General features: G+C 66.9%; 49 protein-coding genes and 1 pseudogene. 22 read left to right on the top strand and 28 right to left on the bottom strand.

The genetic code is table 11. From position 1 onward, the window contains the following. From BLQ10_RS20940 to BLQ10_RS20920, 5 genes are all read right to left on the bottom strand, one after another. Window positions 1-431: lyase family protein (locus tag BLQ10_RS20940; protein ID WP_254785705.1), on the bottom strand; the 431-nt coding region annotated here is incomplete at its 3' end. Window positions 432-439: 8 nt separating this feature from the next. Further along, on the bottom strand, window positions 440-1,480 hold the full coding sequence (locus BLQ10_RS20935; protein WP_091564917.1) for an asparaginase: 1,041 nt from the start codon (window positions 1,478-1,480) through the stop codon (window positions 440-442). A 38-nt stretch (window positions 1,481-1,518) separates the two neighbouring features. Continuing rightward, window positions 1,519-2,214 carry a FadR/GntR family transcriptional regulator gene (locus BLQ10_RS20930; RefSeq protein ID WP_091564916.1) on the bottom strand — a complete coding sequence of 232 codons (696 nt, stop codon included), beginning with the start codon at window positions 2,212-2,214 and terminating at the stop codon, window positions 1,519-1,521. A 154-nt stretch (window positions 2,215-2,368) separates the two neighbouring features. After that, entirely contained in the window at window positions 2,369-3,100 is a 732-nt protein-coding gene (locus tag BLQ10_RS20925) for a YcnI family copper-binding membrane protein (RefSeq protein ID WP_091564915.1), read from the bottom strand. Window positions 3,101-3,218: 118 nt separating this feature from the next. Further along, complete coding sequence (locus tag BLQ10_RS20920; RefSeq protein ID WP_091564914.1) at window positions 3,219-3,830, bottom strand: hypothetical protein; 612 nt, start codon at window positions 3,828-3,830, stop codon at window positions 3,219-3,221. Window positions 3,831-4,064: 234 nt separating this feature from the next. On the opposite strand from BLQ10_RS20920, the gene BLQ10_RS20915 reads away from it, so the two are divergent. Together BLQ10_RS20915 and BLQ10_RS20910 are read left to right on the top strand one after the other, a co-directional pair. Further along, window positions 4,065-4,367, top strand: a complete 303-nt coding sequence (locus tag BLQ10_RS20915; protein ID WP_091564913.1) for a type II toxin-antitoxin system Y4mF family antitoxin — start codon at window positions 4,065-4,067, stop codon at window positions 4,365-4,367. After that, a complete protein-coding gene (locus tag BLQ10_RS20910; RefSeq protein WP_091564912.1) occupies window positions 4,364-5,590 on the top strand; it encodes a type II toxin-antitoxin system HipA family toxin in 1,227 nt (408 codons plus the stop codon). The genes BLQ10_RS20915 and BLQ10_RS20910 overlap by 4 nt, the downstream gene beginning before the upstream one ends. Window positions 5,591-5,636: 46 nt before the next feature. Here BLQ10_RS20910 and BLQ10_RS20905 read toward each other — a convergent pair whose 3' ends face one another. The 3 genes from BLQ10_RS20905 to BLQ10_RS20895 all read right to left on the bottom strand — a co-directional run bounded on the left by BLQ10_RS20905 (window position 5,637) and on the right by BLQ10_RS20895 (window position 9,589). Continuing rightward, window positions 5,637-6,254: a uracil-DNA glycosylase family protein gene (locus tag BLQ10_RS20905; protein ID WP_091564911.1), complete on the bottom strand. Its 618-nt coding sequence runs from the start codon at window positions 6,252-6,254 to the stop codon at window positions 5,637-5,639. A gap of 281 nt (window positions 6,255-6,535) precedes the next feature. Further along, a complete protein-coding gene (locus BLQ10_RS20900) occupies window positions 6,536-7,963 on the bottom strand; it encodes a dihydrolipoyl dehydrogenase family protein (protein WP_091564910.1) in 1,428 nt (475 codons plus the stop codon). A 204-nt stretch (window positions 7,964-8,167) separates the two neighbouring features. Next, the gene (locus tag BLQ10_RS20895; protein ID WP_254785704.1) at window positions 8,168-9,589 is read right to left on the bottom strand and encodes an HNH endonuclease; all 1,422 of its coding nucleotides are present in this window, start codon (window positions 9,587-9,589) and stop codon (window positions 8,168-8,170) included. 201 nt (window positions 9,590-9,790) lie between these two features. Between BLQ10_RS20895 and BLQ10_RS20890 the strand changes: the two genes are divergently transcribed. Both BLQ10_RS20890 and BLQ10_RS20885 read left to right on the top strand, forming a co-directional pair. Further along, a complete protein-coding gene (locus tag BLQ10_RS20890; protein ID WP_254785703.1) occupies window positions 9,791-11,515 on the top strand; it encodes a serine hydrolase in 1,725 nt (574 codons plus the stop codon). Window positions 11,516-11,578: 63 nt separating this feature from the next. Beyond that, a complete protein-coding gene (locus BLQ10_RS20885) occupies window positions 11,579-12,088 on the top strand; it encodes a hypothetical protein (protein WP_091564909.1) in 510 nt (169 codons plus the stop codon). A gap of 36 nt (window positions 12,089-12,124) precedes the next feature. Here the strand turns inward: BLQ10_RS20885 and BLQ10_RS20880 are convergent, their stop codons facing one another. Then, window positions 12,125-13,654, bottom strand: a complete 1,530-nt coding sequence (locus BLQ10_RS20880; RefSeq protein WP_254785702.1) for an amidohydrolase — start codon at window positions 13,652-13,654, stop codon at window positions 12,125-12,127. Window positions 13,655-13,955: 301 nt separating this feature from the next. Between BLQ10_RS20880 and BLQ10_RS20875 the strand changes: the two genes are divergently transcribed. From BLQ10_RS20875 to BLQ10_RS20860, 4 genes are all read left to right on the top strand, one after another. Next, window positions 13,956-14,291 (top strand): hypothetical protein, encoded by a 336-nt coding sequence (locus tag BLQ10_RS20875; RefSeq protein ID WP_139164310.1) that lies wholly within the window; start codon window positions 13,956-13,958, stop codon window positions 14,289-14,291. Beyond that, window positions 14,288-15,343, top strand: a complete 1,056-nt coding sequence (locus tag BLQ10_RS20870) for a zinc-dependent alcohol dehydrogenase family protein (protein ID WP_091564907.1) — start codon at window positions 14,288-14,290, stop codon at window positions 15,341-15,343. Before BLQ10_RS20875 ends, BLQ10_RS20870 begins: the two co-directional genes overlap by 4 nt. Continuing rightward, the gene (locus BLQ10_RS20865) at window positions 15,340-15,534 is read left to right on the top strand and encodes a hypothetical protein (RefSeq protein WP_091564906.1); all 195 of its coding nucleotides are present in this window, start codon (window positions 15,340-15,342) and stop codon (window positions 15,532-15,534) included. The genes BLQ10_RS20870 and BLQ10_RS20865 overlap by 4 nt, the downstream gene beginning before the upstream one ends. 75 nt (window positions 15,535-15,609) lie before the next feature. After that, window positions 15,610-17,247, top strand: coding sequence for a DUF4389 domain-containing protein (locus tag BLQ10_RS20860; protein ID WP_091564905.1), 1,638 nt, complete (start codon window positions 15,610-15,612; stop codon window positions 17,245-17,247). 52 nt (window positions 17,248-17,299) lie between these two features. Here BLQ10_RS20860 and BLQ10_RS20855 read toward each other — a convergent pair whose 3' ends face one another. From BLQ10_RS20855 to BLQ10_RS20845, 3 genes are all read right to left on the bottom strand, one after another. Beyond that, entirely contained in the window at window positions 17,300-18,250 is a 951-nt protein-coding gene (locus tag BLQ10_RS20855) for a hypothetical protein (RefSeq protein WP_091564904.1), read from the bottom strand. Continuing rightward, entirely contained in the window at window positions 18,247-18,729 is a 483-nt protein-coding gene (locus tag BLQ10_RS20850) for a hypothetical protein (protein WP_091564903.1), read from the bottom strand. The genes BLQ10_RS20855 and BLQ10_RS20850 overlap by 4 nt, the downstream gene beginning before the upstream one ends. Window positions 18,730-18,846: 117 nt before the next feature. Further along, a complete protein-coding gene (locus tag BLQ10_RS20845; protein ID WP_091564902.1) occupies window positions 18,847-19,323 on the bottom strand; it encodes a hypothetical protein in 477 nt (158 codons plus the stop codon). 337 nt (window positions 19,324-19,660) lie between these two features. Between BLQ10_RS20845 and BLQ10_RS20840 the strand changes: the two genes are divergently transcribed. Next, window positions 19,661-20,440, top strand: a complete 780-nt coding sequence (locus BLQ10_RS20840) for an SDR family NAD(P)-dependent oxidoreductase (protein WP_091564901.1) — start codon at window positions 19,661-19,663, stop codon at window positions 20,438-20,440. 6 nt (window positions 20,441-20,446) lie between these two features. On the opposite strand, the gene BLQ10_RS20835 is transcribed toward BLQ10_RS20840, so the two are convergent. The 4 genes from BLQ10_RS20835 to BLQ10_RS20820 form a co-directional block, all read right to left on the bottom strand. Then, window positions 20,447-21,106 carry a GntR family transcriptional regulator gene (locus tag BLQ10_RS20835; protein WP_091564900.1) on the bottom strand — a complete coding sequence of 220 codons (660 nt, stop codon included), beginning with the start codon at window positions 21,104-21,106 and terminating at the stop codon, window positions 20,447-20,449. 102 nt (window positions 21,107-21,208) lie between these two features. Beyond that, window positions 21,209-22,201, bottom strand: a complete 993-nt coding sequence (locus BLQ10_RS20830; RefSeq protein WP_091564899.1) for a transketolase family protein — start codon at window positions 22,199-22,201, stop codon at window positions 21,209-21,211. After that, complete coding sequence (locus BLQ10_RS20825) at window positions 22,198-23,097, bottom strand: transketolase (protein WP_091564898.1); 900 nt, start codon at window positions 23,095-23,097, stop codon at window positions 22,198-22,200. Before BLQ10_RS20825 ends, BLQ10_RS20830 begins: the two co-directional genes overlap by 4 nt. Window positions 23,098-23,164: 67 nt before the next feature. After that, the gene (locus BLQ10_RS20820) at window positions 23,165-24,502 is read right to left on the bottom strand and encodes an MFS transporter (protein ID WP_091564897.1); all 1,338 of its coding nucleotides are present in this window, start codon (window positions 24,500-24,502) and stop codon (window positions 23,165-23,167) included. Between the two features lie 192 nt (window positions 24,503-24,694). Here BLQ10_RS20820 and BLQ10_RS20815 point away from each other — a divergent pair, with 192 nt between their 5' ends. The 3 genes from BLQ10_RS20815 (at window position 24,695) to BLQ10_RS20805 (ending at window position 27,286) form a co-directional block, all read left to right on the top strand. Continuing rightward, entirely contained in the window at window positions 24,695-25,519 is an 825-nt protein-coding gene (locus tag BLQ10_RS20815; RefSeq protein ID WP_091564896.1) for a sugar phosphate isomerase/epimerase family protein, read from the top strand. Window positions 25,520-25,552: 33 nt separating this feature from the next. Further along, a complete protein-coding gene (locus BLQ10_RS20810; protein ID WP_091564895.1) occupies window positions 25,553-26,326 on the top strand; it encodes an SDR family NAD(P)-dependent oxidoreductase in 774 nt (257 codons plus the stop codon). A gap of 78 nt (window positions 26,327-26,404) precedes the next feature. Continuing rightward, entirely contained in the window at window positions 26,405-27,286 is an 882-nt protein-coding gene (locus BLQ10_RS20805; RefSeq protein ID WP_091564894.1) for a cytochrome c oxidase assembly protein, read from the top strand. Between the two features lie 18 nt (window positions 27,287-27,304). Here the strand turns inward: BLQ10_RS20805 and BLQ10_RS20800 are convergent, their stop codons facing one another. From BLQ10_RS20800 to BLQ10_RS20785, 4 genes are all read right to left on the bottom strand, one after another. Continuing rightward, window positions 27,305-28,426, bottom strand: coding sequence for a sulfite oxidase (locus tag BLQ10_RS20800; protein WP_091564893.1), 1,122 nt, complete (start codon window positions 28,424-28,426; stop codon window positions 27,305-27,307). A 164-nt stretch (window positions 28,427-28,590) separates the two neighbouring features. Further along, entirely contained in the window at window positions 28,591-29,445 is an 855-nt protein-coding gene (locus tag BLQ10_RS20795) for an SDR family oxidoreductase (RefSeq protein ID WP_091564892.1), read from the bottom strand. 4 nt (window positions 29,446-29,449) lie between these two features. After that, window positions 29,450-30,454, bottom strand: coding sequence for an aldo/keto reductase family protein (locus tag BLQ10_RS20790; protein ID WP_091564891.1), 1,005 nt, complete (start codon window positions 30,452-30,454; stop codon window positions 29,450-29,452). Window positions 30,455-30,494: 40 nt separating this feature from the next. Next, window positions 30,495-31,106: a hypothetical protein gene (locus BLQ10_RS20785; protein ID WP_091564890.1), complete on the bottom strand. Its 612-nt coding sequence runs from the start codon at window positions 31,104-31,106 to the stop codon at window positions 30,495-30,497. A 289-nt stretch (window positions 31,107-31,395) separates the two neighbouring features. Here BLQ10_RS20785 and BLQ10_RS20780 point away from each other — a divergent pair, with 289 nt between their 5' ends. After that, entirely contained in the window at window positions 31,396-31,800 is a 405-nt protein-coding gene (locus BLQ10_RS20780; protein ID WP_091564920.1) for a YchJ family protein, read from the top strand. Window positions 31,801-31,821: 21 nt separating this feature from the next. On the opposite strand, the gene BLQ10_RS20775 is transcribed toward BLQ10_RS20780, so the two are convergent. The 4 genes from BLQ10_RS20775 to BLQ10_RS20760 form a co-directional block, all read right to left on the bottom strand. Continuing rightward, window positions 31,822-32,586: a hypothetical protein gene (locus BLQ10_RS20775; protein WP_091564889.1), complete on the bottom strand. Its 765-nt coding sequence runs from the start codon at window positions 32,584-32,586 to the stop codon at window positions 31,822-31,824. Window positions 32,587-32,702: 116 nt separating this feature from the next. Beyond that, window positions 32,703-34,634, bottom strand: coding sequence for an acyl-CoA dehydrogenase family protein (locus tag BLQ10_RS20770; RefSeq protein ID WP_254785706.1), 1,932 nt, complete (start codon window positions 34,632-34,634; stop codon window positions 32,703-32,705). 183 nt (window positions 34,635-34,817) lie between these two features. Next, window positions 34,818-35,156 (bottom strand): hypothetical protein, encoded by a 339-nt coding sequence (locus BLQ10_RS20765; protein WP_091564888.1) that lies wholly within the window; start codon window positions 35,154-35,156, stop codon window positions 34,818-34,820. A 260-nt stretch (window positions 35,157-35,416) separates the two neighbouring features. Then, the gene (locus tag BLQ10_RS20760) at window positions 35,417-35,794 is read right to left on the bottom strand and encodes a PepSY domain-containing protein (RefSeq protein ID WP_139164309.1); all 378 of its coding nucleotides are present in this window, start codon (window positions 35,792-35,794) and stop codon (window positions 35,417-35,419) included. A 163-nt stretch (window positions 35,795-35,957) separates the two neighbouring features. Here BLQ10_RS20760 and BLQ10_RS20755 point away from each other — a divergent pair, with 163 nt between their 5' ends. The 4 genes and pseudogenes from BLQ10_RS20755 (at window position 35,958) to BLQ10_RS20740 (ending at window position 42,946) form a co-directional block, all read left to right on the top strand. Beyond that, window positions 35,958-37,430, top strand: a complete 1,473-nt coding sequence (locus BLQ10_RS20755; RefSeq protein WP_091564886.1) for a DUF3375 family protein — start codon at window positions 35,958-35,960, stop codon at window positions 37,428-37,430. Window positions 37,431-37,432: 2 nt separating this feature from the next. Next, window positions 37,433-38,194, top strand: a pseudogene (locus tag BLQ10_RS20750) (DUF4194 domain-containing protein); the annotation flags it as partial. A gap of 254 nt (window positions 38,195-38,448) precedes the next feature. Continuing rightward, window positions 38,449-41,949 (top strand): ATP-binding protein, encoded by a 3,501-nt coding sequence (locus BLQ10_RS20745; protein WP_091564885.1) that lies wholly within the window; start codon window positions 38,449-38,451, stop codon window positions 41,947-41,949. 142 nt (window positions 41,950-42,091) lie between these two features. After that, the gene (locus tag BLQ10_RS20740; RefSeq protein WP_091564884.1) at window positions 42,092-42,946 is read left to right on the top strand and encodes an SGNH/GDSL hydrolase family protein; all 855 of its coding nucleotides are present in this window, start codon (window positions 42,092-42,094) and stop codon (window positions 42,944-42,946) included. 10 nt (window positions 42,947-42,956) lie between these two features. Here the strand turns inward: BLQ10_RS20740 and BLQ10_RS20735 are convergent, their stop codons facing one another. Then, the gene (locus tag BLQ10_RS20735; protein WP_091564883.1) at window positions 42,957-43,244 is read right to left on the bottom strand and encodes a YciI family protein; all 288 of its coding nucleotides are present in this window, start codon (window positions 43,242-43,244) and stop codon (window positions 42,957-42,959) included. Window positions 43,245-43,347: 103 nt separating this feature from the next. On the opposite strand from BLQ10_RS20735, the gene BLQ10_RS20730 reads away from it, so the two are divergent. Beyond that, window positions 43,348-43,827 carry a MarR family winged helix-turn-helix transcriptional regulator gene (locus tag BLQ10_RS20730; RefSeq protein WP_091564882.1) on the top strand — a complete coding sequence of 160 codons (480 nt, stop codon included), beginning with the start codon at window positions 43,348-43,350 and terminating at the stop codon, window positions 43,825-43,827. A gap of 74 nt (window positions 43,828-43,901) precedes the next feature. Next, window positions 43,902-44,663: an SGNH/GDSL hydrolase family protein gene (locus tag BLQ10_RS20725; RefSeq protein WP_091564881.1), complete on the top strand. Its 762-nt coding sequence runs from the start codon at window positions 43,902-43,904 to the stop codon at window positions 44,661-44,663. Window positions 44,664-44,672: 9 nt separating this feature from the next. Here the strand turns inward: BLQ10_RS20725 and BLQ10_RS20720 are convergent, their stop codons facing one another. From BLQ10_RS20720 to BLQ10_RS20710, 3 genes are read right to left on the bottom strand one after another with little or no spacing between them, the layout of a single operon-like run. Continuing rightward, the gene (locus tag BLQ10_RS20720; RefSeq protein WP_254785701.1) at window positions 44,673-45,497 is read right to left on the bottom strand and encodes an FAD:protein FMN transferase; all 825 of its coding nucleotides are present in this window, start codon (window positions 45,495-45,497) and stop codon (window positions 44,673-44,675) included. Continuing rightward, window positions 45,481-46,035, bottom strand: a complete 555-nt coding sequence (locus BLQ10_RS20715) for an FMN-binding protein (protein ID WP_091564880.1) — start codon at window positions 46,033-46,035, stop codon at window positions 45,481-45,483. The genes BLQ10_RS20720 and BLQ10_RS20715 overlap by 17 nt, the downstream gene beginning before the upstream one ends. Beyond that, a complete protein-coding gene (locus BLQ10_RS20710; RefSeq protein ID WP_091564879.1) occupies window positions 46,032-47,474 on the bottom strand; it encodes a ferredoxin reductase family protein in 1,443 nt (480 codons plus the stop codon). Before BLQ10_RS20710 ends, BLQ10_RS20715 begins: the two co-directional genes overlap by 4 nt. A gap of 505 nt (window positions 47,475-47,979) precedes the next feature. On the opposite strand from BLQ10_RS20710, the gene rpmB reads away from it, so the two are divergent. The 3 genes from rpmB to rpsN are packed head-to-tail and all read left to right on the top strand — an operon-like array spanning window position 47,980 to window position 48,693. Continuing rightward, window positions 47,980-48,216 (top strand): 50S ribosomal protein L28, encoded by a 237-nt coding sequence (rpmB, locus tag BLQ10_RS20705; RefSeq protein ID WP_011693744.1) that lies wholly within the window; start codon window positions 47,980-47,982, stop codon window positions 48,214-48,216. Beyond that, entirely contained in the window at window positions 48,216-48,383 is a 168-nt protein-coding gene (gene rpmG / locus BLQ10_RS20700) for a 50S ribosomal protein L33 (protein WP_003798558.1), read from the top strand. Before rpmB ends, rpmG begins: the two co-directional genes overlap by 1 nt. A gap of 4 nt (window positions 48,384-48,387) precedes the next feature. Further along, on the top strand, window positions 48,388-48,693 hold the full coding sequence (rpsN, locus tag BLQ10_RS20695; RefSeq protein WP_043485315.1) for a 30S ribosomal protein S14: 306 nt from the start codon (window positions 48,388-48,390) through the stop codon (window positions 48,691-48,693). The last annotated feature ends 297 nt before the right edge of the window (window positions 48,694-48,990 follow it).

Genomic DNA, 48,990 nt, shown 5'->3' with positions numbered 1-48,990 from the left:
AGGTTGACGTGGTCGTTGGGGTGCAGCCGGGCGTAGTCGCCCCTCGGGTGACCGAGGATTTCCAGGGCCCGGTTGGCGATTACCTCATTGGCGTTCATGTTCGACGACGTTCCGGCACCGCCCTGGATGACGTCCACCACGAACTGCTCGCTAAGCTTGCCGTTCATGACGTCGGCGCAGGCTTCCTCGATGGCCGCGGCACGCTCGGCGTCGAGGAGCCCGAGCTCGTGGTTGGTGCGTGCGGCGGCGAGTTTCACAGCGGCCAGCCCGCGGACCAGGTACATGTTGGAGGAGAGCGGCTGGCCGGTAATGGGGAAGTTCTCCACGGCCCGGAGGGTGTGGACGCCCCAGTAGGCGTCGGCGGGAACATCCCGGTCGCCCAGGAGATCGTGTTCGGAGCGGAATTCTGCGCGTTCGTTGAGCGAGGTCATGGCGGTCCTTACAGGGCTTCGGGGGCGTTGGGCGTCTTGGGAGCGGCGAGGAATTCGGCGGCCTGCAGTAGCCCGACGGGCCGGCCACCGCCCAGCACAGGGGTGGCGGCGAGGCGCGCCAGGGGTGAGGTGTCGACGTCGAGCGCGGCGAGGACCCGGACGGTGACGGGCATCCGGGCGCGGTCTCCGCCGTCGGAGACCTTCACTGCGACGGCGCGGCCGTCCGGGAGGCCCACCAGCTGGACGCCCTCGAAGCCGTCCTTGGCCAACAGGCCGGGAACTAGGCGCATCAGTGCGGTGACGTCCCGGTCCTGGCCTGCAACCATCTCGGGGTGGCGGCGCATGGCGCGGGCGACGGCGGCTTCCGCGCCGCTGGATCCGGCGGCGGCGGCCAGACGGCCGAAGGCACGGGCCATGCCGCGCAGCGTGAGCGCGAAGAGCGGGGTGCCGCAGCCGTCAGTGGTGGTGGCCTGCGGGTCCTCGCCGGTCAAGTCCACTACGGTGTGGGCCACGAGTTGCTGCAGCGGGTGCGCCGGGTCAAGGTAGCCCTGGACCGGCCAGCCGTTGATGACGCAGGTGGCAGCCATCGCGGCATGCTTTCCGGAGCAGTTCTGCGCCAGCTGGGTGGCCTGGCCGCCGTCGCCGAGCCAGTCTTCGCGCTCGCGGGCGCCGTAGGGGAGGTCGGTGCTGTTCTCGAGATCGCCGGGCGTCAGGCCATGCAGGTCCAGGATGCGCCGCGCACCGTCACGGTGGGTGGCGGCGCCGGAATGGCTGGCAGCGGCGAGGGCGAGGAGTTCGTCCGGGAGGTCCAGGCCGGCGCGGACCATGGCGACGGCCTGCAGGGGCTTCAGGGCGGACCGCGGGTAGAACGGGGCGAGGGGCTCGCCGGCGGCCAGGAGGATCTGGCCGTCCGCTGCAGTGGCGATGACCGAGCCGTAGTGGACGCTTTCGACGATGCCGTCCCGGGTCTGGACCGCAAGCGGGGCGTGCTGCGGGAGCCGGTCCGGGGCCAGCAGGGTCGGGGTGTGCGCGAGAGCAGGAGAAATCATTGCGTCCTTTGGCGGTGTCGGTGGGTGTGGTTGTGCCGTCAGGCGTTGAGGATCGAGTCGAGGGCGATGCCAACGGCATGGAGGTGCTGGCTCATGGCGATGCGCGCCGTCGCCGCGTCACCGGCTTCGATCGCAGCCAGGATGCGCCGGTGCTCCTCGTCGGAAGCGTGCTGGCGGTCGGCCACCATATTCAGGGTCTCGGACTGGTGGGCGAGGGCGTCCCGGATGTCCGCGACGACGTTTTCGAACACCTTGTTCCGGCTGGCCCGGGCGATCAAGGCGTGGAAGCTGGAGTCCAGGCCCACCCACACTTCGGGGTCGTCCTCGCCGCTCATCGCGGCAACGATGTCCCGCATGGTGTCCAGTTCCTCGGGTGAACGGCGTTCGGCGGCCAGTCCGGCGGCAGGAACCTCGATATGGGGACGGGCCTCGGTGAGGTCGCTTGCGGAGTATTGGCCCAGGACCAGGTCCTTGGCCACGTGGTTGGCGACGACGAACGTGCCGCGCCCGGTCTTGGTGACCGTCAGTCCCAGGGCGGTGCACGAGCGCAAGGCCTCGCGGACCACGGAGCGGCTCACGCCGTACTGCTGGGCGAGGCTGGCCTCGGAGCTCAGCTTGGCGCCGACGCCGAGCTTGCCGGTTTCGATTTCGGAGCGGAGGACGTTGAAGACGGCTTCGGCGGCGCTCAGCCGGGCCAATGGCTGTCCTGCTGTCCGGCTGTCTGACAGGTTCACGCTTTAAAACATGGCAGGGATCACACCGGTGTGTCAATTGTGACGGCGGCCCCAAGGTGCTTGGGACCGCCGTCGTGCCCGACGCCGGAGCTCCGGCGGCAGGTTACTTGCCGCTGTTGCTTGTCGGGGTTAGTGAGCGGGTTACTTGATCTGGCTACTTGACTCGGGACGGGCGGGTGCGGGCCAGGGCCGTCAGGCCCGCGGCGAGTCCGATCAGGCCTGCGGCCAGCCCGATCCAGCCGGCCACGGAGCCGGCATCACTTGATGTGCTCGCTGCCGCGGACGGCGAGGGGGCCGTTGTTGCCGCGGATGCGGCGTGGGCTGCGGTCTCGGCGTCCTTGGCCGTGGTCACGAACGAGGGGGCCGGGTGCTCGGGTTCGGCCTGGCCCTTCACCGTCTTCTCGTCCCACTTCACAACCGTCCCGTCGGTGTAGGTCTGGGCTGTCGGCAGCGTCACCGTGGTTCCGGCATCCGGCAGGACTCCCACGGAGAGGGAGAACGCCTGGAATTCGTTCGGGCCGATCTGGTGGGCGGCGTCGGCGGTCCAGACCACGGAGCTGGGGGCCTTGGTGACGGTGGCGCCGGCGATGGTGATCGGCTTCGGCAGATCGCTCGTGGTGATTTCGGCCTTCCAGCCCTCGACGGGCTTCACCGACACCGAGGTGAGCGGGGTGTCGGTGGGCAGCGTGACTTCGAGTTTGCTGGTCTTGGCTGTGGCGGATTCGTTGGGGACGTTGAACGTCAGGTGGCTGTAGCCGCCCGCGGCCGGGTCATCCGAGTCGACGTGGACATGGGCGGAAGCGGCCGCCGCGCCGGCGGCGAGCAGGCCGGCGGTCATCGTGGCGGCCGCGGCGCTCTTGAGGGTACGGCGGAGGGAGGATTTCATGGCAAAGATGCCTTTCACTAACGAATAAACGGTGGGGAACCGGCCGGCACGATGTCCGTCCGTCCGGTAGCAGCGGGTGGCCGCCTGCTGCCCCGTCCGTGTGTGAAAGGGGCTGGTGTCAGGCGGCGGCCGACAGCTCCGGAGGTCCGCGCCGGGTCGGCAGGAGGCGGCCAACCCGGACCTTGGGGAGGGTCAGGATGACCGTGCGGGGGCCGGGAACGCGCATCGGCACGACGGCGCAGGGCCGCGGCAACTGCACGAGGGGTCGCAGCCAGGAGGCCAGCGCGGACAGGGCCCGTTCGCCACGGGCGAGCAACAGGGCCGTGCCGAGGGTCGCCACCGCGTGGGCGGCAAACATGGCACCGCCCATGTCGGCCGCAGAAGCCGCCATGGACGGGTGGAGCATCTCCGGAGGAATCGCAGCCGCCGCATGGCCCGGATGGTTGTTGGCCATCCGCGCGGGCACGCTCACGGGCGCCGAGGCGGACAGTGCGCCGAACGACCAGTGCAGCCACAGTTGCCCCACGCCGAGGAGGCCGGCCAAGGCAGGAAAGGACAGACGGAAGCGGGTCAGGACCGCCACCGGGATCATCGCCACGAGACACAGCGCCGTCACGATCGCCGGCTCGGGCAGCCGTCCGCCGCCAGCCAGGTGGCCGCTGGCCGCCAGCGCCACGATCATGGATCCGATCAGCCCGGTGCGGAACAGCCGGAAGGAAGCGCGCGTCATCGTGAGCGGTCCTTTCCGGTTCGCTGGGCGGGCTGGTTTTCTTAGGTCCCTTAAATCGTAGGGCCATTGAGCACAGCCGCGCGCCCACCTGACGGCGCCGCCGGTACGAACGTGCCGAAATGAACCTGTGCGGACGCGTTTGCCGGTTCTATACTGAGATTGCACGCAAAGCGGCACGTTCGTACCTACGCATTCCGGCCAATCGGACGTAACTCGATCCAGGGGGAGGCGGCCATGGGGAACTCGTTTCCGGACGAACTCGCTACCGAGGTCCGGAGCCGGCGCGGGTCGCTCCGGCTGAGCCAGCGTGAACTGGCCGAACTAGCCGGGGTCTCAGAGCGCTTCGTCCGGTTCGTCGAACAGGGCAAACGCACGGTGCAGCTGGATTCCCTGTTGGCGCTCATTGACACGCTGGGGCTGGAGCTTCGGGTCCAGACCCGAACCAGCTCTGCGGCCCGGGCCCTCGCCGGCCCGCGGGCCAACGGCGAAGCTCGAGCCGGCAGCGAACTGCGGGACGGCCCGGAAGTCGGGTTATGAGGCATCGCATCGCGGATATCTACAAGGCCGGCGTGCTGGCGGCGCGGCTGGAGCGGCACGACGGCGGCACCAGGTTCAGCTATTTGCCGGTTTATCTGGCATCCGGGGGCCCCGCCGTTGCGAGCTCCCTGCCGCTGACTCTGGAGCCTGTGCTGTCCGCGGCAGGGGCAGCTCCGCCGTATTTCACCGGGCTCCTGCCGGAGGGGCGGCGGCTGAATGCGTTGCGCCGTTCCATCAAGACCAGCGTGGACGATGAACTGTCCCTGCTCATCGCGGCCGGTGCCAATCCCGTGGGTGACGTACAAATCGTTGGCCATGGCGAGAAGCTGGATCCGGACGAGCACGCCGTCGAGCTTGACCCCGGAACACCCGTAGATTTCGAGGCCTTGCTGGGAGACTCCGGGCTGATCGACCCCGTGGCGCTGGCCGGCGTGCAGGACAAACTGTCCGCAGGCATGATCTCCATGCCGGTGGCCAGCGCCGGCCGGCGGTACATCCTCAAACTCAATGCGCCCGAGTTCCCGCATGTCGTCGAAAACGAATACGTGATGTTCCGGTACGCGGCCCGGCTGCGGATCCCTTTGAGCCGGGTCCAGCTGATCCGCGACGTCGCCGGCCGGCCGGGGTTGCTCGTGGAGCGCTTCGACCGCGTGCCTATCTCCGGAGCGCCGCGGGCGGTGCAGCGGCTCGCTGTCGAGGACGGGGCACAGGTGCTGGGCCTTTACCCGGCGGACAAGTACAACGTGGGATACGGGCAGGTGTGCCATGCGCTTGCGGCGTATTGCGCGGCTCCACTGCCCGCGCTGCGGAATTTGGCCCTCCAAGCGGCATTTGCGTGGCTGACGGGCAACGGTGACCTGCACGCGAAGAACGTTTCCATGGTGCAGCAGCCGGACGGGGAGTGGTCCGTCGCGCCGGTGTACGACATCCCCTCCACTGTCGTCTACGGGGACAAGACGCTCGCCCTGACCTTGGACGGCAAGCGGACTGGGATCTCCCGGAAGCACTTCCTGGGCTGGGCCGCCGGGATGGGGATGACGGAGCGTGCCGCCGTCCAGGTGCTGGAACTGGCGCTGAGGGCTTCGGAGCCGCTGCTGACGGACCTTCAGGCGGGCACGGCGTTCCGCTCCATGACCGACGACGGCGCCTCGCCGTTTTCGGCGCTTGTCACCCGCGACTGGGTCAAGGAACTCAAGCACCGGCGCAGGCTGCTGGCGGGGTGAGGCCGCCGGCGTCGGCTGCTGCCGGCGCCGGCTGCTGCGTGGAGCGTCAGAGGTGCTGGATGCCGGCCCGCTGCATGGCGTCTTTGTAGACTTCAACGTTCTTGGCGAGGAGCTCTTCCTGCTTGGCCGGAGAGACTGCGAAGGCGCGGCCGCCGAGCGCGGTGGCCTTGTAGATCTTGACGCCATGGTTCTTCAGCGAGGAATGGTAGGTCTTCTCGAAGAGCGTCAGGAAGGAGTGGGCGTCCGCGCCGTGGGCAATAACGGCCGAGACGCGCTTGTTGATCTTGAGGAACTGGCGGAAGGGCCGCAGGCCGTCCGTCTTCTCCTGGACGTTCAGGGCCGAGGAAGCGTCCGGATCGCGGATCCACGGATAGGCGTTCCACGGCATCACATAGCGGGGATCCAGCTCTGCGGCCTCGTAGATGGAGGTGGCGCGGCGGGCGGCTTCATCGTCGTTAAAGTGCGAGACAAAGCCCGATTCCGTGCCCTTGCCGGGGCTGATATGCAGGCTGACGATCCGGCATTCGTCCTCGTCATGGATGGGGTCGATGTACGGGACCACGGATCCAGGCTTCTTTTCCATGAGTTCGTCGCACAGCTGCGTCACGGCGGCAATGTTCGGCTCCTGCAGCAGGGTCTTCTTTTCGTCCCAGTCAATCGTCACGATTTCTCCCTCAGCACTTGGCGTCCAGAATCAGGCGGCTTCCTCCACTCTACGCTTTCGCGGCAGGGGGTGTTTCGGGCTCGAACTTTATGGCGGAGTTCTGGGGCTTTGCTCCTATGGTCACGGCGGTAGCGCGGGCGTAGGCTTAAAGCGCCTGCAGGTAACCATCTGATGACGCCGGGTTGTTCGGGACATGAAAATGTCCGAGCCTTCTCTTAGCGAGATCGCGAAGGTACCTGCCGGCTTTACGCCTGAGGCAGGCCGGCATCGTTCCTGACGGTTCAGTCCTCGAGGAACGCCTGGGTGAACAGCAGCGTTAGGCCCTCGGCGATCGTCGGGTGGGTGATGACGGCGTCCCGCACTGCGGTGTATTCCATGCCGCCCAGCATCGCCATCTGTAGCACAGCGATTGCTTCGCTCGCGTCTGTGCCCAGCAGGGCTGCCCCGAGGATGCCGTTGCTGTCCCTGTCGACCACCGCTTTCCACAGCCCGTCCAAGTGGCCGACGGTTCGTGCCCGCGGGATGGCGGAGACCGGCATCCTGGCAACGCGGATGTTGTATCCGGCGTCGCGTGCCTCGCGTTCGCTGAGGCCCACCCGGCCGAGTTCCGGTGTGGTGAAGACTGCGTATGGGATGAGGCGGCCAGCGGTACTACGGGGCGCGCCGATGCCTTGCTGCGCTGCGAGATTGGTTTTGAGCACCCGGTAGTCGTCGTAGGACACGTGGGTGAATTGCGGCGAGCCGGCCGCGTCGCCGGCTGCCCAGACGCCGTCGGCCGTGGTGTGCAGATACTCGTCTACGGCAATGAAGCCGCGCTCCGTGAGTTTCACTCCCACGTTTTCCAGGTTCAGCCCGTCGGTCACGGGCCGCCGGCCGGCGGCGACCAGGACGTCGTCCGCTGTGACGCTCTCGCCGGAGCCCAGGGTTACCGTGACCGATCCGTCCTGGGCGCGGGCGATCTTCCTTGCCCTGGAACCGAGCCGAAGCGTGATCCCGGCGTCCGTGAAGTTCTTCGCGATCTGCCCGGATATGTCCTCATCCTCCCGCGGCAGCAGGCGCTCGCCGCCCTGGACGATCGTGACGCGGACACCAATGGTGTTGAGGAGGTCGGCAAATTCGCAGCCCACATAGCCGCCGCCCAGAATCGCGATACTTTCCGGGAGTGCTTCGAGCCGCAGCAGGGTGTTGCTGGTGTGGACATTGGACTCGGCGAGACCCTCAATGGGCGGCACCAGCGGCTCGGTGCCAAGGTTGATGACGACGTCGGCGCCCCGCAGGGTGCGCGTCCCGCCGTCGTTCAGGGTCACCCGGACCGTGCGTTCACCCACGAAAGTGGCGTCGCCCAGGACGAAGTCCATCCCTGATGCGGTGAAGGAGGCGAGCTGGCCCTTGACCATCGTGGAGACGACGTCTTCCTTGCGGTGTCGCAGGAGCGCGAGGTCCATCCAGGGGTTGTCGGCGCCAGCGACGCCGAACTCCGCGGCGCGTTGAATCGTCTGCAATACCCGTCCGCTGTTGATGAGAGTCTTGGTGGGGATGCAGGCCACGTTGATACACGTGCCGCCGATCATGGCACGCTCGATCATCGCTACCTTCTGTCCGCTCTTGGCTGCATCCATGGCCAGCGTCTTGCCAGCTTTCCCGCCCCCGACCACGAGGAGGTCCACGTCTTCAATGCCGCTGTTCGGGTCTGCGATGGCTGCGTTCATCGATGCTTCCTTTACGGTGGCCGGCCACGGCGCCGATGTGGCAGGGCGTGGTGGCAGGGCGTGGTGGCAGGGTGTGGTGGCGGGGCGGCGACCAGAGTGCTGTCGAGACGAGCCTACGCTTCGCGCCTTGCCTCTGTCTGGCGCGCCTTGACCGCAAACCTGCCTGCCTGGTCCAGGCTCGCACGGCCGACATTCGATTCGCTCCTAGGCGGCTGACTTCGCCTTCAGCGCCCCGAGTCTTAGCAGTTTGGCCACGTGTCGGAGGTTGCGCCGGTGGCGGGTACCCGGCTGGTCTGCGGCTGATGGGCGAAGCGGAGTTCCGGGGAGGGGTGGTGCGGTGGAGTGGTAGGTGTGGCCGGTGGGGGTGGTGAGTTTGATGGTGTGCCGTGGTCCTGGGCGTGGGATGGCGGTCCAGCCGGGGGTTTCTTTGGTGTAGTTGCAGGCTTCGCAGAGTCCTGCGCCGTTGCTCTGGCTGGTGCTCCCGCCGCCGTGCCGCGGCACGATGTGGTCCAGGTGGCGGATGGGGGCGTCGCAGTAGGGGGTGCGGCAGGTGTCGTCGCGGGTGTGGATGAAGCGGCGCAGGCCGGTGGGGAAGATCCGGGCGCGGGAGTCCATTGCGACGAGGTCGCCGGTGGCGGGGTGGGTGTAGAGCCGGCGGAGCCAGGTGGTGAAGTCCCGGTCCTCGGCGTTCTTCCCGGCGCCGACGAGGTCGCGGGCCCAGGCGGCGGGGACGATGCCGTAGCCGGGGATCCGGGCGGGTTCGCTGTCGCCCTGGAACAGGGTGCGGTCGGTCATGATGACCTGGAGTTCGATGCCGGTGATGCCGCCCGGGGTGCCGGTGGTGCGTTCAACAAGCCCGTCGGCCATGAGCTGGCCCCGGGTACGGGGGTCCCCGGCGGCACGGAGGGTGTCCGCGGACCGGGCCAGCGCGGCCTGGACGGCGACCCCCTGGGCGACCGGGAGCAGTGCGGTCAGGTAGCACATGGTGTCCGGGGCCGGGCGGAAGCTGACGTGCCGGGCGGTGGCGGCGTGCGCGGCGCGCTCGGTGACGGAGCGAGGGTCCCGCCGGTACGCGGCGGCCCGGGCAGCCGCGACCAGGGCACGGTCACCCACCCCGGACAGCGTCCCGGCGTCGGGGGCGAGTTCGTCGTCAACGGCGGCCCGGTCGGCGGCGCTCAGGCAGGCGGTTTCGCGGACCAGCAGGGTGGCGCGCCATTCGTTGAGCTGCCCGGTTTCCAGTGCGGCGAGGGTGTGCGGCATCTCGGTGACGAGGGCCTTGGCGAGTCCCAGGAGCCGGCCGCCCTTGGCCGGGGATTCGCGCCGGGCGAGGGCGATCTGCGCGGCGACACCGGCGCCGAGCTGGTCCGAGGGCACGCCGGCGTCGGCCTGTTCACGGCGCTGCTGAAGTTCGAAGGCAACAGCCAGGCGGGCCTGGCGGGCGGCCATGGCGGACTTTCGGTCCTCGAGGTCCCGGATCTCGTCGATCATCGCCGCGCTCCCGGTGGCCAGCGGGACGGTCGCGAGCACGAAGGCCGCATCCGCGACCGCCACTACCCCTGGATTCGGAGCCACTGTGGACCCCTCTTCGCCGGATCCCTCTTTGCCGGACCCCTCTTTGCCGTCCATAGTCCAAGTGTCCCTGGGACCTACGACAATTAAGGGCTCTGATCGAGTACGGCACCCGAGCCGGATGCGCGCGACCGGAGCAGACATTGCCTCCTGACGACGTCATCGAGCGAGGAACCCTGTCTGAAACTCTGGCGCGGGTCCATCATGGGAGAGGGCGTCGGCTCGGCGCCCCAGGCGGTATCGGGCGGAGCGTTGTCCATGAATCAAAGGGAATCTATCGCGATGAGGATCGGCTCGCTGCCCTCGGACCGCCGCTCGCTGCTTAGGGCGGTCGGCGTCGGGGCCGCGGGCATAGCGGGGATGCCGCTGCTGGCCGCCTGCACGACCCAAAGTGCCCCAGCCGGCGCCGGAAGCAGCGACCCTGGCGCCTCTGGTACGCCGTCGGCGTCGCTGCTTCCGGCGCCGGAACCGCAGGTCAAACCGCTCCTGGACCAACAGAAGGTCAACGACGCCCTGGCCAAGCTGGACGGGACGGTCCAGAGCGCGATGGACAGCACCGGAGTCCCCGGCATCGCCGTCGCAGTGGTCTACCGGGACCAAGTGGTGTATGCCAAGGGCTTCGGCGTACGGGAGTCGGGCAGGCCCGAGACAGTCGACGCGGAGACGGTCTTTCAGCTGGCCTCGGTGTCCAAACCGCTGGCCTCCACGGTGGCGGCCGTCGCTGTGGGCCGCAAGGCCCTTTCCTGGACGGAGCCGGTGATCAACCACACCCCGGGCTTCGCCCTGAAAGACCCCTACGTCACGCGCAACGCCACGGTCGCTGACCTGCTGTCCCACCAAGGCGGCCTGCACACGGGCGCGGGCGATCTGCTGGAGGACCTCGGATTTGACCAGGCCTACATTCTCAGCCACCTCGACCAGGAGCCGCTGGACTCTTTCCGGGCCAGTTACAATTACAGCAACTTCGGCTACACGGCTGGCGCCAAGGCGGTGGCCGACGCCATGAAGACGCCCTGGGCAGACCTCGCCGAAGACGTCTTGTTCAAACCCCTGGGCATGAGCTCCACCAGCTATCGCCACGCGGACTACCAAAAGGCCTCGAACAGGGCCCTGATCCATGTGCCCGCCGGTAACAAGACCTGGGTGGCCAAGTACAGCCGCGACGCCGACGCCGAAGCGCCCGCCGGCGGGGCGAGTTCCTCCGTGCGCGACCTCGCCCTCTGGATCCGCCTCCAGCTCGCCAACGGCAGCTTTGAAGGCCAGGGGGTCATCGACCCGGAAGCCCTCGGTGTCACCCATGTGCCACACGTCGTGAACGGTCCGCCCCCGACTCCGGCCGCCCGTACCCGTTTCTACGGACTGGGCTGGAACGTCTCGTACGACGCCCAGGCCCGGCTCTCGCTCGGGCACTCGGGAGCCTTCAACCTGGGCGCCGCGACCGCCGTCTCGCTGCTCCCCGGCGAGCAGTTGGGCATTGTGGCCCTGACCAACGGCCGGCCGCAGGGCATCCCAGAAGCCATCTGCGCCACATTCCTTGACACGGCCCAGAACGGCGCCCCGACAGTGGACTGGTTCGGATTCACCGCTGGCGCTTTCCAGAAGATCGATGAGGCGGAGAAGCCAAAAGTTGACTACTCCCAGACGCCGCCGCGGGTCGAACCGGCGCGCGGCAACGATTTCTACGTCGGCAGTTATGCGAACTCCTATTACGGCCCGCTCAAGGTAGCGGTGGAGAACGGCGCGCTGTCCATGGAGCTGGGCCCGGCCGGCAGGACCACCAAGTTCCCGCTCAAGCACTTCGACGGCGATACCTTCAGCTTTGAATCCATCGGCGAGAACGGCAACGGCCTCGCGGGGGCAATCTTCGCCGCAGGTGCCGGCGCCGCCCCCGGTGCCGCTGCCCCCGGCGCCGGCGGCACGGCGCCGAACGTCAGGCTCGATTTCTACGATCAGACCGGACTGGGCACCTTCACCCGAGGCTGAGCCCGGACTTCCGTGAGCTTCTTCCGTAAGCTTCTAGGGCGAACACCCCGAGCCAAGGAACCTATGCCGATCAACAGACAGTCACTCAAGGAAGACGGGTTTACCGGGTTTAGGACTCTCGCAGCCCTGGACATCAACCGGATCCCGCAGCGGACCGGGATCTTCGCCGTGCTGCAGCCTGCAGGCTATGAACCGCGGTTTCTGCCCAAGAGCACGGCAGGGGTCTTTAAGAAGAAGGACCCTTCCGTCCCGGAGCCAGCGCTGACCGCAGAGTGGGTCGACGGCGCCGACGTCGTGTATCTCGGGAAAGCGGGCGCCGGCAGCAAGGGCAACCGCGGCCTTCGCCGGCAAATCCAGGAGTTCATCGATTTCGGCAAGGGCAAGCCGCCGGGCCACTGGGACGGCAGGCTCATCTGGCAGCTCGCCGACCCGGGATCCCTCCTGGTTGCCTGGAAGGAGCTGGCAGCGGAGGCAGTCAACCAAGCGGAGGCCGGATACCACGCCCGATTCCGTGACGACTACGGCCGGCTGCCGTTCGCCAACCTCGTCCAGGCCCGGGTCAAAGGCAAATAGGTCAAGGCAGGTAGGTCAAAGGCAAATAGCAGGCAGTTATTGACCGCCGTGGGTGAACCGTCCCGCCACCAACGTGGCGGCCACCGGCATCGCGGCAAATTCCGCGTCGGAAACAGTCAACGGGTCGCCGTCGAGCACTGCAACGTCGGCGGGGTCCCCGACCCGGAGCCGGCCCCGACCGCGGCTCGAGGCCGTCAGGGCCTCCTGCCGCGTGAGCGCCTGCTCGGCATGCCATGGCCCGCGGCCATCCTGCCGGGCCCGCGCCGTGGCGGCGGACATGGCAGTCCACGGGTCCAGCGGGGCAACGGGGGCGTCGGAGCCAAGGGCCAGCGTCGCACCGGCGGCTACCAGCGAACGGAGCGGGAAGGACCGGTCTGTGCGCCCTGGCCAGTTCGCCTCGGCGGCGTCCCGGTCGTCGAGGGCATGCGCAGGCTGGACGCTCGCGGTCACACCCAACCGGCCGAAGCGGGCGAAATCTTCGCTCCGGACAAACTGGGCATGTTCCACGCGCCCGGCAATGCCCGCCGCCTCGAACGCATCCAACGCGACCCGGTTGGCCGCGTCGCCAATCGCGTGGACCGCCGGCACAAAGCCCGCCTGCCGCGCCCGGACCAGCAGGGCGAGCAACTCCGCCTCGCTCACCGTCAGCAGGCCGTGGCCGCCGTTCGGATACGGGTCAACGCAGTACGCTGTGCGGGTATTGAGTGATCCGTCGATCAGCACCTTCAATGGGCCCACGGTCAGGAGGCCGCCGCTCCCGGCCACCGCCAAACCTGACCGCAACCCCTCGGCCACGGCCCGGTCCAGATCCTGCGGATAGACCCCCGCCTCAACCCGCAAGGCAGCGAAGCCGCCGGAGATCCGCCGCAGCCAGGCGTCGCGGTTCCATGTCATCTCGAAGTCCACGATCCCGACCACGCCCCGCGCCGCAGCAGCCTGCCCCGCCAGCTGCACCCACGGATCCACCACCGTATCCGGAAGCTGACCGAGCTCGCGGGTCAGGGCGAACGCGGGATCTTCCCGGAGCAGCCCGTCCGCGTCCACTCGCACTCCATACCGTTGGGCCGCTGCGGAGTTGAGCCAGACACAGTGGAGGTCGTGGCTGATCAGCGCTGTCGGCCGTCCGCGCGTCACGCCGTCGAGGAGGCCCAGGCTGGGCAGGTCAGTCCAGACGGCATCGCGGAAACCGACGCCCACCAGCGTCTGGACAGCTCCCGGAGCCCCAGTGCCGCCGGCTCCGGCGAGATGGGACCCGGCGATATGGGACCTGACGACGGCGGCAGCCTCGCGCGCCGAGCTGGCACCGGAGAGGTCAAGCCGGTTAGAGGCCAGCGCCCACTGCGTCATGTGGACATGCTCATCCCATAGCCCCGGTATGACGTAGCGGCCGTCCAGGTCCACCACGCGGGTTGCGGCGGGGACCTCAGACGCGTCCTTCCGCGACGGGATGATCGCAGACACGGCACCGCCGCGGAGATGAACGTCGAAGCATATTTCGTCCCCAGGTTGCCGCATCGAGGCCAACACGAGGTCCGGCGAGAGGCAGGGACCGAGCGGAGCAGACATAGAAACAGGCTAGGCGTGCACCGCCCTTGAACCTAAAGAGGAGCACCTAAAGAGGAGCACCTAAAGAGGACCACCTAAACCCGGAGGGCCTAAAACATACACAAGGGACTTTTGCCCCTTACCCCTGCCGGGCGCGCCCACCAAGCTAAATGTGGGGAGATTCCTGCACGGCCAGTTGGGGGTCGTAGTTGAGGGAGGAATCGCTTCATGCAATGCAGCACGGGTCTCACAGCGAATTGGGGAAGGAAATGGCGTTTGCACTTTCCGGCTTCAGCAGGAAAAGGCAGGAGACCACGGCCACATGACTATGCACCACCATTCGGGGGACCCCAAACTCAAAGTTCTCATACGCCTAAACGCCGACGCCGAAACAGCTCGGATCGAGGTTCATGGTGTGGTGACCGTAGCCAACGTGCGGGCACTGTACGTTGTTTGCCGCCGCGTCACGAGCAAGCTCCCCAGTTTTGAGCTCGTGCTCGACCTCGCCCATGCCCGGGTGTCGGCCGCCGCGATCGAGGAACTCCGTGAGCGCGCCCGCGCGTCGTTGATGTCTTCGGGGATCGATGGCACCGAGACTCCGTGCCGTCTGCGCCTCGTAGACCCGCTGGTCATCCTCAAAGCCAAGGAACACGTATGAAAGCCCTCGTCTACGGTGGGCCCGGGGAGAAGTCCTGGACCGACGTCCCCGATCCCACCATTCAGAGCCCCAGCGATGTGATCGTCAAGGTGGACACGACCACCATCTGCGGCACCGATCTGCACATCCTCAAAGGCGACGTCCCGGCCGTGGCCAAGGGCCGCATCCTGGGCCACGAGGGGGTCGGCACCATCACGGAGATCGGCGCGTCCGTCACCAGCCTCAAGGTCGGGGACCGCGTCATCATTTCCTGCATCAAGTCCTGCGGGCACTGCGCCAACTGCAAGACAGGCCTGTATTCGCACTGCTTGGGGGAGGAAGGCACGTCCGGCATCGGCTGGGTTTTCGGGCATCTGATCGACGGCACCCAGGCCGAGTTCGTCCGCGTCCCGTACGCCGAGAACTCCCTGCATCTCCTGCCTGAGGGAGTCAGCGACCAACAGGCCGTCATGCTCTCCGACATCCTTCCCACCGGCTTTGAGATCGGCGTGCAGTACGGCCGGGTCAAGCCCGGCGACACGGTGGCCGTGATCGGCGCCGGCCCGGTCGGACTCGCCGCGATCTGTACCGCCGGACTTTACGGCGCCGCGACGATCATCGCCGTCGACCTCGACGCGAACCGGCTCGAAAAATCCCGCGAATTCGGCGCCACGGATGTGGTCCTGTCCAGCGCTGCCAACTGGAGGGAACAGGTGATGGTCCTGACCGACGGGCAGGGCGTGGACGTCGCGATCGAGGCAGTCGGCGTCCCGGCGACGTTCACGATGTGTACAGACATCGTGCGGCCGGGCGGCAACGTGGCCAACGTGGGCGTCCATGGCAAAGCCGTGGAACTGCATGTCGAAGACCTCTGGATCCGAAACATCAACATCAGCATGGGCCTGGTGAACACCAACACCACCCCCATGCTGCTCAAGCTCGTCGCACAACAAAAAATCCCCGCAGACAGTTTCGCCACCCACCACTTCATCTTTGACGAGTTCATGGAGGCGTACGACACTTTCGCCCACGCCGCGGAGACGAAGGCCCTCAAAGTGGTGATCACCGCATGAAGGCGTTCTTCGTCTACGGTCCTGACTTCGGGCGGCGCCGGCCAACGGCAGTCAAGGCGGCCGCCCGCGACACACGCCTGCGCACCTTCAGCCACGGCGATGCCGCCACGAAGATTGCGCGTGTCCTCCGTGCCGGCGGTGCAGACATCATCGCCGAAGCCATGCCGTTCCTGACCTCGCGCGGGCGGTAGCGGCCAGGGCCGCCAGTTTCCGGAAGTCCCGCCCAGCCGGGTGTGGCAAACGGACCATCTGAAAGGACGGCGGCCATGAAAGCAGGCCGGATTGTCATGCTGGTGATCGGCTCGCTGTGCGCGCTGGTCGGCCTGGGACTGCTGGCGGGCGCCGGCGTCGCGGGTTGGGTCAATTACCAGCAGCGCGACGGCAGGTACTTCATCACGCCGTCGGAGCAGTTCTCAGGCAACTCCTACGCGCTGACGACCCCACGGCTGGACCTCATGACCGGAGGCGGCGTGAACGACGGCGTCCCCGTGGACTTTCCGGGCAGCGTGCTGCTCCGCGGTTCCACCGCCGATCCCGGCAAGGAAATCTTCATAGGCATTGCCCCGCGGGCCGATGTCGCGGCGTATCTGGCCGGGGTCCAGCGCACCGAAATCGTCGACGTCAGGTTTGACCCCTTTCGCGCGCGGTACCGCGAAGTGAACGGTACCAAAGTCCCGGCCCAACCGGCGCAGCAGAACTTCTGGGCCGCGACGGCCACGGGCCCGGGGGAGCAGGAACTGACCTGGAACCTTCGCTCCGGGGCTTGGGCCGTAGTGGTCATGAACGCCGACGCGAGTTCCCCAGTGAGCGTGAATCTGCAGGCCGGGGCACGCACGGACCTGCTCTTGCCGGTATTCATCGGACTGCTGATCGGGGGCCTGGTGATGCTGTTGATCGGAGTGCCGCTGATCGTGCTGGGCGCCGCAGGGCTCGGCCGTAGCGCGCCGGGCCAAGGCGGAACGGGCAGCGGCGTCCCTCCTGGTTACCTGCCGGCCCAGCCCGGCCAGCCGTATCCGGCGGGTGCCTACCCGCCCGGGGCCGCCCCCGGCCAGCAGAACATGTCTGCCTCGCCGGGTGCTGTAGCGGCTTACGCTGCCGCGCCGGGAACTCAGTATCCGGTGACTCCCTATCCGGTAACGCCGGGAGCGACTACACCGTACGTTTACCCCGCACGCCTCCACGGCTACCTGGACCCGAATCTCTCACGGTGGATGTGGCTCGTGAAATGGTTCCTGGCCATCCCGCACTGCATCATCCTGTTCTTCCTCTGGTTCGCCTTCGGCGTGGTCACGATCGTGGCATGGTTCGCGATCCTGTTCACTGCGCGCTACCCCCGCTCGCTGTTCAATTTCAATGCCGGCGTGATCCGCTGGAACTGGCGCGTGGCCTTCTACGCCTTCAGTGCGATCGGCACGGACGCCTATCCGCCCTTCACGCTGGCTCGCACCGATTACCCGGCGGACTTCGACGTCGACTATCCTGAACGGCTATCCCGAGGCCTGGTGCTGGTGAAATCTTGGCTGCTGGCCATTCCGCATCTGCTGATCATCGGCGTGCTGACGGGGACCGCGACGACGTGGGTGTTCCAGGGCGGTGAGTGGGAACAGCAAAGTGTGGGCATCTCCCTCCTGGGGCTGCTGGTCCTCATTGCCGGCGTGATCCTGTTGTTCACGGGTCAATACAGGCGGGGGATCTTCGACCTCCTGCTCGGCCTGAACCGCTGGATCTACCGCGTGATCGCCTACGTTGCCCTCATGCGGGACGAGTATCCGCCGTTCCACCTCGATATGGGTCCGGTCGATCCGGGCGAGCTGCCGGTGCCAGCCTACGCCGGACCGGCAGGGGGACCCGCCGTCGGTGAAGGGCCCCACGGTGAAGGACCCGGAGGGCCGCCCAAAAGCTAGTGCGGTGCCGCGTTGACGCCGCCCCCGGGTCCGGATGACCGGACCGGTCCTATCAAGGACGTCGGTTGAGATCGAGCTGCTCTTCGGCGGCCAGGAGGAAAGTGCGCTCTTGCGCAGTCAAAGTCCCTCCGGACGCAAGCTCGGCATCCCAGACTTCAACGATCATCCGGTGCAGCCGTTCGCCGGTTGGCGCGGCGGGGTCGCTTTCGAGGAGGCCGCCGCCGCCTGCATGCTGCAGGACCCGGTCCCTGATGGGTTCGACGCCGGCGAGGGTGTCGGCCGCCCAGCGGGCCTGCCGTTTGAGGCGGCTATGGCCAGCCACCGCGGGCACCGTCAAGCCTGCCCCGCCCAGGATGAGGGTGACCATCTCCACGACCCGGATGACGGCGTCGGAGGGCACGGGGACAGCCAAGAGCGCTGGGATTGGGACCGAGAGCAGCCCGATCGCGAACCTGATCGTCACTAACAGGGCGAGAACGCTGCCGGCGCCGACCATGGTGAATCCAACCTTGAAAGACCTTCGCATCCTCGGGATATAGCGGAAGCACGCGGCGGCGACCCCGCCGCAGACCCACCCAATGAATGCGATCAGGACCGCGGAAAACAGGGCGGCCGGCAGGCGCTCATGGTACAGCCCCCAGCTGTTGGTCGTCGGGATGGGACCCGTCAGGATGAAGAACGTCAATTCCAGCGCCAGCGTGAGCGTCAGCGGCAGGGAGCGCACCCGAACCCGGCGGGTGCCGGCCGGCACGATCGCATCAAGGACTGATCGCCGGAGGTACCAGACGCTGAAGATCATCGAGGTATGCAAGGCAAGCTTCGCGACATTGATACCGCCGATGTGGGAATCGACCGTCGCGTACACGTCCGGCGACATCAGCACCGATCCGACACCGGCGAACAAACCCGCAAAGAACACGGTATCGCCGCGGTTCCGCATCATGGCCGGGATCCGGGCCCCGGCGAGAACGAAAAGGACCGCGGCTGCGACGAGCTGGATCATCCGAAAACTGATCCGAAGTTCCCCGGCTGGCCGCCCGAGCGGTCCTGGGAACGTCGGATGCGTGCGGCGAGACGGTCGGCCAGGAGCTCCGCCGCGACCTCGAACTCATTGAGGAAATCGGTCCTCTTGAGTGCCCTGACGACGCGCTCCGGATCCAGATCCGGGAAGAACGTGCCCGCATACTCTGCGGACACGATGTCCTGCTCGTGGCGCATGACCATGTGGGCGAACTCGTGGAGGACAATCTGCTGCCGGTGGACTTCGGAGGCAGCCCGGGCGTGCATGATGAGGTCCATGTGGTCAAGGCCGAACCACAGACCGCAGACCTTGTCCGTTGCCCCTTCAATGGGCTTGATGACGATCTTGCGGTTTCGCTGCCGTTCAAGGTGCGCCTGGATTGATGCCAGCGAGACCGGCTCATTGAGGGAGAGGCCGGCTTCTGCTTCCCGTGCCCGCGACCGGGCGGCGTCGTAATCCATGTACCAAGTCCTTGGCTGTTGATAGAGCGTCAGCGTGGACACGCCACTTCCTGACGGCCAAACCTCGCCAGAATCATATCAGTGCAGGTCAGCGCGTGGTGAAGGGGCTCCGGGGCATCAGGGCTGGGGAGATTCCCCGCGGGAGGGCTGGTCAGGATCCTCGCGGGAGAGCTGCTCGTCGATCAGGTCGCGGATCTGGAGCAGGGTCTCCGGGGAGAGCCCGTCCAGTTGGCGGGCGGCGAAGTTGCGCACCTTGTTGACCCGCATCGAGGCGAGCAATTCAAGCTGCGCCTCCACCCGGGGCGGAAGCTCTTCGTCGCCGTCGATCAGGTAGTTCTCGCTTACACCGAAGAACTTGGCCAGATTCTGTAGGAGTTCGACCTTCTTGACGGCCGGTCCGGAGCCCGACCGCATATAGTGCCACCGGGCGCGGGAGAGCGGCGTCCCGGCAGCGGACATGGCGTCCCGGACGTCCGCGAACGTGACTTTTCGGCCCTCGGCTTCAGCGGTGTCCAGCAGGATGTTCAGCTTTCGGGCCAGGGCTGGACCCGGCGCGGAGGTCGGCTGGTCGTCGCTCACAGTGGCTTCTTTCATCGGACGAATTTCATCAGGCGCGGCTTGTCACAATACGTCAGGTCGCCTGCGAGTCTAGCAGATTGGACACGTCCAATATTTTCCGGGTAGGCTCAGGCAGGGAAATTGGACGTGTCCAATTTCTCGTGTGCTGGGGCGGATAGAGCCCGCCCGGTACGTCGTGGTTCGGTCAGGAGTGTGCATTGGGGGGACGCCTGGCCGGGTCCCGGCGTGGCAACCGTCCCTGCCACGCCTCGGGCCGCGACGGTCCGCGCGGCTCCCGGTCCTCTTGCCACCGGCCGTCCTCAAGAACATAGTTGAGGGAATTCACGAACTCCGCGGCACTAGGCAGGCGAACATGCTGAATATCGGGATTCCGGAAAACGGCTTGCTTCACGGCAAGACCGCCCTGATCTACGGCGGCGGAGGAGCGGTTGGCGGGGCGGTGGCGAGGGCTTTCGCGGCCGACGGCGCCACGGTCCACATTGCCGGGAGGACCGAATCGCGGCTGGAAAAAGTAGCCAATGACATTCGCGAGGCCGGCGGCACAGCCGAGACCGCCGTCGTCGACGCCCTGGACGAAGAGCAGGTGGATGCCTTCGTAAGCCGGGTGGCGAAGAAGAGCAAGAGGATCGACATCTCCTTCAACGTGATCTCGTTTGGCGACGTCCAGGAGCCACTCATGGAGATTGACGTGGATGACTTCACCCGGCCCATCACCATGGCCGCTCGTACGCACTTCCTTACCACCCGCGCGGCCGCCTCTTACATGGTCAAGCAGCGCTCCGGCGTCGTGCTCATGTTTGGCGGCTCTGGCCCGCAGACCATTCCCGGCCTGGGCGGCTTCAAGGTGGCGCTCGATGCGATGGAAGGGCTGCGCCGGCAGTGGGCCCTCGAGCTGGGAAAATACGGCGTCAGGGTGGTCACCATGGTCACCGGCGGCATTATCGAAACCATCCCGTGGCAGGCCGAGGGCCGCGAGGAGATCGTGGTGGAGATTGCCAGGGCCGCGCACTTGAATCGGACGGCCACGCTGGCGGACGTCGGAAACGTGGCCTCCTTCATTGTCTCGGACAAGGCGGCGGCCATCACGGACGCGACCGTCAACATTTCCGCCGGCGCGATCGTGGACTACTGACGCCGGCTAGGCCACCAGGTTGGCTGCAGCGACATCCATGTGTTCGAGGATGGTTGTGCGGGCCAGTGTCGCGTTGCCGGTCTCGATTGCGGCGACGATGTCGTGGTGCCGGTCTACGCTCATGTTCTTTACGGCCCGCTCGATCCCGGCAAACATGATGGACATCCGAATGGAGCCCTCAAGCGACTCCCAGGAGTGCAACAGGGTCTCGTTTCCGGTGAGCCGGCACAGTGTTCGGTGGAACTCAAGATCGGATTCAATCCGTTCCTCCAGACTCGCCTCGGCGGCCGCGGCCATAACATCGACGGCCGAGCGCAGGGATGCAATCACCGACGTCCGGTCCGGCAATTCACACAGCGTCCGGACCGCGAGCGATTCGAGCGCCGCCCGGACGGCGAAGATGTCGCGGATTTCCTTGCCGTCCAGGTGCCGCACAGACAAGCGGCCGCGCGGTCCCGCCGACAGCAATCCTTCTTGTTCCAGCTGGCGCAGGGCCTCGCGCAGCGTTCCCCGGCTGATCTGGAGCATGTCGGACAGTTCGGTTTCGACCAGATGCCGACCCGGCTCCAGTTCACCGCTCGTGATGGCCGTGCGCAGGGCGGATAGCGCCTGCTCGCGGAGGCTCTTCTTTTCCAGTCCGAGAAGCGGGGCTGTTGCTCCGGCCATGGTTTATCCTCACTGTCAGTGGTCAACTGTCTACAGTTGGTCTGTTAACAGTTGATGGTACGGCACGAACGCGGGACCGGCAGCTGCCGGCCCCGCGCATCTTCAGGCAAGCTCGGCGAGCACCTTGGCGACGATCCTCTGCACGGAGAGCCCGTACCGTTCGTGCAGGGTGGGTAGCGCGCCGGCGTCGAGGAACTTGTCCGGCAGCGCCACCGGCACCACCCGTTTGCCCAGGCCTGCGGTGACCACGGCCGAGGCGACAGTCTCGAACAACCCGCCCACCACGCTGTGGTTCTCCAGCGTCACCGCGAGGCGGTCGGTGTTCAGCTCGGCGAGGACCGTCGCGGCGTCGAACGGCTTGAGGGTGGGGGCATGGACAACCGCCACATCCACGTGGTGCGCCGCCAGCGCCTCGGCCGCCTGAAGCGCCCGCATGGTCATCAGCCCGCTGGAGACGAAGACGACGTCGCGGCCCCCGCGCAGGACTTTGGCCTTGCCGAGCTCGAAGCTGTAGTCGTACTCGTCCAGCACGGTGGGGACATTGCCGCGCAGCAGGCGCAGGTACGTGGGCCCGTCGCTGGCCGCCAGCTGCGGGACCGCCTGCTCGATGTCCAGGGAGTCGCAGGGATCCACGATGGTCAGGTTGGGCATTCCGCGGAAGATCGCCATGTCCTCGGTCGCCTGGTGGCTTGGCCCGTAGCCGGTGGTCAGCCCGGGGAGCCCGCCGACGATATTGACGTTGAGGTTCGGCTCGGCGGCGTCCAGGCACAGGAAGTCGTAGGCGCGCCGGGCAGCGAACACCGAGTACGTCGACGCGAAGGGGACCAGACCCGTCTCAGCCAGGCCGGCCGCGGCGCCGAAGAGCAACTGCTCGGCCATGCCCATCTGGAAGAACCGTTCCGGGAAGGCCTGGGCGAAGATGTGCATGTCCGTGTATTTGCCCAGATCCGCGGTCAGTCCCACGATCTTGTCATTCTCCTGAGCGGCCTTGACCAAGGCGTGCCCGAACGGCGCGGACATGGTCTTCTGGCCGGGATCCGCGAAGGAGGCGATCATGGCCGAGGTCTTCAGCTTCGGGGTGGTGGCGGTGCTCATCGGGTGGCCTTTCCTTCGTAGCCTGCGGTCAGTTGTTCGCGGCAGAGTTGCCATTCGTGTTCCTCAATGCGCATGAAGTGGGCTTTTTCGCGATCTTCCAGCAGTGGGACGCCGCGGCCCACCTTGGTATCGCACAGGATCACGGAGGGTCGTCCGACGGTGGCCGCCTGGGCGGCTGCGTTGTCGAAGGCCTTCAGGAGTTCGGCCATGTTGTTGCCGTCCACGCGCTGGGTGTACCAGCCGAAGGCTTCCCACTTTTCGGTGACGGGCTCGGTGCGCAGCACGGTGTCCGTCTTGCCGTCGGCCTGCAGGGCGTTGATGTCCACCATGGCGGTCAGGTTGCCGAGCTGGTGGTGGTGGGCGCCCATCGCGGCCTCCCATGTCGATCCCTCGTCCAATTCACCATCGGAGAGGAAGTTGTAGACCCTGGCCCCGGACCCCTGGTACCGCAGGCCGAGAGCCATGCCCACGGCGATGGAGAGGCCGTGACCGAGGGAGCCGCCGGAAATCTCCATACCGGGGGTGTAGGTGGACATCCCCGACATCGGCAGCCGGGAATCATCCGAGCCGTAGGTCTGCAGTTCCTTGACGGGGATGATTCCGGCCTCGGCGAGAGCCGCGTAGTGTCCGATCGCGTAGTGGCCGGTGGAGAGCAGGAACCGGTCACGTTCCTCCCACTCGGGATCGTCCGCTCGGAAGCGGAGCTGGTCCGCGTAAACCGCGGCGAACATATCGGCCGCGCCGAGGGCCTGGCCGACATAGCCCTGGCCCTGGACCTCGCCCATATTCAGGGCGTGGTGCCGGATCCGGTAGGCGGCGCTGGAGACGCGTTCAGTGCGTTCGGCGCTTCCTTCGGGTGCCTTGCTGGGGGATGTTGTTTCCTGCGTGAGAACCACAGTTCTGCCTTTCGAAAGTGGTGGATGCGTTTGAGGGATGCCTTCAGGCGTCCGGGCCGGTAGGTTCCTATGCGCTCACGTGTGCGGGGGTGCTTTTCGTGGCTTCATCGGCCAGCTTGCGTTCGCGCTTGCCCCAGGTTTCCCGGGTGGCGACGGCTGCCCAGAGACCAATGGCTGCGTAGAGGCCGAAGAGCAGCGCCGGGCCCATCCAGCCGAAGCTGACGAACAGCAGGGTGGTGATGAAGGGGGTGAAACCGGAGACCATGGCTGAGATCTGGTAGGCGAGCGATGCGCCCGAGGCGCGGGTCTTGGCTTGGAAGAGCTCGGGGAACCAGGCGCCTTGAGCACCGGCAAGGGAGTTCTGGCACACGGCGTAGGAGATCACGAGGGTGGCAATAACGAAGACGAACAGGCCGGTGTTGACCAGCAGGAACATTGGGACGGCGAACAGCACGGCGAAAGCACAGGACCAGAGGTAGACCGGCCGGCGGCCGATCCTGTCCGTCAGCCGGGCCCAGAACTGGGTGGCGAAGATGCCGATTGCGGAGGCGATGCACAGAGCTACGAGGGTCTGGGTCTTATCGGCGAGGTGCTGGCTGTTCAGATAAGAAATCATGTAGGTGATGGATACTGCGTAGCCTGCCGTTTCGGCGATGCGGAGGCCGATTCCCTTGACGATGTTGCGCCAGTCGGTCTTGATCACCTCGACGATGGGGGACTTCACGATGTCTCCGCTGTCCTTGACCTCGTCGAAGACGGGGGACTCCGGAACCTTGGAGCGGATGATCAGGCCGACGACCACGAGCAGGATGCTGGCGAGGAACGGAATGCGCCAGGCGAGTTCGCCGCCGAGCTGGACGCTGAAGAGGAACACCAGGTTGGCCAGCAGCAGCCCGACCGGGAAGCCCGCCTGGACCATGCCGGTGTACTTGCCCTTGGATTTCCAGGGCGCGTGTTCGTAGCTCATGAGGATGGCGCCGCCCCATTCCGCGCCGAAGGCCAGGCCCTGGACGATGCGGACGAACACGAGCAAGGCCGGAGCCAGGAGGCCGACCTGGCTGTAGGTCGGGAGCAGGCCGATCACGAAGGTGGCGATGCCCATGAGGATCAGCGAGGCCACGAGGACGGGCTTGCGGCCGAGCTTGTCGCCGAGATGGCCGCCGATGATGCCGCCGATCGGGCGGGCCGCAAACCCCACACCAAGCGTGGCGAACGCAGCCAGCGTTCCCGTTACCGGATCGCCGGTGGGGAAGAAGGCAATGCCGAAGTACAGGGCCGCAGCCGTGCCGAAACCAATGAAGTCATACGTTTCGATCACTGCGCCGACGCTGGAGCCCATTGCAACGCGCCGGGCGTCCTTCGTGCCATGCACCGGGCCCCGCATGGTGAGAGCTTCGTTGCTCATGTCAATCCCTTTCGAAGAGAGCTGCCGACGCTTTCGCGCCGACACTGTCGACTGTTAACAGATGATACGCCAGTGTGACCCAGGCCATAGGCAATGTCAACAGTCAACTTCAAAGGTTGACTGTTGACAACCGAATTTGTAGTGTGGTCCATATCACCATCGCCCCAAGGCGCGACCAGAGGATCAACGACGATGTTCAACCCCCGACTCGGCTGCTCGTCCATCAGCTTCCGCCACCAGGACCTGCCCGAAGCCCTGCGCACCATCGCGGGCCTCGGCTTCGAGGAAATAGATCTCGGCGCCCTCCCCGGAGTGTGCGACCACGTTCCCTACGACCTCGATGCCGAGGCCGTCGCCACCGTGACGGCCGAGGTCGTTGCATCCGGGCTGCGTGTCCGGTCGGTCAACGGGGACATCGGGGACCTGAACGCCATGCTCGACGCCGACGCACAGTCCGCGCGGAACCGGCACCTTGACGCGCTCCTCACCTTGGCGGCCTGCACCGGCGCCAAGGCCCTGGTCCTGCCCTGCGGCGCCCTCGGCCACGAGCCCGTCCGCAGCCTCGACGAGGACCTGGACACGATTGCCGCGCAACTCATCGCCGCCAAGCAACGGGCGGACGATTTCGACGTCGAACTCTGGACCGAATCACTGCACTTCCTGCGGTTCTGCTGGAACCTGGAGCTCGCGGAACTACTGGCCCGGCGGCTGTCCGGCTCCGGCGTCGGGATCGTCATGGACTTCAGCCATATCGTGGCCGCCGGCGAGGAGCCGCTGGAATATCTCAAGCGCCATCAGGGCCGGATCGCCCACGTCCACCTGCGCGATGCCGTGCCGGGGAACATCAACCTCAGCATCGGCAACGGCCAGGCAGATTTCGCCGCCGGCCTGGGCGCCCTCGCAGCCGCTGGCTACGCCGGCCACTTCTCCTTGGAGCTGGAGACCCGGGACGTCACCCACGGGGAACGCCCGGCCGCGGCCGCCAAGGCCGCCAGCTTCATAACAGACCTCATCTGACCTGCCACACCAACGAACAACCCAAGGAGCATCATGAGTACCATCCAGCGCACCGCCGTCCTCACGGGGGCAACCTCGGACCGGGGCATCGGCATCACCACCGCACGCCGCTACGCCAGCCAGGGCTGGGCCGTGGTGATCCTGGACCTCGACGGCGAGAAGTCCGCCAAGGTCGCAGTGGAGATCGGCAACGAGTTCAACGTTCCGGCGTTTGGCTACGAGGTCGACGTCGCCAGCGAGGACTCCGTGACAGCCGCGTACAACGCCGTGGCCGCAGAGGTCGGCTCCGGCAGCCTCCCCGCCGTCGGCGCCCTCGCCAACATCGCCGGCATCACCTCCCCGGTGCCGTTCCTCGAGACCACACTGGACCTCTGGAACAAGGTCATGGCCGTGAACGCAACGGGAACCTACCTTGTTACCCGCGCCTTCCTGCCGGACATGATCGCCAGCGGCTGGGGCCGGATCGTGAACATGTCCTCCGTCTCCGCCCAGCGCGGCGGCGGCGTCTTCGGCAAGGTTCCGTACTCCGCAGCTAAGGCGGCCATCCTGGGCTTCACCAAGGCCCTGGCCCGCGAAATCGGCAGCACCGGCGTGACCGTCAACGCCATCACTCCGGGCGCCGTGGACACCAACATTCGCGTAGGCAGCACGGACGAGCAGGAAGCAGCCATCAACGCCGGCATCCCGCTGGGCCGCAACGCCAGCACCGAGGAAATCGCGGCTGTCATTACGTTCCTGTCCTCCGAGGAATCCGCCTACCTCACCGGAACCACCATCGACATCAACGGTGGAAGCCACATCCACTAGCACCTCGCCGGCCGAAGGTGGCCGTGCTGGCCGGCGGCGGCTCGGGTTCCTCCAAGGTTAGGCATCTAGCATGAGCCCGTGCCGCCCCTTGATGTAGTCCTCACCGCCTGGCAGATCGACTGGACCGCCGCTGCCCTGATCAGCGGGTCGGCGGTGCTGTATGCGCTGGGCCTGAAGGCTGCGGCGGCGCGCGGCCATCGCCACCCCGTCTGGCGGACGCTGGCGTTCTATTTCCTGGGTCTCGGGTTCCTGGCCGTGTTGACGTGCGGCTTCCCCGGCGTCTACAGCGCACAGCTTCGGTGGGCGTTCACGCTCAAGATTTCCCTGCTGCTCTTCGTGGTGCCCTTGCTGATCGGGCTGGGAAAGCCGATCTCCCTGGCCCGGGCGGCCCTCCCGCCACGGGGCCTCGAACGGCTGAACAAGGCGCTCGCACACCGTGCTGTGCGGCTCGTCGGCAACTCAATGGCCGCCCCGCTCCTTGGCCTTGCGCTCTTCTCGACCTTCCTCACGCCGGCGTTCTACACCCTCCGCGCAGCCCCGTTGGCCGAGGCGTTCCTGACCATCGGGGTCCCGCTGCTCGGCATGATGATGGCACTGCCGATCATCGAGGAGGCGGACTTCCGCCGTTCCAGCGCGTTCTTCATCCTGGAATTCGTGTTTGTGTTCATTGAGCTGCTGGTCGATGCCGTGCCCGGGATCCTGCTGCGCCTCAACGGCCAGGTACTCGATCACGTCACAACCACGTCGTCCCCGCTGGGCTGGTTCCCCGACGCCCTGCGCGACCAGCAACTGGCGGGGGACGTTCTGTGGTTCATCTGCGAAATTGTCGACTTGCCCCTAATCATCCTGATGTTCATCCGCTTCTCGCGCAGCGACAAGCACGAGGCCCGCGGCTTCGATGACCTCACGGACGAGGCGCTGGATGAACTGAATGAGGAGCACTTGCGGCGCGGCCGCTAAGTCCCCGCACCCTGGGTACTATTCCACGCTGACCTTGATCCGCTGAACCACGTTATTGCCCATGCCTTGGTAGTTCCACGCCGGTTCCAGCGGCTGCACCGCGCCGCTGGCATCGGTGGCACGGCAGGAGAGCTCGTGTTCGCCGGGATCGGCCACCCACGGCATCGACCACGCGCACCAGGCGAACGGCGCGGCCGGGTGCTCCAGATGGGCCGCGGCCCACTTTCCGTCGATCCCGACGTCGACGCGCTGCACGGCCTCTTGACCGGACCACGCCCGGCCGGTCAGCATCACCGGTCCGCGGGGCAGGATCCGTTTCCGGGTGAAGAAGTCCGGGACGCCCGGGGGAACCATGAGCGAGCGGACCTTTATCCACGTGACCGGGGTGCCGGGATCGTCGGCATCCTGCTGGTAGCGGTACGCCACGGCCTGCTGGAAACCATCATAGGGCTTGGTCAGGACCCTGATCGAGGACAGCCACTTCACGCTCGCCATGCCGTACCAGCCAGGAACCACCAGCCGGAGCGGATAGCCGTGCTGCGGCGGCAGGTCTGCGCCGTTCATCCGGTAGGCGAGCACGACGTCGGGCCGCAGGGCCTCGCCGATCGGAAGGCTCCGGGCGAACTGCTGGGTGACGCCACCTTGGACGCCGGAGTCCGCCCCGGTGAAGAGCACCTCGACGGCGTCGTCCTCCACACCGGCCTGGGTCAGCAGGTAGGCGAGCGGGACGCCGGTCCACACCGCGGTGCCGATACCCTCCAGGACCCACGGCTGGCTCAACGGGCGGGGCCGCAGCAGGGACCGGCCGTTCCCGGCGCACTCCAGGGTGACCGGGAGGGTAATGCTCGGTGCCCGGCGCAGGGCCCGCATGCTCAACTCCACCGCCCGCTGCACCGCGCCGCCGATTTGCAGATGCCAGTGCTCGAGGTCGATGAACGGGATGTCGAAGTGGGTGAGCACATAGTGCAGCCCGGGCGGAGTGGTATCGATCTGCAGGGCCTCGAGCGGCATGGAATGATTCCGCACGGCGAGCTGAAGCTCGTCCGCTGTCAGCGGGCCGTGGCTCGGCTCGCCGGAGTGCGGCGCGAGTCTCCGGTCCTGCCGTCGCGGACTTTTCAGAACTCCGGAGTGTCTGGACATTTGCTTTGGCATGGCGTTGCGATTCTTCTTTGCACGGATACTTCTGTGCGCTGGCCGGTTGCTGGCCGGCGTCACCCTGAAATCAGGTCTACGCCGCGGCCCGGAAACCGTCAACACCGGGACAGGCCGGCCCGTCAGGCTCCGCGAGGAAGCTGGTGTGCGGGCTACAGCGTGTGCGCCTCGGCCAAAAACTGCTCCAGGCTCAGCGGTTCGCGGCCCGTCAGCTCATGCACTGCCGACGTCGGGCCGGCCAGTTCGCCGGCCGCGATGGCCGTGTACGTGCTCACCCAGGCGTCCACCTGCCACGGCGGCGCGCCGTAGGAGGCGCGGGATGCGTAGGCCTCCGCCAGGGTCTCGTTGTGGAAGGTGATGGCCCGGCCGGTTCCGGCGGTCAGGAGTTCCGCGCCGCGGGCCAGCGAGATGTTCTCCGGTCCGGTCAGATCATAGGTCCGGCCCACGTGCAGGGCCGGGTCCCGCAGAACGGTGACGGCCGAGCGGGCAATGTCCGCCCGCGAAACGGCCGCCATGACCCCATCCCCGGCCGGCCCGCGGATGACGCCGTCTTCCCCGGCCAGCAGCGGCAGGAAGTCCAGGTAGAAGTTGTCCCGCAGGAACGTGTAGTCGATGCCGGAGGCCCTGATGCGCTCCTCCGTCGCGAAGTGGTCCCGGCCCAGGGTGAACGTGGAGTCCTGCGCCGCGCCGAAGAACGAGGTGTACACGATGTGCTGGACGCCCGCTGCCGCCGCGGCGTCGACGAAGGCGTAGTGCTGCTGCAGCCGGTCCTCGGCCTCGGCGGCAGAGACCATGAACAGCGTTTTCGCCCCGACCAGCGCAGCCTTCGTTCGCTCCTGATCGGCGTAGGTGGTCACGAAGGGGACCGCACCTTCGAGAACAGGCGCCCGGGCGGCGTCCCGCACTAGGAGCCGTTGTTGGCTTCCGGCCTCGGCCAGCAGTCTGGCCACCAGGCCGCCCAGGTGGCCGGTGGATCCGGTTACGGCGAGCTCCGGCGCGTTGGGCATGGGCCTAGGCCTCGCGGGAGGCGGGTGATTTGGTCTGCGCGGGGTCGCGTTCGGCCAGCGAGCCGATGACGGCGTCGATCTTGTCCATGATCACCGCGTCCAGCTTCACGCCCGCGGCCGCCACGTTTTTCTCGATCTGCTCCGGCCGGGACGCGCCCATGATCGCCGAGGCCACGTTCTTGTTCTGCAGCACCCAGGCGATGCTGAGCTGCGCCATGGTCAGCCCGGCCTCCTCCGCGATCGGCTTGAGCTGCTGGACGCCGGTGAGGACCTCGTTGGACATCCAGCGCTCGATCATCCGCGAACCGCCCTTTGAATCCGTCGCGCGGCTGCCTTCGGGGGCCGGCTTGCCGGGGTGGTACTTGCCGCTCAGCACGCCCTGCGCGATCGGGGACCAGACGATCTGGGACAGGCCCAGCTCTTCCGACGCCGGAATCACCTCGGCCTCGATCACCCGCCACAGCATGGAGTACTGCGGCTGGTTGGAGATCAGCTGGAAGCCCAGTTCCTTGGCGAGGGCATGGCCATCGCGGATCTGGTTGGCCGTCCACTCGCTGACCCCGATGTACAAGGCCTTGCCTTGCCGCACGATGTCCGCGAAGGCCTGCATGGTCTCTTCCAGCGGCGTCTCGTAGTCGTAGCGGTGAGCCTGGTAGAGGTCCACGTAGTCGGTCTTCAGCCGCCCGAGGGAGCCGTTGATGGATTCCATGATGTGCTTGCGGGACAGGCCAAGATCGTTGTGGCCCTTGGGCCCTGTGGGGCCGAAGACCTTGGTGAAGATTTCCAGCGACTCCCGGCGCTCGTCCTTCAAGGCTGCGCCGAGGACCGTTTCCGCCGCGGTGTTGGCGTAGACGTCGGCCGTGTCGAAGGTGCTGATGCCGGCGTCGAGCGCGGCCCGGACGCACTGGGTGGCGACGTCGTTCTCCACCTGGGAGCCATGGGTCAGCCAGTTCCCAAACGTGATTTCTGAAATCTTGAAGCCGCTGTTCCCGAGGTATCTGAATTCCATGGTTTCCAACGTAGCGGACTTGCCTGCCCGGGGTAAGGGCTCAGCCGGCCTTGCGCTCCTGGGCCGGCTGTTTGGCCCTCCCGGCAGGAAGGCTGCCGCGCAGCGACACGAGCGAGCCGGTATCCAGCAGGGACTTCGCCGCGGGCATGGGCGGCTTTTTGAATGCCGGTGGGACGGCGCCAAGTGTGCCATTGGTGTCCGTGGCCGACTGCACCAGGGCGGAGACTTCCTTGATGTCCCCTGCCGGTGCCATGGGGTTGGGCAGGTCCCGGACGGTGACCCGGACTGCTTCGGCTCTGGCCCTTGCGGCGGCGCGGGCATCTGCCCGAGCCACGGCGGCCGCCCACTCCGGCGTCAACGCAGGCTCCTTCTTGCCCGCATTCCGGGCAGGGCGGCGCGGCTTCTTCGTCGCGGCCGGGTGCGCGGGCTTTGCGGCCTTGGCCGGCTCGTTCGGCGCCCGATTTTCCCGTACTGCGGGGCTTGCGCGGAGGAGCCCGGCGACGGCAAGGACAACGACTGCCGCCAGGCGCCCGATCCCTGCGAGCACGAGGGTGGCGGCTAAGACCATGAAAAGTCCGAGGAACATGAAAAACGCCACGCCGAGGGTCCCGAAAAAAGTTAGGTTCAGCGCAATGGTTGTTGGATCTTCCATGTCACCTCTCCTGGCCGGCCTGCTGCAGCGTGGTCCCTGCCGCAAGCACGTGGCGGGCAGGAACCCCCTTAACAATACGTACTTTTCGCTGGCCGCGTGCCGCCCCGGGCGGTCCCGGCGAAGATGTGTCAAAGCCGTTATCCGCCAGCGGGGCACGGCCCTGCCGTCCCGGCGTCTATAGTCAGAGGCAGCCCCGCCGGCGCCGTCCGGCCCCCTGGAAGGACACCTTGTGACGCACGCCGCAGCAGCCGATTCCGAGCCCGCCGGCGCGCCCGGCGCGGACCGGCCCGTGAGCAGTCCGGCCGCGCCATATGAGGGGAACTGCCCGTGCCTCTCCGGCGAACTGTATGTCCACTGCTGCGGCCGGTTCCATCGCGGAGATGCCGAGGCGCCGACGGCGGAGCAGCTCATGCGCTCCAGGTACAGCGCCTTCGTGGTCCGGGACGCAGATTACTTGCTCCGGACCTGGCACCCGGACACGCGGCCCGCGGAACTGGAGTTTGATGCCGACCTGCAGTGGCGGCGCCTGGACATCCTTTCCACCAGCCGGGGCGGCCCGCTGGACAGTGACGGCGTGGTGGAATTCGCGGCGCACTACCGGCACGATGGCGAGCCCGCTGTGCAGCGGGAAACCAGCCGCTTTCTCCGGGTGGACCGGCGCTGGTATTACGTGTCCGGCGTCGTGTCCGGCTGACGCCTCCGAGCTAGGCCCGGCCTAGCGGTGCCCGGGCTCGCGGCGTCCGAGTGAGGAGTCCCCGACGGGCTGGTCCTGGACCGTTGCCGGGCTGAAGCCGGCCCGATCCACCTTGCGGTGGAAACGCATGCCCGCGAGGCCGCCCAGCACGGCGCCCACCAAAGCCACCAGGGCCACGACAATCGCCGCGATGATGCTCAGGGTGTTCAACTGGCCCTCGTTGATGGGGATGCGCGGGAAGCTGTTCAGGTTTGCCAAGATGTTGAAGCGCTGCCCGGCCACCAAGCCCAGCACGGCGACCACGATCGCGGCGATCAGGGCCCAGATCCAGACCATGAAGCCCTGTCTGGCGCCGTTGAAGCGTGCCATCCGCCCGGCCACGTACCCGCCGCAGTAGTAGGCGATCAGGAGGATCACCAGCAGTACGATGATGCCGGCCAGCCCGACCGTCTGGTTGTTGGAGGCCTGGTCTACGGCGTCGTTCACATCGGTGTTGGTGGCCAGTCCGACGGCGGTCCCGCCGGCCGCAACCAGTGCGGTGAGCAACACGGCCGTACCCGTGGCCGTGAGCCAGCCGAAGAATGCTGAGCCGACTTTGATGCCGCCGAACTGTTCCTTCTCGCGGGCCACGACCGTTTGGCGCGTGGGGATCTCTTCGACGACGGTGTCGACAGCAGCGCCGTGGGGGGCTGCGTCGTGGCGGACGGCTGTAATTGGCCCGGTCGTGCCGTCTTCGTGCGTGGTGTGACGTGTCGTCTTGTCGTCGCCGCCTGCGGTGCTGCTCATGAGGGTTGCTCCCTTTCGCTGAATGACCGGGCACCGTAGGGGTGAAGGTCTGGCATCCACCTAACCACGGCGGAATCCGGATAGCAAGGGTGCTTACTATCTGCGGCAGGGGCCCTTCAGCGGTACTTGCGGTGCAGGTCTTCCCGGACCGAGGCGCGCCGGCTGGCGTCCGCGATCCACGGACCGGTCCCTTCTGACTGGTCAAGGATCCCGGCCTCCAGCCAGGCGTAGTCGCCGGCCAGGGTTTTGCGGGCCAGGGCGTGGTCGGCGTCGTCGGTGTTCCGCCACAGCCGGTCGAAATATTCGTCGACGCGTACACGGGCCTGTTCGCAGTAGGCCTCGGCGAGTTCGTACGCGGAGGCGCCGCGTTCCGGCTGGGTCCGCAGCAGCATCTCGGCGCGGGAACAGCAGGCCGCCATGGCAAAGAGCTCCGCACCGATGTCCACGATCCGGCCCAGGAACGCCTGCTTGTGCTCAAGCTTCGCCTGCCAGCGGCCCATTCCGTAGAAGGTCTGCCGCGCCAGGCGCCGGGAGGAGCGCTCCACGTAACGCAGCTGTTTGGCGAGCCGGCCAAAGTCGCTGTAGGACCGCGGATCCATGCCCGCGCCGGCCACGAGTTTAGGCAGCCACTTCGCGTAGAAGCCGGACGCGCCGACGGCGGCCTTCGCCTTGTCCGATAGGCGGGCGTCCTCCGAGGCGAGGTCTCCCGCGGCCGCCAGGTGCGCGTCCACGGCTTCGCGGGCGATCAGCAACTTCATGATTTCCGAGGACCCCTCGAAGATCCGGTTGATCCTCATGTCGCGGAACTGCTGTTCCGCGGCGACGGCGCGCTCGCCGCGGGCTTCGAGCGAGTCCGCCGTTTCAAAGCCCCGGCCGCCGCGGATTTGCACGAGTTCGTCCGCGATGAGGCAGCTGATCTCCGTGGACCACAGCTTGGCCAGGGCTGCCTCGATCCGGATGTCCTTCTGCCCGGCGTCGGCCATTTCGGCGGAGAGTTCAAACACGGCGTCCAGGGCGAAGGCGCTGGCCGCGATGAAGGCGATTTTCTTGCCCACGGCCTCATGCTGGCCGATCGGGCGACCCCACTGGGTGCGGGCGTTGGACCATTCGCGGGCGATCTTCAGGCTCCACCGGCCCGTGGCGACGCACAGCGCGGGGAGCGAGAGCCTGCCCGTGTTCAGTGTGGTGAGGGCGATCTTCAAGCCCTGTCCTTCCCGGCCCAGCCGGTTGGCGGCGGGGACCCTGACCTGATGGAAGCGGGTCACACCGTTTTCGATCCCGCGGAGCCCCATGAAGGTGTTGCGGTTTTCCACGGTGATGCCGGGGGAGTCCATTTCCACTATGAACGCGCTGATGCCGCCTTTGTGGGCGGTCCCGTCCGCATCGGTGTGCGGCGGCACGAGGGCCATCGCCACGACGAGTTCGGCGATGACGCCGTTGGTGGTCCACAACTTGACGCCGTCCAGAACGTACGATTCGCCGTCGTCGGAGAGGACGGCCGTGCTGCCCATCCGGGCGGGGTCGCTGCCGACGTCGGGCTCGGTCAGCAGGAAGGCGGTGATGGCTCCGGCGGCGCAGCGGGGCAGGTATTCCCGCTTCTGGGCTGGGGTGCCGAAGACCTTGACCGGCTCCGGGACGCCGATGGACTGGTGCGCGGACAGCAGGGCGCCGAGGCTTGGGTGCACCGATCCAAGCAGGGCCAGCGCGCGGCCGTAGTACACGAGGGTCAGGCCCAGGCCGCCGTATTCGCGGGGAATCTTCATGCCGAACGCGCCGAGCTCGGCAAGCCCCTTGAGATAGTCGTCCGGGATCCGGTCGTCGCGCTCGATGGCGCGCCCGGACATCGTGCGGCAATAGTCGGTCAGCCGGGCCATGAAGGCTTCGCCGCGTTCGACGTCGTCGGCGGGGGCCTCGGGCCACGGGTGGATCAGGCTCAAATCGAAGCTGCCAAGGTAGAGGCCCTTCGCGAAGCTGGGCTGGTTCCAGCTGGTCTCGCGGGCGGCCTCGGCAATGGCCCGGGCGTCGGCGGCAGTCGCGTCGGGGCCTATGTGGTCCGGCGCCCCGGCGGTCTCCGGCGCCGGGGTCTCCGGCGCCGGGGTGCCCGGTGTTGGAGTGTCTGGAGTTGGAGTGTCGGGTGCGGTGGCGGGGTCTTCAATGGCGGAGCTCACTGGGCATCTCCTCTAACCGGGTGGCCGGCTCGAGCCCTGGATCCGCCGCGGGTGGAGGACCCTTCAGCTGTCCCGCAATACTACTCGCGGGTAAGTGCCTGTGCTAGGGGAGGCCTGACCCAGGTGGTCGGGCCGGAAGTCCGTGCCGAAGTCGACCTGGAAATCGGCGGGCAACTCCACAGTTGAGGCATGGCGGACCAGCCGGTCCCAACCGTGGTTGATGCCGTGGACCAGGCCAATTACCGCGCCAGCCACGAGGTACCAGGCGAGCCGGCCCACGCCGACCAGAACCATGGCCGCGAACGCGGACACCATCATGAAGGCGCCGATCATCAGGGCGAACACGAGGGTTCCAATCACCACCATCGTGCCCGTTTCCACTGCGCTTAGGTCGAACTGCATTCTTCCCCCTGCACCATCGCTTCGGTTGAATCAGTAGCCCGAGCGTAGGGTGCCGGAGAGGTGCTGAACTAGGGTCCTTTGGACGTTCGTGGCCTCTTGATACGGGATCGAGATGCTACCGGGGCGTAGGTCACGGCGCGGTTGCGGCACCCTCACCAATCCCGGGTGTCACGGCCGCCTGAAGGCAACGTGGGCTTACTCCGCGCCCATTCCGGTGCCGTGAATGGGTCGGATCTGACCCCGTGTTGGTACGGCGGGTGTTAATCGTCGTGCTCCGGGCCGCTCTGGCTCAGGACCTGGAAGTCCGTTCCGAGTGCAACTTCAACCTGGGTGCCGTTGCTGAGGCGCACTTTCACCTCGTAAGCCGCGCCGTCGTCGTCGCGTTCCACTTTCGTGACGCTGCCCTGGCCGACCTTCGCCAGTGCGGCGCTTGATGCCATCGCGCGGTCGGCGTCGGTGAGCGCGGGACCGTCGGACTCGCCGTCGAGCTCCAGGTCGCCGGCGCTGAGAACCGCGGCAGCCGGATTCCAGGACTGGAGGACCCTGACTTGCTGGGACGCCGCGACCGCCACTGACGCTCCGCCCAGCAGTACCGCTGCAGACGCTGCCCCCGTGATCCACATCGTTCTCTTCCGCATGGTCGTCTCCTTTCAGCTGGTCATTCAAGTGTGCGCCGACATAGGGGAGCACACAACGACGAATGCGGCCGGAGCCCTGCGTTAACCTTGTAGCTGGCAGTTTTTCGAATTCGCTGCCCGCAACACCACCCCAAACCATCCTCTGGCAGCCGAAGGAGAGTGCGTGTCCCGCTCCGCCGTGTCATCAGCCGACGCCATCAGCGCCCGGCTCCGGGACCTCGAGCTCCTCACCAAAGGACCTGCCTGGGCTCTGACGCGCTCGGCGCCGTGGGTGATCGCCGTGCTCCAGGCCTCCTTCACCCGCACCCGCGCCCAGCTGCCCCTGGAACAGTTCCACGCCGACGTCGACGCCTTCCTCGAGCAGCTCCGCCGGCAGGCCCCCGGCACGGGAGAGCAGCACAGCGGCTCGGCCAACGGCGCACTTTCCGGAAAGAAATATGCGGACGAATGGACCCGCAAGAACTTCCTGACCCGCCGGAACCAGTCGGGCCAGATCGTCTACGAAGTCACCGAGCCTGCTGCCCGCGTCCTGGCCTTCCTGGACAGCCTGTCGAGCGAGCGGTCCACGCTGAACGGCTCCCGGCTCGGCACACTGCTCGGCGACGTGGAGAAGCTCGCCAACGAGACCAACCCGGACCAGAGCGCACGGATTGAATCACTCGAAGAGGAGATCGACGAGCGCCGCCAGCTGATGGAGGACATCAGCTCCGGGGACTTCGACGGACTGCTCGACGACGACGAGGCCGTGGAGGCCGCGGGCAACATCCTCGATCTCGCCGCGAGCCTGCCCGCGGACTACAAGAAGATGCGTGACCGGATTGAAGAGCTCGTGGGGGAGCTGCGCAACCAGATCATCGAGGAATCCCTCAGCAAAGGCGCCACCATGGCCCAGGTGCTCGAGGCCGACAAGCGGCTGCGGCAGAGCCCCGAAGGCCGGACGTTCCGGTCCTTCACCGCGTTCCTGGAGGACCCGCAACAGCAGCTGAGGTTCCGGTCGGCGATCGGCGAAGTGCTGAGCCGGCAGTTCGCGGACGAGCTCAGCCACGAGGAACGCGAGACCCTCAAGAACCTCGTGGCCGAACTCCGCAGTCAGCACAGCCAGATCCAGCGGATCTATGGCAAGCTCAGCGAGAGCCTCAACACCTACGTCCAAAGTGACGACTTCCGGCAGTCGGTCCGGCTCCGCAAGGTCCTGCGGGAGGCCGAGCAGGCCATCCGTTCCCTCCCGTACGAGCGCGAACGGCCCGGCCTGGTCCGCGGTCCGGTGTTGTTCAGCGCCGGCTTCGAGTCCCTGGCCATGGTCAAGCTCTTCGACCCGGACGAATTCGCGGCTCCGCCGAAGCTGGCCGACCCCATCGCGTTCTCCGACTCGGACCGGGCGCGCTCGCCCCGGACCGCCAAGGCCAAGCCGGAAGCCATCCGCGCCGCGCTCGCAGGGGCCTCAACCCTGACCGAGGCATGGGCGCAGCTGCCCGCCGGGGAACGCCACATCAACTCCATCCGGGCCCTGCTTTCGCAGACCCTCCACGAAGGCGCCGGCTTCGACCGCGGGGCCTGGGGGCCCATCGAATTCGAACAAATCGACGGCACCACCCGCACCGCCTACCTGCCTGTCGTCACGCTCGCGAAGGACTGACCATGACCGAAGAGACTACGACAGAGACTACGACAGCGGACCTGCAGTCCGCGCCCGCGCCAGCGGACAACGACGGCGGCCATGTCCGGAGCGAGCCCTTCACCGTCACCCCCCGGGACACATTCGTCGACGGCGCCGCCCTCTTCCCGGGCGACACCGGCGTGCTCCCGATGAAAGTCCGGCAAGCGCTCGTGAAGCTGCTCAAGGGCCCGTACATCGACGGCGGCCGCGACGAAAAACTGTGGACCACGCTCCTGGACAACCAGCTGATCCTGCGCAGCCGCCTCTCCGAACTATTCCTGACACTGCAGCTGGACCACGAACGCAAGGTCGCCGTCCTGCGCCCCGTGGACCCCGAGGCGATCGGCGGCAGCACCCGTTCCAGCATCCTGCGGCAGCAGCGTGCCCTGAGTCGGGTCGAAACCATCGTCCTGCTCCGCCTGCGCCTGCTCCTGGACCGCCACGTCACCGCCCAGACGGACCCCACGATCACGCGCGAGGAAATCGCCGAACTCGTCGCCCACTACCAGCCCACCGGCCAGCAGGACGCCCTGCGCGATGCCGACGTCGTCAACCGCGCCATCACCAAGCTCCTGGCCCGCCAGCTCCTCCTCACCACGGGCCTGGACGAGGTCTACACCATTTCCAACGCCCTCCCCCTGGCCCTCCCGTTCGAAAACATCGGCGACATCCCGGCCCAAATCGAAGCCCTGGTGGCAGCCAGCACCGACAAGTCAGGAACTGAGCCACTCCTAGAGCTCGACGACACTCCTCTGCCCGGCTCAGCCGCCGAGGATGAGGGAGACGAACCGGACGGTGGCGACGACGACGACGCAGCAGCCGACGCCGCCACCGAAGGTGACCCGAACAGCGACGACGACGGCGATGCCGCCCCGGGAGTGGCATCGGGCCTGTCGGAGCCGGACGGCCTGCTGCTTGCAGCAGAGCCGTCCGGCGAAGGGGCGGGGGCGGCATCGCCGTCGGCGTCCACCGCAACCACGAACACGGAGACCAGCAAGTGAGCATCGCAACCATGCTGCCGATGGGCGAGCTCACCAACCCCGGCCAGATGCGCCTCGCCCTTGTCCAGGTGGTCAACTGGGGCACATTCCATGGCGCCCACACGATGCACGTGGACCGCAACGGCACCCTGCTGACCGGCAATTCGGGCGTCGGTAAGTCCACGCTGTTCGATGCGATGCTTCGGGTTTTCGACGCCCGTCCCCGCTCCAACGAAGCTGCTGCCCAGCGGGCCGGAGGCGCTGTCGAGGACAAGCGCACCACGTTCACGTACATGCGCGGCAAGGTCGGCGACAAGGCAGTCGGCGAGGGCTCGGCGAGTGCGTTCCAGCGCCCCGGCGCCACCTGGTCCGCCGTCGCGCTCACGTTCGACAACGCCGCCGGCACCCGGGTGACGGTCTCGGCGCTGTTCGACCTGTCCAAGAACGGCACGGAATCCAGCGTCGGCCGGTACTACGTGATCGACAACAAGCCGCTGGACCTCGCCGCCATCGAGGGCATCGCGGAGAAGCGGTTCACTAAGTCAGCGCTGGACGCGATCTTCCCGGACGCCCAGATCTTCGACGTCCACAAGGCCTTCGCCGAACGCTTCCGCCGGCTTCTCGGCATCAACTCGGATCAGGCCCTCCCGCTGCTGCGCGTCATCCAGGCCGGCAAGGGACTCGGCGGCAGCGTCAACACCTTCTTCCGCGACCAGGTCCTCGATGCCCCCGCCACACTGGCTGCAGCGGACGACGTCGTCGAGGAATTCAGCAACCTCATGTCCATCCGGCAGCGCCTCGAGGACGTCCGGCAGCAGCGCGACCAGTTGGCTCCCGTCCCCGGGCTGAACAAGGAATACGCGCAGGCGCTGCTGGACGCGAACCGGCTGCGGGACCTAACCGGTGAGGAATTCGAGGCCTACAAGCAGCAGCTCGCTGTCACCGTCCATGAGAAGACCCTGGCCCGGCTGAAGAAGCTCGCCCAGGCGAAGGCCAGTGACCTTGCCGCCGAACGCGCTGTCCGCGACGGCTTCGCCAAGGAACTGCGCCAGCTGGAAGGGGAGTACAACAACCAGGGCGGCAACGCGATTTCCGCGATCGAGCAGTCCCTGGAGAACGCCCGGGTGGGGCTCAAGCTCCGGCAGGAGGTGGAGGAATCGACCCGCAAGGCGCTGACCGACGCCGGGCTCGAACTCCAGTGGTCGGCCGCCGGCTGGGAACAGGCCCACGAGCACGCCGCGGCGCGCTCGGCGGAGCTCCAGGACGATTCCGAGGCGCTCAAGGAACTGCGCTTCGAGGCCTTTGACGTCCACGCCACCAGGAAACGCGAACTCGCCGCGGCCCAGCAGGAGCTCGTCTCGCTGAAGACGCGCAAGTCGCTGCTGCCGCCGTCGAGCATTGAAAACCGCAGCGCCATTGCGGCCGCCACGGGCGTGCCCGAGGAGCAGATGCCCTTCGGCGGCGAGCTGATCGACCTCGCCGAGGGCCAGGAGCAGTGGCGCCCGGCCGCAGAGCGCGCGCTGCGGAGCCTGGCCACCACGCTGCTGGTCCCGGGAGAGCACTTCGCGGCAGTCACCCGGTACCTCAACGACCATTCCGTGCGCGGGGCGCTGCGCGCCGTGGACGTCTCCCGGCCCCTGGCCGGCGGCGCGCTGGCCGTCGAGGACGTGGTCGATGGCGATCTGCTGACCAAGCTCAGTTTCCTCACCGACGCCGGGCCCCACTCGGAGGCGCTTGCGCAGGGCAGCGCCTGGCTGCGCGAACGGATTGCCCTCGACTTCGCCTACCCGTGCGTGGAAGATCCGGACGAGCTTGCCGGCCTGGACAAGGGCCTGAGCCTGGGCGGCGTGGTGAAGCGCAACCGCCACACGGTGGAAAAGGATGACCGCTTCACCTCCCGGCAGGACTACGTCCTCGGATTCGACAACGCCGCCAAGCTTGAACTTGTGGCGGGCCAGGTTGAGGACCTGCAACAGGAGCTGGCCAAGGCTGCTGAACTGGCGCAAACCCGGGAAGAGTCACACCAGGGCATGACCCGGCAGCTCGACGCCCTGCGCCGTGTGGCAGACGACCACCGGCCTTGGGAGCAGGTCTCGGCCGCGGTGGCCGCGGAGGAGCTCGCCCGGATCGAGCAGCGCCTCAAGGACGCGCTCGCCGCGCAGGCGGACCTCGAACCCCTGCGCGCCAGCATCGAAGCCGCGCGGCACAAGCACCAGTCCAGCACCGAGGCCGCGGCCGTGCTGCAGAGCGAGTACAAGGCCCTCGATGCGCGCATGACCGCAGCTGATTCGCTGCTTGACGCCGCACGCAACCGGCTGGCCCAGGCGCCGCCGTCGGACGCCGGGATCGCCGCGCTGGAACCGTACTTCACCGGTTTCGGCGACGTCCTGGAGATGCACGAACTCGACAACCTCGCCAACCAGGTCCGCACGCGGCTCCTTGCAGAACTGCATGGGGCCGAGTCCCGCGGGCAGGCTACCTCGGAGCGCCTCACCCGGATTTTCGAGGGCTTCGTCCGGGAATGGGGCACGGCGATTTCCGCGGACCACGGCACGTCGATTGGCGCCGCGGGGGAGTTCGAATCCCGTTACCACGCGATTGTCAGCGACGGGCTGCCCGCACAGGAGGCCGAGTTCCGGCAATTCTTCAACCAGCGGACACACGAATCCTTTTCCACCCTGCTGCACCTGCTGGACGAAGAGCGTCGCGCCATCACGAGCCGCATCCTGCCGCTGAACGGGATCCTGTCCGAGGTCAACTTCCACGAGGGCAGCTTCCTGGAACTCGACATCAAACAGACGCTGCCCGCGACGGCGAAGCAGTTCAAGGACGCCATCCAGAATGCGCTCAAGGTCCGGCATACCCGGCCGGGCAAGGCAGCCACTGCGGCGTCCGCCGCGGTGTCCGGGGCGGAGACGGACGACGACGCCGAGCTCACCACCCGCTACAAGTCGCTCGAAACGCTCGTGAAGCGGCTCGGTTCGCAGACTCCCGAGGACCGGCGCTGGCGCGCCGAGGTGCTGGACGTCCGCGGCCACCTGTTCATCCAGTGCAAGGAGCACCGCGAGGTCCAGGGCACCGGGCCCAAGGGGGCAGGGACGGGGCCGAAGAAGACCGAGGTCTACATGCACGCGGACACCGGCTCCATGTCCGGCGGCGAGCGGCAGCGCTTCACCGCGTTCATCATGGCCGCGGCGCTGAGCTATCAGCTGGGCATCGCCGAGCAGGGCTTCACCACCTATGGCACCGTGATGATGGACGAAGCCTTCGTGCTCGCCTCCGAGGAATTCGCCGGGGCGGGCATCAAGGCACTGCACGAGTTCGGCTTCCAGCTGCTGCTGGCCGCGCCGGAGAACGTGATCGACCTCTCCCGGCACCTGGGGTCGGTGACGGAGATCCTGCGGGACAAACGCACCAACCGCTCAGGCGTCCTGACAGCCCCCGTGATTGCCCCGCGTGCGGGGACCGAGGGCACGTGGCGGTCCGAGGCGAACCCCGTGGACATCGTGCTGCGCTGACCCGCATTGGAGCGTGGCGGACGCACGTCGGCATCCCATCATTGCTGACACTCGCCGGTGGCTGCTGCGGCTCCGTGGGTCAGCCACCTTCGGTTAACCCACGCTTTCCCTGACGGCTTTTTGGGGTGGCTAGTGTGGGCGGGTGGGTTCATTTCCTTTGCTTCCGGATCGGGGCGGGCGGCGGGTCTTTATTGCCTTGGGGGATTCCTTCACCGAAGGTGTGGGGGACTACGATCCCCGGTTCCCGAACGGCGTGCGGGGCTGGGCAGACCGGGTCGCGGAGAAGCTGGCCAAAGCGCAACCGGGGTGGGAGTACGCCAATCTGGCCATCCGCAGCAAACGGCTGCGCCACATCATCGGCGAACAGCTCGGCCCTGCCCTGGCCATGGAGCCGACCCTCGTCACCCTGTACGCGGGCGGCAACGACATCCTGGATTTCGGCACGGACATCAGCGCCCTCATGCAGGACTACGAGTCCCTGGTGGCTGCGCTCGCCGACACGGGGGCAACGCTGGTGTTGTTCACCGGCTTCGACGTCAAGGTCTCCGCACTGCTGGAGCCGCTGAAGAAACGCAACGCCTTCTACAACCGGCGCGTCCGCGAGATCGCCGGCCGCTACGGCGCGGTGCTGGTGGACTACTGGTGCTTCGAGGCATTCCATGACCCGCGGATGTGGGATTCGGACCGGCTGCATATGTCCAAAGCAGGGCACAAATACCTTGCCTCACAGGTCCTGGATCACCTCGGCGTGCCCCTCAAGATCAAGCCCAAGGAGTGGGAGCCGCCGGTCAAACTTGGCCTGCGGGAGTGGGAACGCCGGCAGCGCCGCTGGGTTCACGACTGGGTGCTGCCCCTGTTCGGACGCAAGCTCCGCGGCGTCACCCTCGGCGACCAGCTCCGGCCGCGCTGGCCCGAACCCGTGAGGGTCCCCCGCAAGGGCGGCCTGAAGAAGCTGCTGCAGAATCAGCGCGCCGGCGGCCGGACCAGCGCCGGGTAGCCGCCAGGACTCAGCTGTCCAGCAGGTTTTCGTAGCCCGGAGCCACCCTGTTGGCATGGAACTCCATGACCTCGAACTCAGCCACACCATTGACGTAGAACGGGTCCTTGGCCAGGGCAGCGTCAAGGCTGGCCCGGTCCGCGTTGGAGAGCAACAGGCCGCCGGTGCGGGGGATTTTGCGCCCCGCGACCATAAAGACGCCCTCGTCGAAGGCCGCCTGCAGCCACGTCACGTGCGCCGAAAGATGGAACTCCACGATGTCGTCGGGGACCTTATATGTCAGGGAGACTACGTACATGCGGCCAGCCTACCGGTAGCAGGCGGCGGACCGGCGGGGACTTTTCTGGACTTCCCCAAGCTGAAGTTGAATCGTCAAGCTTCCAGTCTCCTAGAATGTAGCCATGACCGAACCCCGCTGGCTTAACGCCGACGAACGCCGGGCGTGGCTTGCCCAGCTCAGCATCAACACCATGCTGCCGGCTTCCCTGGACACCCAGCTCCATGCCGCAGGCAAGCTTTCGCTGTTCGACTACAACGTGCTGGCGATGCTTTCCGAGGCCGAGGGGCATTTCCTGCCCATGAGTGAGCTCGCCGCGCGAACCAGCGCCTCCCTGTCCCGGCTCTCCCATGTGGTCACCAAGCTGCAGAACCGCGGCTGGCTTGAGCGCCGGCCGCACCCCGGCGACGCCCGCGTCACCACGGCGCACCTGACTGATGCCGGCATGGAGACGATTGTGAAGCTCGCCCCGGGCCATGTGGAGGCGGTCCGGTCACTGTTCCTCGACGCCTTGACCTCCGAGGACGTCGCGGACCTGGCCCGGATCGGCGAAAAAATCGTGGCCCGCCTCGACGACGACCACTGGATCCTGCGCGAGCGCTAAGCGCGAAAGCTGAAGCGCCGCCGTCGGGCATCCCCGTCTTTGTTGCTCGCGGCAACTGCTGGCAGACTTGACCCATGGATTTCACGTCCCGCTATGTAGCCCTTGGAGACTCCTTTACGGAAGGCGTCGGCGACGACGACCCGACCCGGCCCAACGGCGTCCGGGGCTGGGCGGACCGGGTGGCAGAGGGGCTCGGCGCCGCCGACCCGGGCTTCGGGTACGCGAACCTTGCGATCCGCGGCAGGAAACTCCGCCAGATCATGGCCGAACAGGTGGATGCCGCCGTCGCACTCAAACCCACCCTGGTCAGCATCTACGCCGGCGCCAACGACATCCTCCGGCCCAAGATCGACATCGATGACCTGCTGGCCGAATACGACACCGGGATCCGCAAGCTCACGGCCACCGGCGCCACTGTGGTGATGTTCACCGGCTTCGACGCGCGGGGCTCCAAGATTTTCGGCACCATGCGCGGCCGTACGGCCATCTACAACGAACTGGTCCGCGGCATCGCCGGGGACCACGGTGCCCTGCTGGTCGACTACTGGCGCTTCAGCGAGTACTACGACTGGGGCATGTGGGGCACGGACCGAATGCACATGTCCCCCGCCGGCCACGCGAACATGGCCAAGCGCGTCCTCACGGTCCTGGCACACGAGCACTCGATAGACGTCCCGCCCATGACTCCGGTACCTGAGCTCAGCCGTGTGGACGCCATCCGTGCGAATGCCCGATGGGTCCGCGAATTCGCCGGCCCGTGGGTTGTCCGGCGCGTCACCGGCAAGTCGTCCGGCGACGGCCTGGATCCGAAGTACGGCCAGCTAACCCACCTTTAGAACGGTAACCTAGGCGCGGAATCCCGGCGTCGCGAGCAGTTCCCCGGTACGGCGGACGGCGAGCACATCGATGTCCCAACTATCCGTGGCCCGGTGCAGCATCGCAGTCCCGCCCGCAACGATCGCGGTCGCGAGCACATCGGCCGCGACAATGCCTGCCGCGGCCACGGAGACCTGGGCGAACTCGGCGCCGCGGGAGCGGGCAGTCCAGATGTGGTCACCCCGCTCCGCCAAGCCCGACGTCGCAAGGGCCCGCCGGGCGCCTGGCCCGCCCAGCGCGTAGGCGGACAGCAGTGCCGAGCGGTCCAGCGGGTCAACGATCCCGGCCGCCCACGAGGCTCCGCTGCCCGGCACGGGCGAGCCCATGACCAGCACGTCGCCGCCGGCATTCAGGCACCAGTCAGTGATCCCCCGGCTCCGCAACACCTCACCGGCCTGCCCGATCGCGTAGCCCTTGATGATCCCGGAAAGGTCCAGCACGCCGTCGGGCCGCTCAGGGGTGAATGCGCCCTCCGTCATGAGTCGCCAGCTGATCGCGTCAGCGTAGCGGTCCCGCATCCCGGCGGATGAGTCCCGAAGGGAAAGCTCCCCGCGCGCCAGCCGGCTGGCCTCGGAATCGGGACGGTACAGGCTGAAGGTCTCATCCGCGCGGGCAAACACCCGTGCGACGGCGGCAGCTGCGGCGTCGAGCTCGCGCTCGCCGCCGCCGGCTGTTCCCGGGACGGCCGCTGTTCCCAAGGCTCTGGCAGGAACGGTCAGGCTGATGACGGTGCCCATGGAGCCAAAGGTCCGGGCCTTTAGGGCAGAGCCGGCCAGCTCAGAGGTTGGCTGCATCGAGGGCCGCCTGCAGGGAGTTCAAGTACGCGTCGCTGGTCACCGTGGCGCCACTGATGGTCTGCACGTTCGCGGACTGCGCTTGGAGCACCTCGTCGCGCAGGAGCGGGGCCGCTTGGTTGCTGATCTGCACGGACCTGCGTTCAGCATCTGTCAGCTGGAGCGCCGTGACGTCAGTGATCTTTCCGGCCTGCACTGTGATCTGCACCTGGACGGAACCGAACCGGGTTTGGACGACCGAGCCGGCGTACGTCCCGACGGCCTTGGCCGAGGCCCCCGTGGTGCCGGACGCGCTCGACGCGCCGGACGAGCCTGTTGATCCAGATGAACCTGTGGACCCGGATGAACCCGCCGAGCCGGATGTTGCGCTGGACCCTGTGGACCCGGTGGACCCTGTGGACCCTGTGCTGCCGGTGGTGCCGGTGGCCGTGCTCGCGACGGAGCTGCTGGTATCGGCTATGTGGACGCCCGACTGCCAGCCTGCAATGAGGATGCCTGCGGAGGCAAGGGCTGCTGAAACTGCTGCGCGGGTTCTCACCAGTCGAACCTTTCGTAGTGGAGTTGGTCTTCCCGGACGCCGGCGGCGCGGGCGTCCTCAAGCACGCTTTGCGCCCAGGCGGCGGGGCCGCAGACGTACACGTCGGCATCGGCGACGTTCGGGTCATAACTGGCCAGCCGGTGGCCGGCACGGACGGAGCTCTCCGGCAGCCATGTCCGGATGCCGGCCGGGCGGGAGCCGGTCAGGTGGAAGAGTGTGGCTCCGCGCTGCTGGCAGAGGGCGAGGATTTCCTCGCCCAGGTAGAGCTCGGATTCGCTGTGGCCGCGGAGAATGACCGTGGCGTCTCCGGGCTGGAACGGCGTGCTCTCCAGCAGGGCCCGGATCGGGGTAATGCCAATCCCGGCACCGACCATAACCACGTGGTTGCGGCTCCGCGCGGCCGTGCTGAACAGCCCGTACGGACCCTCCAGCGCCACTTTGGTGCCGGGCTTCAGCGCCGCCAGCTGGGCCGAACCCCGGCCCAGGTTGCGGACCGTGATCCTCAGTGTGCCCTGGCCGGCCGCGTCGAAACTGATGGGATCGGCGGACAAACTGAATGGATGCGGGTGCCACCACAGCCCGGGAGCCAGGAACCGCCAGATAAAGAACCGGCCGCCGCTGCCTGCTAGCTGGTCCAGGCCAAGGCCGGACATCTCGATGCTCACCACTCCGGGGGCCACCCGCACCACCCGCTTGACGGTCAACTGGTGCCTGAACGTTGCTACCAGCGGCCGCGCCACGCGGTAGTAGAGCAGGGCGGTGCCAGTTGCGATGCACAGTGCCAGCCAGTACCAACGTTGCCAGGTGCCTTCGGCAAAGAGGCCCCCCACGCTGAACTGGTGGGGGAGCGCGGTCAGGACCGCCGCGTACGTCAGGAGGTGAACGGCGTACCAGAATTCGTAAGGGAACCGACGTCGGACGGCTACCAGTGAGGTGACGACGACGGCGATGAACAGGAGCATGGATATGTAGGCCAGCCACATGTCCGGCACGAGGACCCACAGCGCAACCGCCTCGCTGACAGGATCCAGCCCTTCCGCCATCCCGTAGCCGGTCGCAACCAGGATCCCGTGCGCGAGCAGGAGGTACAAGGCAGGCTTGCCCAGCTTGCGGTGGAACTCGAGGGCGCGGTCGTGGCCGACTGTGTGGTCGATGAGCGGGATGCGGGCCGCCAGAAGCAGCATGAGAAGCACCAGGTCCATGCCGGCGAGGCCGGCCACAATCCCCAGCGCGGTGAAGGAGCCGGCTGGAGTCGAGAAGCCGGCCATTCCGCCGTCGGCCAGCCACAAAGCGACGGCGCCCGCCAGGGACGCCCAGAAAAGGACCGTCAGCAGATCCGCTCTCAGCAAACGCCGCCGGTGTTGCCCCCTGAAGGGGTTCACAGCGCCACGGGAGCTGCGGCGAACCTCGGGACGGCTCGTGAGAAGTTGAGTGTTCATGGATCCAGAATCGCGTCACTGCCTATCATTTGGCTGTGAGAATGCTTCGTCGGGCATATGACTTGAAAGCGCCCCGCCGCTCTGCAGGGACTCTCTGACGGGCACTGTCCTATACACCATTCAGCGACGGATTGGTCTTTAATTCGCCGAACTCGTAGACTTGGTAGGCGCTAGGTGGCGCGGAGCGTGCGCAATTGCTCCGGTTGGCAGGACCCGTCCGAGAAATCGACGCTCTTGTAGGCCGGTAGTTAGGGGCTCAAGTTGCGCGCATTCCTGTATTCGCCCAGCATCCCGGCACTTCGCAACGGCTGTCCAACGGACCGCCGCCGCCAGGTGCCCGTGGCCCACAATCTTCGCCGCAGTAAGGAACCAGACGGTTTGTGCCGTCTGGTTGAATGCTGCGGAAACCGACGGTTGGGGGAGGGAGCCGGATGCGGACGCCGCCTAACGCACGGTCGGCGGGAACTCCGTTTGCCGTTTCATTTATTTTTTGAGGAGAGTCGTCATGGCAGCACACTGCCAGGTGACCGGAGCCGAGCCGGGCTTTGGACACAGCATTTCGCACTCGCACCGTCGCAACAAGCGCCGGTTCGACCCGAACATCCAGAAGAAGCGCTACTGGGTTCCGTCCCTGCGCCGTAATGTCACGCTGCAGGTCTCTGCTCGTGGCATCAAGACCATCGACGTACGCGGCATTGACGTAGTCGTCGCCGCCATCCTGGCACGAGGAGTGAAGCTCTAATGGCAAAGGATAAGGACGTACGTCCGATCATCAAGCTGAAGTCGACCGCGGGCACGGGCTACACCTACGTGACGCGCAAGAACCGTCGTAACGACCCGGACCGTCTGGTCCTGAAGAAGTACGACCCCAAAATCCGCCAGCACGTCGAATTCCGAGAGGAGCGCTAAACACATGGCTAAGAAGTCAATGATCGCTAAGAACGAACAGCGTAAAGTTATCGTCGAGCGTTACGCTGCAAAGCGCCTCGAACTGAAGAAGGCTCTGGTTGATCCCAACTCAACCGACGAAGCTCGCGAAGCTGCTCGCCTCGGCCTGCAGAAGCTGCCGCGCAACGCCTCTCCGGTACGTCTGCGTAACCGCGACATCATCGATGGCCGTCCCCGCGGTACCTTCCAGAAGTTCGGCATCTCCCGTGTTCGCTTCCGCGACATGGCTCACCGCGGTGAGCTCCCGGGCATCACGAAGTCTTCCTGGTAATTCAGTACTCCTGAAGCCAATGGCTTGAAGAAGGGCCGGCAACCGTTTGGTTGCCGGCCCTTCTTGCGTTTAACGCCCGGTCGCGAATGCCTGGGGTGCTATGCCCGGCCGCGGTCTCTGCCGGTGGTGGGGTTGTTCGTTCGGTGGTGCCGCCGGCGGCGGCTGGTGTTGTGGTGATGCACTGCACAGTTGCGGGTGGGGGTGGTGGGGTGGGTGTTGGGGTGTGTGGTGGGTGGGTGTGGCCTGTGTTGGCGGGGTTTTGGGGTGGTGGGGCGGGTGTGTGGGGTGGAGTTGCGG

Source organism: Arthrobacter sp. ok362 (assembly GCF_900102785.1).
Lineage (GTDB): Bacteria > Actinomycetota > Actinomycetes > Actinomycetales > Micrococcaceae > Arthrobacter.
This window is presented reverse-complemented; position numbering and strand designations above follow the sequence as displayed.

Coding starts and splice junctions, on each gene's coding strand:
- BLQ10_RS20800 (WP_091564893.1), bottom strand. CDS start 28,426: ATGTCCAGACACTCCGGAGTTCTGAAAAGTCCGCGACGGCAGGACCGG.
- BLQ10_RS20885 (WP_091564909.1), top strand. CDS start 11,579: ATGCCGATCAACAGACAGTCACTCAAGGAAGACGGGTTTACCGGGTTT.
- BLQ10_RS20890 (WP_254785703.1), top strand. CDS start 9,791: ATGAATCAAAGGGAATCTATCGCGATGAGGATCGGCTCGCTGCCCTCG.
- BLQ10_RS20855 (WP_091564904.1), bottom strand. CDS start 18,250: ATGATCCAGCTCGTCGCAGCCGCGGTCCTTTTCGTTCTCGCCGGGGCC.
- BLQ10_RS20910 (WP_091564912.1), top strand. CDS start 4,364: ATGAGGCATCGCATCGCGGATATCTACAAGGCCGGCGTGCTGGCGGCG.
- BLQ10_RS20810 (WP_091564895.1), top strand. CDS start 25,553: ATGAGTACCATCCAGCGCACCGCCGTCCTCACGGGGGCAACCTCGGAC.
- BLQ10_RS20815 (WP_091564896.1), top strand. CDS start 24,695: ATGTTCAACCCCCGACTCGGCTGCTCGTCCATCAGCTTCCGCCACCAG.
- BLQ10_RS20785 (WP_091564890.1), bottom strand. CDS start 31,106: ATGGAAGATCCAACAACCATTGCGCTGAACCTAACTTTTTTCGGGACC.
- BLQ10_RS20840 (WP_091564901.1), top strand. CDS start 19,661: ATGCTGAATATCGGGATTCCGGAAAACGGCTTGCTTCACGGCAAGACC.
- rpmB (WP_011693744.1), top strand. CDS start 47,980: ATGGCAGCACACTGCCAGGTGACCGGAGCCGAGCCGGGCTTTGGACAC.
- BLQ10_RS20925 (WP_091564915.1), bottom strand. CDS start 3,100: ATGAAATCCTCCCTCCGCCGTACCCTCAAGAGCGCCGCGGCCGCCACG.
- BLQ10_RS20845 (WP_091564902.1), bottom strand. CDS start 19,323: ATGAAAGAAGCCACTGTGAGCGACGACCAGCCGACCTCCGCGCCGGGT.
- BLQ10_RS20875 (WP_139164310.1), top strand. CDS start 13,956: ATGACTATGCACCACCATTCGGGGGACCCCAAACTCAAAGTTCTCATA.
- BLQ10_RS20760 (WP_139164309.1), bottom strand. CDS start 35,794: ATGCGGAAGAGAACGATGTGGATCACGGGGGCAGCGTCTGCAGCGGTA.
- BLQ10_RS20850 (WP_091564903.1), bottom strand. CDS start 18,729: ATGGATTACGACGCCGCCCGGTCGCGGGCACGGGAAGCAGAAGCCGGC.
- rpmG (WP_003798558.1), top strand. CDS start 48,216: ATGGCAAAGGATAAGGACGTACGTCCGATCATCAAGCTGAAGTCGACC.
- BLQ10_RS20795 (WP_091564892.1), bottom strand. CDS start 29,445: ATGCCCAACGCGCCGGAGCTCGCCGTAACCGGATCCACCGGCCACCTG.
- rpsN (WP_043485315.1), top strand. CDS start 48,388: ATGGCTAAGAAGTCAATGATCGCTAAGAACGAACAGCGTAAAGTTATC.
- BLQ10_RS20725 (WP_091564881.1), top strand. CDS start 43,902: ATGGATTTCACGTCCCGCTATGTAGCCCTTGGAGACTCCTTTACGGAA.
- BLQ10_RS20870 (WP_091564907.1), top strand. CDS start 14,288: ATGAAAGCCCTCGTCTACGGTGGGCCCGGGGAGAAGTCCTGGACCGAC.
- BLQ10_RS20730 (WP_091564882.1), top strand. CDS start 43,348: ATGACCGAACCCCGCTGGCTTAACGCCGACGAACGCCGGGCGTGGCTT.
- BLQ10_RS20920 (WP_091564914.1), bottom strand. CDS start 3,830: ATGACGCGCGCTTCCTTCCGGCTGTTCCGCACCGGGCTGATCGGATCC.
- BLQ10_RS20790 (WP_091564891.1), bottom strand. CDS start 30,454: ATGGAATTCAGATACCTCGGGAACAGCGGCTTCAAGATTTCAGAAATC.
- BLQ10_RS20735 (WP_091564883.1), bottom strand. CDS start 43,244: ATGTACGTAGTCTCCCTGACATATAAGGTCCCCGACGACATCGTGGAG.
- BLQ10_RS20765 (WP_091564888.1), bottom strand. CDS start 35,156: ATGCAGTTCGACCTAAGCGCAGTGGAAACGGGCACGATGGTGGTGATT.
- BLQ10_RS20830 (WP_091564899.1), bottom strand. CDS start 22,201: ATGAGCACCGCCACCACCCCGAAGCTGAAGACCTCGGCCATGATCGCC.
- BLQ10_RS20935 (WP_091564917.1), bottom strand. CDS start 1,480: ATGATTTCTCCTGCTCTCGCGCACACCCCGACCCTGCTGGCCCCGGAC.
- BLQ10_RS20860 (WP_091564905.1), top strand. CDS start 15,610: ATGAAAGCAGGCCGGATTGTCATGCTGGTGATCGGCTCGCTGTGCGCG.
- BLQ10_RS20720 (WP_254785701.1), bottom strand. CDS start 45,497: ATGCAGCCAACCTCTGAGCTGGCCGGCTCTGCCCTAAAGGCCCGGACC.
- BLQ10_RS20775 (WP_091564889.1), bottom strand. CDS start 32,586: ATGAGCAGCACCGCAGGCGGCGACGACAAGACGACACGTCACACCACG.
- BLQ10_RS20865 (WP_091564906.1), top strand. CDS start 15,340: ATGAAGGCGTTCTTCGTCTACGGTCCTGACTTCGGGCGGCGCCGGCCA.
- BLQ10_RS20880 (WP_254785702.1), bottom strand. CDS start 13,654: ATGTCTGCTCCGCTCGGTCCCTGCCTCTCGCCGGACCTCGTGTTGGCC.
- BLQ10_RS20710 (WP_091564879.1), bottom strand. CDS start 47,474: ATGAACACTCAACTTCTCACGAGCCGTCCCGAGGTTCGCCGCAGCTCC.
- BLQ10_RS20895 (WP_254785704.1), bottom strand. CDS start 9,589: ATGGACGGCAAAGAGGGGTCCGGCAAAGAGGGATCCGGCGAAGAGGGG.
- BLQ10_RS20835 (WP_091564900.1), bottom strand. CDS start 21,106: ATGGCCGGAGCAACAGCCCCGCTTCTCGGACTGGAAAAGAAGAGCCTC.
- BLQ10_RS20915 (WP_091564913.1), top strand. CDS start 4,065: ATGGGGAACTCGTTTCCGGACGAACTCGCTACCGAGGTCCGGAGCCGG.
- BLQ10_RS20900 (WP_091564910.1), bottom strand. CDS start 7,963: ATGAACGCAGCCATCGCAGACCCGAACAGCGGCATTGAAGACGTGGAC.
- BLQ10_RS20820 (WP_091564897.1), bottom strand. CDS start 24,502: ATGAGCAACGAAGCTCTCACCATGCGGGGCCCGGTGCATGGCACGAAG.